This window comes from Trinickia sp., from assembly GCF_036503415.1.
In the GTDB taxonomy this organism is placed as follows: domain Bacteria; phylum Pseudomonadota; class Gammaproteobacteria; order Burkholderiales; family Burkholderiaceae; genus Trinickia.
Genome location: NZ_DASXWY010000045.1, coordinates 1 through 55,511, shown reverse-complemented (window position 1 = coordinate 55,511; position 55,511 = coordinate 1). Strand labels below are relative to the sequence as shown.

Annotated in this window: 55 protein-coding genes (1 of these 55 running past the window's edge); 23 read left to right on the top strand and 32 right to left on the bottom strand. The window is 64.3% G+C overall.

All coding sequences use genetic code 11. From position 1 onward, the window contains the following. Nucleotides 1–1,006, bottom strand: partial view of a kynureninase gene (gene kynU / locus VGL01_RS06765; RefSeq protein WP_331568084.1) — the 5' portion only. It extends 245 nt beyond the left edge of the window; the window shows 1,006 of its 1,251 coding nt (coding positions 1–1,006); it begins with the start codon at nt 1,004–1,006; the stop codon falls past the left edge of the window. 54 nt (nt 1,007–1,060) lie between these two features. Next, nucleotides 1,061–1,708, bottom strand: coding sequence for an arylformamidase (gene kynB / locus VGL01_RS06760; RefSeq protein ID WP_331568083.1), 648 nt, complete (start codon nt 1,706–1,708; stop codon nt 1,061–1,063). Nucleotides 1,709–1,840: 132 nt separating this feature from the next. Here kynB and VGL01_RS06755 point away from each other — a divergent pair, with 132 nt between their 5' ends. After that, nucleotides 1,841–2,338, top strand: a complete 498-nt coding sequence (locus VGL01_RS06755; RefSeq protein ID WP_331568082.1) for an Lrp/AsnC family transcriptional regulator — start codon at nt 1,841–1,843, stop codon at nt 2,336–2,338. An 83-nt stretch (nt 2,339–2,421) separates the two neighbouring features. Here VGL01_RS06755 and VGL01_RS06750 read toward each other — a convergent pair whose 3' ends face one another. After that, on the bottom strand, nt 2,422–2,931 hold the full coding sequence (locus VGL01_RS06750; protein WP_173257317.1) for a flavin reductase family protein: 510 nt from the start codon (nt 2,929–2,931) through the stop codon (nt 2,422–2,424). A 260-nt stretch (nt 2,932–3,191) separates the two neighbouring features. On the opposite strand from VGL01_RS06750, the gene msrA reads away from it, so the two are divergent. Next, the gene (gene msrA / locus VGL01_RS06745; protein WP_331568107.1) at nt 3,192–3,743 is read left to right on the top strand and encodes a peptide-methionine (S)-S-oxide reductase MsrA; all 552 of its coding nucleotides are present in this window, start codon (nt 3,192–3,194) and stop codon (nt 3,741–3,743) included. Between the two features lie 50 nt (nt 3,744–3,793). On the opposite strand, the gene VGL01_RS06740 is transcribed toward msrA, so the two are convergent. From VGL01_RS06740 to pdxH, 3 genes are all read right to left on the bottom strand, one after another. After that, nucleotides 3,794–5,008, bottom strand: a complete 1,215-nt coding sequence (locus VGL01_RS06740) for a DUF72 domain-containing protein (RefSeq protein WP_414720186.1) — start codon at nt 5,006–5,008, stop codon at nt 3,794–3,796. Further along, nucleotides 4,956–6,218 carry a cyclopropane-fatty-acyl-phospholipid synthase family protein gene (locus VGL01_RS06735; RefSeq protein WP_331568080.1) on the bottom strand — a complete coding sequence of 421 codons (1,263 nt, stop codon included), beginning with the start codon at nt 6,216–6,218 and terminating at the stop codon, nt 4,956–4,958. The genes VGL01_RS06740 and VGL01_RS06735 overlap by 53 nt, the downstream gene beginning before the upstream one ends. Before the next feature lie 115 nt (nt 6,219–6,333). Next, on the bottom strand, nt 6,334–6,972 hold the full coding sequence (gene pdxH, locus VGL01_RS06730; RefSeq protein WP_331568079.1) for a pyridoxamine 5'-phosphate oxidase: 639 nt from the start codon (nt 6,970–6,972) through the stop codon (nt 6,334–6,336). 218 nt (nt 6,973–7,190) lie between these two features. Here pdxH and VGL01_RS06725 point away from each other — a divergent pair, with 218 nt between their 5' ends. After that, nucleotides 7,191–8,024 (top strand): tRNA threonylcarbamoyladenosine dehydratase, encoded by an 834-nt coding sequence (locus VGL01_RS06725; RefSeq protein ID WP_414720187.1) that lies wholly within the window; start codon nt 7,191–7,193, stop codon nt 8,022–8,024. A 64-nt stretch (nt 8,025–8,088) separates the two neighbouring features. Here VGL01_RS06725 and trxA read toward each other — a convergent pair whose 3' ends face one another. The 4 genes from trxA to tsaE form a co-directional block, all read right to left on the bottom strand. After that, nucleotides 8,089–8,937 (bottom strand): thioredoxin, encoded by an 849-nt coding sequence (gene trxA, locus VGL01_RS06720; RefSeq protein ID WP_331568077.1) that lies wholly within the window; start codon nt 8,935–8,937, stop codon nt 8,089–8,091. A 75-nt stretch (nt 8,938–9,012) separates the two neighbouring features. Continuing rightward, nucleotides 9,013–9,921, bottom strand: a complete 909-nt coding sequence (locus tag VGL01_RS06715) for a pirin family protein (protein ID WP_414720185.1) — start codon at nt 9,919–9,921, stop codon at nt 9,013–9,015. Nucleotides 9,922–9,994: 73 nt separating this feature from the next. Continuing rightward, nucleotides 9,995–11,569 carry an N-acetylmuramoyl-L-alanine amidase gene (locus VGL01_RS06710; protein ID WP_331568076.1) on the bottom strand — a complete coding sequence of 525 codons (1,575 nt, stop codon included), beginning with the start codon at nt 11,567–11,569 and terminating at the stop codon, nt 9,995–9,997. Next, a complete protein-coding gene (gene tsaE, locus VGL01_RS06705; protein ID WP_331568105.1) occupies nt 11,551–12,087 on the bottom strand; it encodes a tRNA (adenosine(37)-N6)-threonylcarbamoyltransferase complex ATPase subunit type 1 TsaE in 537 nt (178 codons plus the stop codon). The genes VGL01_RS06710 and tsaE overlap by 19 nt, the downstream gene beginning before the upstream one ends. A 43-nt stretch (nt 12,088–12,130) precedes the next feature. Here tsaE and queG point away from each other — a divergent pair, with 43 nt between their 5' ends. The 5 genes from queG to plsY all read left to right on the top strand — a co-directional run bounded on the left by queG (nt 12,131) and on the right by plsY (nt 16,123). Then, entirely contained in the window at nt 12,131–13,429 is a 1,299-nt protein-coding gene (gene queG / locus VGL01_RS06700; protein ID WP_331568075.1) for a tRNA epoxyqueuosine(34) reductase QueG, read from the top strand. A 16-nt stretch (nt 13,430–13,445) separates the two neighbouring features. Next, nucleotides 13,446–13,931: a methylated-DNA--[protein]-cysteine S-methyltransferase gene (locus VGL01_RS06695; RefSeq protein ID WP_331568074.1), complete on the top strand. Its 486-nt coding sequence runs from the start codon at nt 13,446–13,448 to the stop codon at nt 13,929–13,931. Beyond that, on the top strand, nt 13,928–14,878 hold the full coding sequence (xerD, locus tag VGL01_RS06690) for a site-specific tyrosine recombinase XerD (RefSeq protein WP_331568073.1): 951 nt from the start codon (nt 13,928–13,930) through the stop codon (nt 14,876–14,878). Before VGL01_RS06695 ends, xerD begins: the two co-directional genes overlap by 4 nt. A 34-nt stretch (nt 14,879–14,912) precedes the next feature. Continuing rightward, entirely contained in the window at nt 14,913–15,404 is a 492-nt protein-coding gene (gene ybaK, locus VGL01_RS06685; protein WP_331568072.1) for a Cys-tRNA(Pro) deacylase, read from the top strand. 74 nt (nt 15,405–15,478) lie between these two features. Then, nucleotides 15,479–16,123, top strand: coding sequence for a glycerol-3-phosphate 1-O-acyltransferase PlsY (plsY, locus tag VGL01_RS06680; protein ID WP_331568071.1), 645 nt, complete (start codon nt 15,479–15,481; stop codon nt 16,121–16,123). 34 nt (nt 16,124–16,157) lie between these two features. Here plsY and VGL01_RS06675 read toward each other — a convergent pair whose 3' ends face one another. Continuing rightward, the gene (locus tag VGL01_RS06675) at nt 16,158–16,643 is read right to left on the bottom strand and encodes a YajQ family cyclic di-GMP-binding protein (RefSeq protein ID WP_331568070.1); all 486 of its coding nucleotides are present in this window, start codon (nt 16,641–16,643) and stop codon (nt 16,158–16,160) included. Between the two features lie 149 nt (nt 16,644–16,792). Between VGL01_RS06675 and murB the strand changes: the two genes are divergently transcribed. Beyond that, nucleotides 16,793–17,824 carry a UDP-N-acetylmuramate dehydrogenase gene (gene murB, locus VGL01_RS06670; RefSeq protein ID WP_331568069.1) on the top strand — a complete coding sequence of 344 codons (1,032 nt, stop codon included), beginning with the start codon at nt 16,793–16,795 and terminating at the stop codon, nt 17,822–17,824. A gap of 43 nt (nt 17,825–17,867) precedes the next feature. Here murB and argF read toward each other — a convergent pair whose 3' ends face one another. Next, nucleotides 17,868–18,797: an ornithine carbamoyltransferase gene (argF, locus tag VGL01_RS06665; RefSeq protein WP_331568068.1), complete on the bottom strand. Its 930-nt coding sequence runs from the start codon at nt 18,795–18,797 to the stop codon at nt 17,868–17,870. A gap of 235 nt (nt 18,798–19,032) precedes the next feature. Here argF and VGL01_RS06660 point away from each other — a divergent pair, with 235 nt between their 5' ends. Beyond that, nucleotides 19,033–19,365 carry a DUF3579 domain-containing protein gene (locus VGL01_RS06660; RefSeq protein ID WP_331568067.1) on the top strand — a complete coding sequence of 111 codons (333 nt, stop codon included), beginning with the start codon at nt 19,033–19,035 and terminating at the stop codon, nt 19,363–19,365. 239 nt (nt 19,366–19,604) lie between these two features. Here the strand turns inward: VGL01_RS06660 and rpsT are convergent, their stop codons facing one another. Further along, nucleotides 19,605–19,880: a 30S ribosomal protein S20 gene (gene rpsT, locus VGL01_RS06655; protein WP_331568066.1), complete on the bottom strand. Its 276-nt coding sequence runs from the start codon at nt 19,878–19,880 to the stop codon at nt 19,605–19,607. A gap of 221 nt (nt 19,881–20,101) precedes the next feature. Between rpsT and murJ the strand changes: the two genes are divergently transcribed. Both murJ and VGL01_RS06645 read left to right on the top strand, forming a co-directional pair. Beyond that, on the top strand, nt 20,102–21,652 hold the full coding sequence (gene murJ, locus VGL01_RS06650) for a murein biosynthesis integral membrane protein MurJ (RefSeq protein WP_331568065.1): 1,551 nt from the start codon (nt 20,102–20,104) through the stop codon (nt 21,650–21,652). 5 nt (nt 21,653–21,657) lie between these two features. Next, the gene (locus VGL01_RS06645) at nt 21,658–22,497 is read left to right on the top strand and encodes a SirB1 family protein (protein ID WP_331568104.1); all 840 of its coding nucleotides are present in this window, start codon (nt 21,658–21,660) and stop codon (nt 22,495–22,497) included. 115 nt (nt 22,498–22,612) lie between these two features. Here VGL01_RS06645 and VGL01_RS06640 read toward each other — a convergent pair whose 3' ends face one another. The 5 genes from VGL01_RS06640 to lpxK all read right to left on the bottom strand — a co-directional run bounded on the left by VGL01_RS06640 (nt 22,613) and on the right by lpxK (nt 26,522). Next, nucleotides 22,613–23,371, bottom strand: a complete 759-nt coding sequence (locus VGL01_RS06640) for a 3-hydroxyacyl-CoA dehydrogenase (RefSeq protein ID WP_331568064.1) — start codon at nt 23,369–23,371, stop codon at nt 22,613–22,615. A 179-nt stretch (nt 23,372–23,550) separates the two neighbouring features. Beyond that, nucleotides 23,551–24,213 carry an adenylate kinase gene (gene adk, locus VGL01_RS06635; protein WP_331568063.1) on the bottom strand — a complete coding sequence of 221 codons (663 nt, stop codon included), beginning with the start codon at nt 24,211–24,213 and terminating at the stop codon, nt 23,551–23,553. Nucleotides 24,214–24,417: 204 nt separating this feature from the next. Further along, nucleotides 24,418–25,236 (bottom strand): 3-deoxy-manno-octulosonate cytidylyltransferase, encoded by an 819-nt coding sequence (gene kdsB, locus VGL01_RS06630; protein WP_331568062.1) that lies wholly within the window; start codon nt 25,234–25,236, stop codon nt 24,418–24,420. Between the two features lie 61 nt (nt 25,237–25,297). Then, complete coding sequence (locus VGL01_RS06625; protein ID WP_331568061.1) at nt 25,298–25,504, bottom strand: Trm112 family protein; 207 nt, start codon at nt 25,502–25,504, stop codon at nt 25,298–25,300. Continuing rightward, complete coding sequence (lpxK, locus tag VGL01_RS06620; protein ID WP_331568060.1) at nt 25,485–26,522, bottom strand: tetraacyldisaccharide 4'-kinase; 1,038 nt, start codon at nt 26,520–26,522, stop codon at nt 25,485–25,487. Before lpxK ends, VGL01_RS06625 begins: the two co-directional genes overlap by 20 nt. A gap of 383 nt (nt 26,523–26,905) precedes the next feature. Between lpxK and xseA the strand changes: the two genes are divergently transcribed. The 5 genes from xseA (at nt 26,906) to VGL01_RS06595 (ending at nt 30,959) form a co-directional block, all read left to right on the top strand. Next, nucleotides 26,906–28,288, top strand: coding sequence for an exodeoxyribonuclease VII large subunit (gene xseA / locus VGL01_RS06615; protein WP_331568059.1), 1,383 nt, complete (start codon nt 26,906–26,908; stop codon nt 28,286–28,288). Nucleotides 28,289–28,515: 227 nt separating this feature from the next. After that, entirely contained in the window at nt 28,516–29,094 is a 579-nt protein-coding gene (sodB, locus tag VGL01_RS06610; protein ID WP_331568058.1) for a superoxide dismutase [Fe], read from the top strand. A 154-nt stretch (nt 29,095–29,248) separates the two neighbouring features. Further along, nucleotides 29,249–29,737 carry a MarR family winged helix-turn-helix transcriptional regulator gene (locus tag VGL01_RS06605; RefSeq protein ID WP_331568057.1) on the top strand — a complete coding sequence of 163 codons (489 nt, stop codon included), beginning with the start codon at nt 29,249–29,251 and terminating at the stop codon, nt 29,735–29,737. A gap of 95 nt (nt 29,738–29,832) precedes the next feature. Beyond that, complete coding sequence (locus VGL01_RS06600) at nt 29,833–30,432, top strand: chromate transporter (protein ID WP_331568056.1); 600 nt, start codon at nt 29,833–29,835, stop codon at nt 30,430–30,432. Then, a complete protein-coding gene (locus VGL01_RS06595; protein ID WP_331568055.1) occupies nt 30,429–30,959 on the top strand; it encodes a chromate transporter in 531 nt (176 codons plus the stop codon). The genes VGL01_RS06600 and VGL01_RS06595 overlap by 4 nt, the downstream gene beginning before the upstream one ends. A gap of 38 nt (nt 30,960–30,997) precedes the next feature. Here the strand turns inward: VGL01_RS06595 and clpP are convergent, their stop codons facing one another. Beyond that, entirely contained in the window at nt 30,998–31,645 is a 648-nt protein-coding gene (gene clpP, locus VGL01_RS06590; RefSeq protein ID WP_331568054.1) for an ATP-dependent Clp endopeptidase proteolytic subunit ClpP, read from the bottom strand. Between the two features lie 222 nt (nt 31,646–31,867). Here clpP and VGL01_RS06585 point away from each other — a divergent pair, with 222 nt between their 5' ends. Beyond that, complete coding sequence (locus tag VGL01_RS06585) at nt 31,868–32,833, top strand: sigma-70 family RNA polymerase sigma factor (RefSeq protein ID WP_331568053.1); 966 nt, start codon at nt 31,868–31,870, stop codon at nt 32,831–32,833. A gap of 22 nt (nt 32,834–32,855) precedes the next feature. On the opposite strand, the gene VGL01_RS06580 is transcribed toward VGL01_RS06585, so the two are convergent. Continuing rightward, the gene (locus tag VGL01_RS06580) at nt 32,856–34,121 is read right to left on the bottom strand and encodes an EAL domain-containing protein (protein WP_331568052.1); all 1,266 of its coding nucleotides are present in this window, start codon (nt 34,119–34,121) and stop codon (nt 32,856–32,858) included. A gap of 214 nt (nt 34,122–34,335) precedes the next feature. Continuing rightward, nucleotides 34,336–35,796, bottom strand: coding sequence for a PLP-dependent aminotransferase family protein (locus tag VGL01_RS06575; protein WP_331568051.1), 1,461 nt, complete (start codon nt 35,794–35,796; stop codon nt 34,336–34,338). Nucleotides 35,797–35,955: 159 nt separating this feature from the next. Between VGL01_RS06575 and VGL01_RS06570 the strand changes: the two genes are divergently transcribed. Then, nucleotides 35,956–36,252 (top strand): DUF2917 domain-containing protein, encoded by a 297-nt coding sequence (locus VGL01_RS06570; protein ID WP_331568050.1) that lies wholly within the window; start codon nt 35,956–35,958, stop codon nt 36,250–36,252. Between the two features lie 33 nt (nt 36,253–36,285). Here VGL01_RS06570 and VGL01_RS06565 read toward each other — a convergent pair whose 3' ends face one another. Beyond that, nucleotides 36,286–37,527 (bottom strand): citrate synthase family protein, encoded by a 1,242-nt coding sequence (locus VGL01_RS06565; RefSeq protein ID WP_331568049.1) that lies wholly within the window; start codon nt 37,525–37,527, stop codon nt 36,286–36,288. A 94-nt stretch (nt 37,528–37,621) separates the two neighbouring features. Between VGL01_RS06565 and VGL01_RS06560 the strand changes: the two genes are divergently transcribed. Next, nucleotides 37,622–39,028 (top strand): CoA transferase, encoded by a 1,407-nt coding sequence (locus VGL01_RS06560; RefSeq protein WP_331568048.1) that lies wholly within the window; start codon nt 37,622–37,624, stop codon nt 39,026–39,028. Between the two features lie 26 nt (nt 39,029–39,054). On the opposite strand, the gene VGL01_RS06555 is transcribed toward VGL01_RS06560, so the two are convergent. Beyond that, on the bottom strand, nt 39,055–39,801 hold the full coding sequence (locus VGL01_RS06555) for a GntR family transcriptional regulator (RefSeq protein WP_331568047.1): 747 nt from the start codon (nt 39,799–39,801) through the stop codon (nt 39,055–39,057). Nucleotides 39,802–39,937: 136 nt separating this feature from the next. Between VGL01_RS06555 and VGL01_RS06550 the strand changes: the two genes are divergently transcribed. Then, entirely contained in the window at nt 39,938–40,780 is an 843-nt protein-coding gene (locus VGL01_RS06550; protein WP_331568046.1) for an aldo/keto reductase, read from the top strand. A 62-nt stretch (nt 40,781–40,842) separates the two neighbouring features. Here VGL01_RS06550 and VGL01_RS06545 read toward each other — a convergent pair whose 3' ends face one another. The 9 genes from VGL01_RS06545 to VGL01_RS06505 form a co-directional block, all read right to left on the bottom strand. Next, nucleotides 40,843–41,781 carry a hypothetical protein gene (locus VGL01_RS06545; RefSeq protein ID WP_331568045.1) on the bottom strand — a complete coding sequence of 313 codons (939 nt, stop codon included), beginning with the start codon at nt 41,779–41,781 and terminating at the stop codon, nt 40,843–40,845. 599 nt (nt 41,782–42,380) lie between these two features. Further along, a complete protein-coding gene (locus VGL01_RS06540; protein ID WP_331568044.1) occupies nt 42,381–44,492 on the bottom strand; it encodes an ABC transporter ATP-binding protein in 2,112 nt (703 codons plus the stop codon). Next, nucleotides 44,489–45,370 carry an ABC transporter permease gene (locus VGL01_RS06535; protein ID WP_331568043.1) on the bottom strand — a complete coding sequence of 294 codons (882 nt, stop codon included), beginning with the start codon at nt 45,368–45,370 and terminating at the stop codon, nt 44,489–44,491. The genes VGL01_RS06540 and VGL01_RS06535 overlap by 4 nt, the downstream gene beginning before the upstream one ends. Then, nucleotides 45,367–46,377: an ABC transporter permease gene (locus tag VGL01_RS06530; protein ID WP_331568042.1), complete on the bottom strand. Its 1,011-nt coding sequence runs from the start codon at nt 46,375–46,377 to the stop codon at nt 45,367–45,369. Before VGL01_RS06530 ends, VGL01_RS06535 begins: the two co-directional genes overlap by 4 nt. A gap of 27 nt (nt 46,378–46,404) precedes the next feature. Then, the gene (locus tag VGL01_RS06525) at nt 46,405–48,108 is read right to left on the bottom strand and encodes an ABC transporter substrate-binding protein (protein WP_331568041.1); all 1,704 of its coding nucleotides are present in this window, start codon (nt 48,106–48,108) and stop codon (nt 46,405–46,407) included. A 227-nt stretch (nt 48,109–48,335) separates the two neighbouring features. Beyond that, on the bottom strand, nt 48,336–50,444 hold the full coding sequence (gene fusA / locus VGL01_RS06520; protein ID WP_331568040.1) for an elongation factor G: 2,109 nt from the start codon (nt 50,442–50,444) through the stop codon (nt 48,336–48,338). A 192-nt stretch (nt 50,445–50,636) separates the two neighbouring features. Next, entirely contained in the window at nt 50,637–51,128 is a 492-nt protein-coding gene (locus VGL01_RS06515; protein ID WP_414720184.1) for a DUF192 domain-containing protein, read from the bottom strand. 185 nt (nt 51,129–51,313) lie between these two features. Continuing rightward, nucleotides 51,314–51,508 (bottom strand): hypothetical protein, encoded by a 195-nt coding sequence (locus VGL01_RS06510; RefSeq protein ID WP_331568039.1) that lies wholly within the window; start codon nt 51,506–51,508, stop codon nt 51,314–51,316. 372 nt (nt 51,509–51,880) lie between these two features. Continuing rightward, nucleotides 51,881–52,450 (bottom strand): pseudouridine synthase, encoded by a 570-nt coding sequence (locus VGL01_RS06505; RefSeq protein WP_331568038.1) that lies wholly within the window; start codon nt 52,448–52,450, stop codon nt 51,881–51,883. A 368-nt stretch (nt 52,451–52,818) separates the two neighbouring features. On the opposite strand from VGL01_RS06505, the gene icd reads away from it, so the two are divergent. Next, nucleotides 52,819–54,075: an NADP-dependent isocitrate dehydrogenase gene (icd, locus tag VGL01_RS06500; protein ID WP_331568037.1), complete on the top strand. Its 1,257-nt coding sequence runs from the start codon at nt 52,819–52,821 to the stop codon at nt 54,073–54,075. 347 nt (nt 54,076–54,422) lie between these two features. After that, entirely contained in the window at nt 54,423–55,178 is a 756-nt protein-coding gene (locus tag VGL01_RS06495) for an SDR family oxidoreductase (RefSeq protein ID WP_331568036.1), read from the top strand. Nucleotides 55,179–55,511: the final 333 nt, after the last annotated feature.

The window sequence follows — 55,511 nt, the reverse complement described above, 5'->3', positions numbered from 1 at the left end:
GCGGCGTGACGAGCGAAAGCGCCTGGCCCGCGCAGCGCGATTCGACAAGCGCGATGAATTGATCGGTGAGGGCGAGCGACTTGCGGCGCACGGCGTGCATGTCCGTCTCGAGAAAAACGTCGAGCCCACTCTCGACGAGCGCCATCGAAACGATGGGCTGCGTGCCGCAAAGGAACCGTCCGATGCCGTCGTCGGGCGTATAACGCGGGTCCATCGCGAACGGGGCGCGATGTCCCCACCATCCGGAGAGCGGCTGCGAGAGCCGCGCCTGATGGCGCTTGGGCACCCACGCGAAAGCGGGCGAGCCCGGGCCGCCGTTCAGATACTTGTACGTGCAGCCGACCGCGAAATCGGCGTTCGCGCCGTTCAGATCGATGGGCACCGCGCCGGCCGAATGCGCGAGGTCCCAGAGCGCGAGCGCGCCGGCACGATGAGCGATCTCCGTCATTGCGCCCATGTCGTGCATAAGGCCCGTGCGATAGTTGACGTGCGTGAGCATGACGACGGCCGTTTCGCCGTCGATCGCGGCGGGCAGATCCGCGGGGTCGTCGACGAGCCGCAGCGTGTAGCCGCGATCGAGTTGTTCGATGAGCCCCTGTGCGATATAGAGATCGGTCGGGAAATTCGCGCGCTCGGAGACGATCACGCGGCGGCTCGCATCGCGCGCGTCGGCTTCGCGTAACGCCGCCGAGAGCAGTTTGAACAGATTGATCGAGATCGTGTCGGTCACGACGGTCTCGCCCGCCGCGGCGCCCACGAGTGGCGCGAGTTTATCCCCGAGCCTGCGCGGCAACGCGAACCAGCCTGCGCCGTTCCAACTGCGTATGAGCCCGCCGCGCCATTCATCGTCGATGACCGCGCGTGCGCGCGCCGCCGCGGCGACAGGCGGCACGCCGAGCGAATTGCCGTCGAGATAGATCGTCTGCGCGTCGAGCGCGAAACGGCTGCGCAGGTGCGCGAGAGGGTCGCTGCGGTCTAGCGCGAGCGCTTCGTCACGGGTTTTCATGATGTATGGGCGGCAGGAAACGAACGGGTCGGAAGGCGGATCGATCGATAGACTTTAGCCGCGCTTGTCGGGCAACGCGCGCAAGACCGCGCGCACGGGGCTTGCGTCGAGCGTCGTCAATTTGAGCGGCAGCGCGATCAGTTCGTAATCGCCGGGCTCGATCGCGTCCAGCACGAGCCCTTCGAGAATCGCCATTCCGTGGGCGCGCACGCGTCCATGAGCGTCCATCGTTTTGGATGTCTGAGGGTCGAGCGACGGCGTATCGATACCGATCAGCATCACGCCGCTTTGCGCGAGCAGATCGAGCGTCTCCGGCGCCACAGCGCAAAACGCATCGTCCCATGCGTCGACAGGTGCCCGCTCGTAAGTTCGCAGCAGCACGCGCGGGGGCGTGCCGTCGAGTTGCGCCGCCAGATGCGCCGGCGTCACGAGCGGCGCGGCGCCTATGCAATGGATCACCCGGCAAGTGCCGAGGTATGGCGCAAGGCCAACCGCCCCGATCGGGGCGCCGTGAGCGTCGTAGTGCAGCGGCGCGTCCGCGTGCGCGCCCGTATGCGGTGAGAGGGTCATCCGTGCGACATTGACCGGCGAACCCGCGTCCATTTTCCAGACGCGTTCAATCGTGACCGGCGTATCGCCCGGCCAGACCGGTGTGTGTGCTTCGACGGGCGGCGAAATATCCCAGAGCCTGCGATTGTCCATTTTGGCGGGTGGTGAATAAGAACGGATGCTTCGATGATAAGCGCCCAGGCGCGCAAGGTGCTTGCGAAATCATCGCGCCAAGCGCGCTAGACTAGAAGATAATTCGATATAAGCATCGAAATGGGGGCAAAAATGAACGCGATCTCGCTCGACGCCACGGATTGCCGCATTCTGAGTGTGCTGCAAAACGAGGGCCGCATCAGCAATCTCGATCTCGCGGAAAGAATTTCGCTATCGCCGTCAGCGTGTTTGCGCCGGTTGCGTTTGTTGGAGGAGCAGGGCGTCATCGAGCGTTACCGGGCGTGTCTGAACCGCGAGGCGCTCGGGCTCGAGCTCGAGGCATTCGTGCAGGTTTCGATGCGCAACGATCAGGAGAACTGGCATGAGCGCTTCGCCACGGCCGTGCGCGAGTGGCCCGAAGTGGTTGCGGCCTTCGTCGTGACGGGCGAGAGCCATTATCTGCTGCGCGTGCTCGCGCATAGCCTCAAGCATTACTCCGATTTCGTGCTTTCGAAGCTCTACAAGGCGCCCGGCGTGATGGATATCCGGTCGAACATCGTCCTTCAAACGCTCAAGGAAGACTCCGGCGTGCCGGTGACGCTGACGCCGACGCCGACGCCGCCGCACTGAGCGAGGTCGCTGCCGCGGAGCGGTCATTATTCACGCCGATATCAGACCCTCGCCGAGGTTTGAAGGCGTTGTCGCGCCGTGTTTCAACGCGGCTTCAATCCGTGGAATGCACCGCCGTGGAAAACGAGCGGGGCCATGCTTTCGGCGTCCGGATGGACGCCGCAGCGCTCGACTTCTCCCACGAAAATCACGTGGTCCCCTTCGTCGTAGCGGCTGCGGTTATGGCATTCGAACCATGCGAGCGCGCCGTCGAGCACGGGCATGCCCGTGCCGCCCGCCGCGTGCGACACACCCGCGAACCGGTCGCCCTTGACCGTGGCAAAGCGCTGACAGAGATCGTATTGCGTTTCCGATAGCACGTTGACCACGTAATGGCTATTGCTGCGAAACACCGGCATCGATGCGGACCGGGTCGCGAGACTCCAGAGCACGAGGGGCGGATCGAGCGATACCGAATTGAACGAACTCGCCGTGATACCGATCAACTGGCCGGAGGGGGCGCGGGTGGTGATGACGGTGACGCCCGTGGCGAACTGTCCAAGCGCGCGGCGGAACATTCCCGAATCGAAGTCGGGTGGGCTCGCATGCTTCATCGGCGTGACTCCCGGCGGCGGGATCGTGGACGAGCTTGTGGCGTGGACAGGCGGGGAAGGAACAGCTGGAGTGAAGAGTCGAAGGTCATGGTGCGAAAAGGCGAATAGGCGAAATTCTAATGGAATCCGGACATTTCGCCGCGCATTCGGGTCAGCCGGGGGCTCGAGCGCTCCGCCGCACATAAAACGCACTAAGCTTTTAGAATCCGTTTGTGAGCGAATACACCGAAGCGCATACGCTCGTCGACAGGGAGACAGTCATGACTGAGCCGATGGAAACCGCTACGTTGGGCGGAGGTTGTTTCTGGTGTCTGGAAGCGGTTTATGTCGATCTCGACGGCGTCGTTTCCGTCGAATCGGGGTATGCGGGCGGCAACGTCCCGCGTCCGAGCTACGAGCAGGTGTGCGACGGCGGGACCGGCCACGCCGAAGTGGTCAAGGTTCAATTCGACCCCAGGAAGATCAGCTACCGCGAGATCCTCCAGGTATTTTTTTCGATCCACGATCCGACGCAGCTCAACAGACAGGGCAACGACGTGGGGACGCAATATCGATCGATCATCTTCACGCACTCCGATACGCAACGCGACATTGCGCGGGAGGTCATGGACGAACTCGAGCAGGAGCACGTGTATGACAAACCGATCGTGACCGAAGTCCGCTCCCTCGACGACAATTATTGGCCCGCCGAGGCCTATCACCAGAATTACTTTGCGCAACATCCCGAGCAGGGGTACTGCGCGTTCGTCGTGGCCCCGAAAGTGGCCAAGTTCCGGGCCAAGTTCGCCAGCTGGACACGCTCCGGCGCTTGACGGCAACGGCTTGGAGGTGCGAACGATTCGTGCCGGTGCTGACGCCGTCGTCAGCGCTCGCTCTGCTCGACGCCCGCGTTCCCACCAGTCCTTTCTTCGCGCAGTCGCTCGCAAGCCGCTGCTATCTCTCGAGCAAGCGCAGCGCACGAAAGCGGGGCGGAGCCCTCCGCCTTGTTGTTGACGATGATGAGTACCGGCTGGCCGGCCAACGCATAACGCGCGGCCAGCTCCGCGAGCGAATGCCGCGTGGCGGGGTCTTCGTCGACGAGTCGATTGAACGGCTCGTACTTTGCCTTCGCCTGCTCGTATTTGAATCCGCTGTGCAGGCTCCAGCGAACGACGAGCGGGCCGGCTGGCTCGTCGCCGTCCATGAGGGCGAGGGCCGCGGCCTGGCGCAACGCCTCGGGCATGCGCGCGTGCAGCCCGACGCAATAACGCACACCGCGCTCGCGCAGCATGCGGATGAGCCGCGGCGTCAACAGGCACGCATCGCGTATCTCGAGCGCGTAGCAAGGGCCCGGTGCTTCATCGGTACCGCTGGGTAGCGGCGGCAACGCGGCAAAGAAGGCGGCGAGCCGTTCGACCCATGCCGCCGGCTCGGCGAGCATGCGTTCGGGCATGGGCGAAAACTGAAAAACAAGCACGCCGGCTTTGGCGCCAAGGCCGGCCAGGCACGGCTCAACGAATTCGCGAGCGGCCAGGCCCGCATCGAGAAAGCAGGGATTGTCGGCGACGGGCTCGCCGCGTTCGCCCCGCACCGTCGCATCCGTCACCGATGCCGGTGCCTTGACGATGAAACGAAAATCGTCGGCTACTTGCTGCGCGTAACGCAGATAGTCGGCGATGGAAAGCGGCGCGTAAAACGATCGATCGAGGCTGACCGTGCGTAGCAGCGGATGGATGCCGTAGGCGGCGAGCCCGTCGCGGGAGAGCTTCGAATCGCTGTAGGCTTCGCCGTAGACGATGCCTTCCCAGCCCGGAAACGACCACGAGGATGTTCCGAGGCGAATCTGCGGCGGCAAGCTGCCAGCCAGCTCGCCGAGCTCGGGCGGGAGCGCGGCCGGCAGCACGGCCCGCGCGCGGCGCCCGCCCTTGGAGGGAGTCGCGGCGCTGGCGCGAGCCGGTTCGGTATGGTCAGGCTCCCCCGAGGTTCGCGGCGCGCCGTCGGGCGCCGGCAGTGCACCAAAGAGATCGAATTGTGGGTCTTCTTTGCTATCGTCCATCGATGGCCGCAACGGGCGCGGTACTCGTACGCGTTTCTCCAAGCGGCCGATCGTACATGTAGCGGCGGGACCACGGCAACGTCTGCGCGCTGCGTCCGGCTCGGCGGCAGACGATTTGATAGATCGATACGTCGTCGTGCTCGAACGCATAGGCGCAGCCGGCGAGATAGAGCCGCCAGATGCGGAATTTCTCGTCATCGACGAGCTTGCGCGCTTCGTCCGCGTAGGTCTCGAAATTTTCGGTCCAGATGTTGAGCGTGCGTGCGTAGTGCCGGCGCAGGCTTTCGATATCGACGGCTTCGAGGCCGCCGCGCTGCAGCGATTCGAGCGCGAGGCTGATATGAGGCAACTCGCCGTCGGGGAACACGTAGCGATCGATGAATTCGCCGCCCCCGAGTGCGGTTTCGCCGCTATCGTAGTCCGTCGACGTAATGCCGTGATTCATGGCGATGCCGTCTTCGGCGAGCAACTCCCGAACCTTCGCGAAATACGTCGGAAGATTCTTGCGCCCGACGTGCTCGAACATCCCGACGCTCGTCACGCGATCGAACTGTCCCGGGATGTCGCGGTAGTCCTGCAGACGAATTTCGATGCGATCGACGAGGCCCGCCGCTTTGACCCGTTCCGTCGCCAGATCGAACTGGTTTTGCGACAGCGTCACGCCGACGCACTTCGCGCCGAACTTGCTGGCCGCGCGCAGCACGAGCGCCCCCCATCCGCAGCCGATGTCGAGCAACCGCTGCCCTGGCTGCAATTGAATCTTGGTGAGGATATGGTCGATCTTCTTCAACTGTGCCGTGGCGAGATCCTCGTCGCCGTTTTCGAAGTAGGCACACGAATAGACCATGTTCTCGTCGAGCCAGAGCTGATAGAACGCGTTCGAAACGTCGTAATGATATTGAATGGCCTTTTTGTCCGACGATTTCGTGTGATTGAAATAGCGCCGCACGCGAGCGAGCTTACTGGCGCCCGTAATGGTGTTTTTTGCGAGCGAATAGCCGATCGAAATGATGTCCGAGAGTTTGCCCTCGATATCGATCTTGCCCTTCACATACGCTTCGCCGAGGTTATCGAGACTCGGTTCGAGCAGGAGCGGCAATGCCGAGGCGTGGTTCACCTTCAGCGTAACTTGCGGCGCGGCGAAACTGCCGAAGTCGTGCTGCTGCCCATCCCAAAGAACGAGGCGCGCGGGCAGATTCGTCGTCGCCCGCACGTCTTCCACCCACTGCGCCAGCTTCTTTTCCCAGAACATGCGAGATTCTCCGTGTCCGTTGAAATGAATAGCAAAGCTAAGCAAAACAACCATGTCCGGCGCTCGGAGCATCGGCATGGTCTGGACTTCGAAAACACTCCGTTTCAATCTTCTGTCATGGCGACAGGCGTGAGATCTGCCAGCTCGCGTCGGCATTGCGCGTGTACACAATGCGGTCGTGCAAACGAGACGGTCGACCTTGCCAGAATTCCATCCTCGCCGGCACGACGCGGTAGCCTCCCCACTGCGGCGGGCGCGGGGGATTGTCGCCGAATCGCTCGGCAAACGCTTGTTCACGCTCCTCGAGCACTGTCCGGCCGGCGATTTCGCGGCTTTGCTCGGAGGCCCATGCACCGATGCGCGATCCGAGCGGGCGCGACGCGAAATAGGCATCGCTCTCCTGCGCGCTCGTTTTCTCGATCGTGCCTTCGATGCGCACCTGACGCTCGAGCTCGATCCAGTAAAAAAGCAGACTTGCCCGCGGATTGATCGCCAGATCGTGGCCCTTGCGGCTTTCGTAATTGGTGAAAAAGACGAAGCCTCGCTCGTCGGCACCCTTCACAAGCACGATACGGGCCGACGGCTGCCCCTGCTCGTCCACGGTGGCAAGCGTCATCGCGTTCGGCTCGGGCACCTGGGCGTCGAGGGCCTGTTGGAACCAGAGCTGGAACTGGCGGATCGGATCGGGCTCGACATCGTGTTCGTCGAGCGATCCGCGCGCGTATTCGTTGCGAAGTTCAGCAAGAGTGATCATCTTCTTATGTGACCGCTTCAGTCGACTCAAGTATAGCCAAGGCCGAAAAAACGTGCGCGACCGTGCTCGTGTCGTCTGTTCGAAGCAACGGCCGGGGCACGCTATCGGGCACAATAGACCCCTCGAGCGCAGTCTTTCTCCGTAATTTCGACCGCGGTTTTCACGCAGCTTTCACTTTACGCATCATGTCCGCCACTCAGGGAACGAGCCCAGATCTTATCCATCCCCCGCGCACCGAGCATGATCTCGATCATGCGGACCGTGCACGGCGCTTCGGCGGGGTGGGGCGGCTCTACGGCGCTCCCGCCCTGGCCGCATTCGAGCGGGCGCATGTGGCCGTCATCGGGATCGGCGGCGTGGGCTCGTGGGTGGCGGAGGCGCTTGCGCGCAGCGCGATCGGCACGCTTACGCTGGTCGATCTCGATAACGTGGCCGAGAGCAACACGAACCGCCAGATCCATGCACTCGACGGCAATTTCGGCAAGCCGAAAGTCGAGGCGATGGCCGAACGCATCCGCCTCATCGACCGGGCTTGCGACGTGCGCCTCGTCGAGGACTTCGCCGAACCGGACAACTTCGAGACGCTCTTCGGCGGCAGGCTCGATTACATCGTCGATGCCATCGACAGCGTGCGCACCAAGACGGCGCTCATCGCCTGGTGCGTGGCCCGCGGACAACCGCTCATCACCGTGGGCGGCGCGGGCGGCCAGCTCGATCCGACGCGCATTCGCATCGACGATCTCGCATCGACGGTTCAAGATCCGCTGCTCTCGAAAGTGCGCGCGCAATTGCGCAAGCACCACGGTTTCCCGCGCGGACCGAAGGCGAAGTTCAAGGTCAGTGCCGTCTATTCGGACGAGCCGCTCATCTATCCCGAGGCGGCGGTATGCGACATGGACGATGTCGCCCAGCATCTGGAAGCGTCGCCCGGGCATGCGGGGCCGATCGGCCTGAATTGCGCCGGATTCGGCTCGAGCGTGTGCGTGACCGCGAGCTTCGGTTTTGCGGCGGCCGCGCACGTGCTGGCGGCGCTTGCGAAGGCCGCTGGATAGGCAAAGCGGCGGCGGCTGCCAAAGGGCGTTCCCGCGCCGCGCCGCGCCGCCGCAGCGCCTTTCGTTAATGGAGGGCCGCGCTGAGCTTACGCCGCCATTCGGCCACGAGCTCGGGCTGGTGCGCAGCGAGATCGAAGACCGAGAGCATCGTCTTGCGTCCGATGTCGTCGCGGAACGTCCGGTCCCGCTTGACGATCTCGAGCAAGTGCGCGAGCGCCCCACCGTAATCCCGCCGCGCGATCAGCGCGCTCGCGAGGTCGAAGCGGGCTTCGAGATCGCCCGGATTCGTCGCGATGCGCGCCTCCAGTGCATCGGTCGGCGGCAGCTCGGCTGCCGCGTCGAGCGCGTCCAGCCGCGTTTTCACCGTGTTATACCGCACGTCGATGCCTTGCTTCGTCTTGTCCGAAAGGCGCTCGACTTCGGTACGCGCCTCGTCGATGCGCTCGTCGTCGAGCAGTACCTGGATCAAGTCCAGCCGGGCAGAGTCGTTGCCGGGCTCGAGTGCCAGTGCGGTTTGCAGGTGATCGATCGCCACGTCGCGCTGACCGTTGCTCAGCGCCGCGAGCGCGCGCTTATGCTCGGTTTGCGCCGCATTGGGCACGAGCCGATCGAGAAATGCGCGCAACTGACTTTCGGGCAATACGCCGATGAATTGGTCGACAGGCTGACCATCGGCGAATGCCACGACATGCGGAATGCTGCGCACTTGAAAGTGGGCCGCCAGTTGCGGGTTTTCGTCGACGTTGACCTGCACGAGGCGCCATTTGCCGGCGTAGTCCTGCTCGAGCTTCTCGAGCAGCGGGCCGAGCGTCTTGCACGGACCGCACCACGGCGCCCAAAAATCGACGAGGACCGGGACGAGCTTGGACGCCTCGATCACATCCTGTTCGAAAGTGGCCAAAGTGGTGTTCATCGCATCCTCGTTTGCAGTGGACCTGCGGCTCAGATTGGGACCGGCCCCCCGCATTTCAACCCTGCGCCCACCGCCTCACCGGTGCGGGCGCTCGGGAAGCGGGATCCACTCCGTCTCGCCTTCGATGCGGCCCATCGTCTGCTCGCTCCATGCGCGCTTGGCGGCCTCGATCTTTTCGCGCGAGCTGGCCACGAAGTTCCATTCGATGAAACGCTCGCCCGTCAGTTTCGCGCCGCCAAGCAGCATCGCGGTAGCCCCGCCGGTGCTGGCAAGCGTCGCCGTCTCGCCGGGGCTCAGCACCGCCATATGGCCCAGCGGCAGCGGCATGCCGTCGATCGCGAGGTCGCCGTCGACGAGATAGACGCCGCGCTCGTCGTGCTCGGCGTCGAGCGCCAGTGCGCTTGCGGGCGCGAAGCGCGCCGCCGCGTACAGCGTGGGGGAGAACGTGCGCACGGGCGAGCGCGCGCCGAAGGCAGAGCCCGCGATCACATCGAGCGTGACGCCGCCGCGCTCGATACGCGGCAGTGTCGCGGCCGCGTGATGCTCGAATGCAGGCTCGATCGTTTCATGCTCGAGCGGCAGCGCCACCCAGGTCTGAATACCGTGCATGCGCGGTCCGCGGGCTCGCTCCTCGGGCGGGGTCCGCTCGGAGTGGACGATGCCGCGTCCCGCCGTCATCCAGTTGACGTCGCCCGGCACGATCGTCTGCACGGAACCGATGCTGTCGCGATGAACGATGGCGCCTTCGAACAGGTAGGTCACCGTCGCAAGACCGATATGCGGGTGCGGGCGCACATCGAGGCCCGCGCCGGGCGCAAGCGCGGCGGGGCCCATGTGATCGAAGAAGATGAAGGGACCGACGAGCCGCGCGGCGAGCGCGGGCAGCACGCGCCGCACGGCGAAACCGCCGATGTCGCGCTGCGAAGGCTTGAGGACCGCTCTGACCGACTCGGGCAGCGGTGACGATTCCGGTACAGGCGACATGGCAGGCTCCGTGGCGACACGCCGTTGCGCGACGACGTCATTGTACCGGGGCGTCTGTGTCGACCTGTGTCGATCAGGTCATGCGGCTCTTGGCGAGCGGCGGATTGGCCGCGAAATAGCGTTTGATGCCTTTCAGGATCGCGCTCGCCATTTGATTGCGATAGTTCTCGTCGTTCAGGCGCGCTTCTTCCTCGGGATTGCTGATGAAAGCCGTTTCGACGAGGATCGAGGGGATATCGGGCGCCTTCAGCACCGCGAAGCCGGCTTGCTCGACAGAACCCTTGTGCAGCTTGTTGATGTCGCCGATTTCGCGCAGCACGAAGGACCCATAGCGCAGCGAATCGCGGATCTGCGCCGTGGTCGACATATCGAACAGCGCGCGATTCACGGTTTCGTCCGCTGTCTTGACGTTGATCCCGCCGATCAGATCGGACGCGTTTTCCTTGTTCGCCATCCAGCGTGCCGCCGCGCTCGAGGCGCCGTGCTCCGAGAGCGCGAACACGGACGAGCCGCGCGCCGCCGGGGTCGTGAATGCGTCGGCGTGGATGGAGACGAAAAGATCCGCGCTGACGCGCCGTGCTTTTTGCACGCGAACGTTCAGGGGCACGAAAAAGTCCGCATCGCGCGTCATCATCGCGCGCATGTTGGGCTGCGCGTCGATCAGCGCGCGCAGCTTCTTCGCGACGTCGAGTGCAATGTGTTTTTCGTAGGTGCCCGCGCTGCCGATCGCGCCTGGGTCTTCGCCGCCATGGCCCGGGTCGATGGCGACGGTCAGCAGCCGAACCGTGCGTCCGGGTTTCGGCGTCGAAAACGGGTAGGCTTCGTCCCCCAATCCGTCATCGCCATTGCGCGCAAGCGCGCTGTCCGAGCCATCGCCAGTCGTCTGGCCGCCACCGGCTTCCTTGCCGCCCTTGCCGTGGGTGAAGCTACCCGGCTTGCGCGCGGACGGTGCGTTGCCGCCGCCGGCATGTCCTTCCGGCGGCAGGTTCTGGGCGTAGCGCTCGAAGAACGCATCACTGTTGTCGCCGGCGGGCGGCGCACTGGGCCCCCCCAGCGGCGCCGGCGCGAGCGGCTCGTTGCCGGGCTGGTTTTCGCCGAGTTGCTTTTCCTTGCGCTCCGTCTGCGCGAGCAGGTCCATGAGCGGATCGGGAGCGACGGTCGGGTACAGGTCGAGCACGAGCCGGTAGCGATAGGTCCCGACGGGCGGCAGCGAAAAGACTTGCGGTTTGACTGAGCCCTTGAGGTCGAACACGAGCCGCACGACGTGGGGCTGAAACTGGCCGACGCGTACCGAGCGGATCTGCGGATCGTTCGGTGCGATCTTCGAGACGAGATCGCGCAACGCCTGATCGAGATCGAGCCCCGAGAGATCGACGACGAGCCGGTCCGGCCCCTGCAGCAGTTGCTGCGTGTTTTGCAGCGGCTGGTCCGATTCGATCGTCACGCGCGTGTAATCGCGCGCCGGCCAGACGCGCACGCCGAGCACCGAGCTCGCCAGCGCGTTGGTCGGCGCGAGCAACGGCGCGGCAAGCCCGAGGAGCAGCGTCGAGGCGCCGGCGCGCAGCACCTTGCGCCGGCGCCAGCTCGGCGCCGCCGTGGCGGCCGATTCGATCGAATGGAACGGCTTGATCAACATCTTTCTAGACATGCTTTTCCTGATTCGCTGTAGGCGCGCGCATCGAGCCGACGGCGCTCGCCCTCGGTTTCGAGCGCGAAGACCAGATCGGGCACGCCCAACAACTCGCCGGCCTTTTCCGGCCATTCGACGAGGCAGACCGCACCCGAATCGAAATACTCGCGAAAGCCGGCGTCGGCCCATTCGGCCGGGTCGGCAAACCGATAAAGATCGAAGTGATAGACGTCGAACTGGCCCCCCTCGCGCGGCAGCGCATACGGTTCGACGAGTGTGTAGGTGGGACTCCGCACGCGGCCCCGGTGTCCGAGCCCTGCAAGGGTGGCACGCACGAGCGTCGTTTTGCCGGCGCCGAGATCGCCGAGCAGTTGCACCTGCAGGCCCTCGAATGCAGGCCTGACGCGCACCGCTTCGATCGCCGTAGCAAAACGTGCGCCGAATGCTTCGGTGGCGGCGAGGTTCTCGAGCGCGAAAGTGCGCTCGAGCAGGACGCTCGCGGGCGGATGAAGCGACGAATCGGGCGCCACGGGCATTCTCGTAAAATAGCGTGATGAACGATGCACGGAACACGCCGCCATGAGCAGGAAGACGTCCGAAGCGGCAGGCGCTTCGCAGGACGCTTCGCGTCGCGAAGAGAGGGTCGCCCTTGGCTCGCGTCTCGACGATGCGGCGCTGGCGGCGCTCGCACAGCGGATCAAGGCATGGGGCAGCGAGCTTGGCTTCGGTGCGATCGGTATCAGCGATATCGATTTGTCCGAGGCCGAGGCTGGGCTCTTCGCCTGGCTCGAGGCGGGGTGCCACGGCGAGATGGATTATATGGCCAAACATGGGGTGAAACGCGCGCGGCCGGCCGAGCTTGTGGCCGGAACGCGACGGGTGATCACCGCGCGCATCGCATACATGCCGGCCGCCGTGCTCGAATCGCGCAAGGTTGAAAGCAGCTCGTCAGGCGAGGTGCCGGGCAAGCCGACCGATTCGAGCGTCAAATCGTTCAGATCGTCCATTCCGCCCGAAGACGCACCGGCCGACTGGCGCGCGCGCGAGCAAGCGCGGCTCGCCGACCCGTCGGCGGCCGTCGTGTCGATCTACGCGCGTGGCCGCGACTATCACAAGGTCATGCGCCAGCGGCTGCAGCAGTTGGCGGAGCGCATCGAGCGGGAGATCGGCGAATACGGTTACCGTGTGTTCACCGATTCCGCGCCGGTGCTCGAAGTCGAGCTCGCGCACAAGTCGCGCATCGGCTGGCGCGGCAAACACACGCTGCTGCTCGAACGCGATGCGGGCTCGCTCTTCTTTCTCGGCGAGATCTACGTGGATATTCCGCTGCCCGTCGATACCAGCGAACCGTCCCGGCCGGCCGGAGCGCACTGCGGCCATTGCACGCGCTGCATCGATGCCTGCCCGACCGGGGCGATCGTCGCGCCGTATCGGGTCGATGCGCGCCGCTGCATCTCTTACCTGACGATCGAGCTGAAGGGCAGCATCCCCGTCGAAATGCGCGCGTTGATCGGCAATCGCGTCTACGGTTGCGACGATTGCCAACTCGTGTGTCCGTGGAACAAGTTCGCGCAGGCCGCGCCCGTGGACGACTTCGACGTCCGCCACGGGCTCGATCGAGCGACGCTCGTCGAGCTGTTCGCCTGGAGCGCCGATGACTTCGATCTGCGCTTGCAAGGCAGTGCGATTCGGCGTATCGGTTACGAATGCTGGCTACGCAACCTGGCCGTCGCGCTCGGCAACGCGTTGCGCGTCGAAGGCGGCGCGGCGCTCGATGCGGCCGCTCGCGAGCGCATCGTCGCCGCATTGCGCGCGCGGGCCGGCGACGCGTCGGCGCTCGTGCGAGAGCACGTCGAATGGGCGCTCGAGGCGGCATGAGCAAAGGGGAGGGACTATGTTGAGCGCCGTGATGGACGCGCCTTTCGGCAAGGTGGGCATTCGCGTGAACGATGCGACCGGCGTCGTCGAGCTGATCGAATATCTGCCCGCGTCGGCCGAGCCGCGTGCACCGGTCTCGCCGCTGGCCCAGCGCGCCGTGGCGCAAATCGCGCGTTATTTCGAAACGGCCGATGCGTCGTTCGATCTGCCGCTTGCGGATGTCGGCACGCCTTTTCAGCGGCGCGTCTGGCAGGCGATGTGCGCGATTGCCCCGGGCGAGACGCGCACTTATGGCGACCTTGCGCGCGAGATCGATGGCGTGCCGCGCGCCGTCGGCCAAGCCTGCGGCGACAACCCGTTTCCTATCGTGATTCCGTGCCATCGCGTGGTGGCGGCGAACGGCCTCGGCGGCTTCAATCATCATGCCGGCGATGGTTTCTACCTGCGCGTCAAGCGCTGGCTCCTCGCGCATGAAAGCGCACAGCAGGCGCTCGCGCTATGAGCGAGCTTGCCGATTTCGACGCGGCGCTTCCCGCGGACGACGCGCCGGCGCCCGAAGCCGTGGCGAGCACGCAGTCGATCGACGCATTTTGCGATGCGCTCTGGCTGGAGCAAGGGCTGGCCCGCAATACGCTCGAAGCCTACCGGCGCGACTTGCGCCTGTTCGCGCAGTGGCTGGGCCGAGAGCATCGGCTGCGCATCGACGAGGCGGCCGAGCTTCATGTCAACGGCTATCTCGCCGCGCGCAGCGACGGCAAGGCGACATCGGCGAACCGGCGCCTTTCCGTGTTCCGCCGTTTTTATGCGTGGGCCATGCGCGAGCATCGCGCGAAGGCCGATCCTACACTGCGGATCCGCTCGGCTAAACAGCCGCCGCGGTTCCCGTCGACGCTGACGGAAAAGCAGGTCGAGGCCCTGCTGGCCGCGCCGCAGATCGATACGCCGCTCGGCCTGCGCGATCGCACGATGCTCGAGCTCATGTATGCGAGCGGATTGCGTGTGAGCGAGCTGGTGACGCTCAAGACTGTCGAGGTAGGGCTGAACGAAGGTGTCGTGCGCGTGATGGGCAAGGGCTCGAAAGAGCGGCTCGTTCCGTTCGGGGAAGAGGCGCACGGCTGGATCACGCGCTATCTGCGCGATGCGCGGCCTGCCTTGCTCGCGGCGCGCGGCGCCGACGCTCTTTTCGTGACCGCGCGCGCCGAGGGCATGACGCGCCAGCAGTTCTGGAACATCATCAAGCGCCACGCGCGCGCGGCCGATATTCGCGCCCCGTTGTCACCGCACACGCTGCGGCACGCGTTCGCGACGCATCTGCTGAACCACGGCGCCGATCTGCGGGTGGTGCAACTGCTGCTCGGCCACGCCGATATTTCGACGACGCAAATCTACACGCATGTGGCGCGCGAACGACTGAAGACGTTGCACGCGGCCCACCACCCGCGCGGTTGAACCGCGTGCCTGTCGGTCGCCGTACAATGCGCCGATGAACAAAACGAAACATGTGTCCGAGACCCCCGCGACGCAGTTGCTGCGCCGCCACGGCATCCGTTTCGGCGAGCACCCTTACGATTATGTCGAGCACGGCGGCACCGCCGAATCGGCGCGCCAGCTCGGCATCGACGAACACCACGTCGTCAAGACGCTCGTCATGGAGGACGAGCAGGCCAAGCCGCTCATCGTCCTGATGCACGGAGACCGCACGGTGTCGACCAAGAATCTCGCCCGGCAGATCGGCGCGAAACGTGTCGAACCCTGCAAGCCCGAGGTAGCGAGCCGGCATTCGGGCTATCTCGTCGGCGGTACATCGCCGTTCGGCACGAAAAAGTCGATGCCGGTCTATGTCGAAGCCTCGATCCTCGAACTCGATTCGATCTATCTGAATGGAGGCCGCCGCGGCTATCTGGTGAGCCTCGAGCCCCGCGTGCTGACCGCATTGCTCGATGCAAAACCGGTCCACTGCGCGAGCGTCGATTGAACGGGCGGCCGTGTTCGGTAGAATGTGCGCCGCACTCGGCCTTACGCGCACGTCACTGTTGAAAGAGCCTCTCCATGGAAATTCTCGTTGCCGCCGTTCTTGCCTATCTGATCGGCTCCATTTCGTTTGCCGTCGTGGTCAGCGCCGCGATGGGCCTGGCCGATCCGCGCTCCTATGGCTCGAAGAACCCCGGTGCGACGAACGTGCTGCGCAGCGGCAACAAGGTCGCGGCCGTGCTGACGCTGGCAGGCGATGCGTTCAAAGGCTGGCTCGCCGTCTGGCTCGCAGCGCATGTGGGTCCGCGCTACGGCCTCGATGACAATGCCGTCGCCGCCGTGGCGCTAGCGGTCTTCCTCGGCCATCTGTACCCGGTGTTTTTCAGGTTCAAGGGTGGGAAAGGGGTCGCCACGGCCGCTGGTGTTCTGCTTGCGATCAACCCGGTGCTCGGGCTCGCGACGGTGCTGACCTGGCTCATCGTTGCGTTCTTTTTTCGCTACTCGTCGCTGGCCGCGCTCGTGGCCGCCGTGTTCGCCCCGCTTTTCGACGTCTTCCTGTTTGGCCCCAACGTCGTGGCCTGGGCCGTTTTTGCGATGAGCGCGCTGCTGATCTGGCGCCATCGCGGCAATATCGGCAAGCTGATTGCCGGCAAGGAAAGCCGTATCGGCGAAAAGAAGACGCCGGCGGCACCTGGCTCGCACGCGCACCCGCGCAAGCACTGACGCGTGCTCGCGCGGCTGGCGAGCACGAGCGGGTTCAGTCGCGGAAGTTGTTGAAGTCGAGCGGCGTATCGGTCACGTCCTTGCGCAGCATCGCGATCACGCTTTGCAGATCGTCGCGTTTGGTGCCCGATACGCGCACCGCATCGCCCTGAATGCTCGCCTGGACCTTGATCTTGCTGTCCTTGACGAGTTTGACGATCTTTTTCGCCAGATCGCCCGAGACGCCCTTTTTGATCGTGACGATCTGCTTGACCTTGTCGCCGCCGATTTTCTCGATCTTGCCGTAGTCCAGAAAGCGCACGTCGACATTGCGCTTGGCCATCTTCGCGATGAGCACGTCTTTGAGCTGGCCGAGCTTGAACTCGTCATCGGCGAACATCGTCAGCTCGCGCTCTTTTTGCTCGACTCTCGAGTCGGAGCCCTTGAAATCGAAGCGCGTCGAAATTTCCTTGTTCGACTGTTCGACCGCGTTTTTCACTTCGACCATGTTGGCTTCGCAAACGACATCGAACGACGGCATAGAGGTTTCTCCCAGGGTTTGAAGCATCGGCGACGCGAACCGCGTGGCGCGGGCGTCACTCGCTATAATCACGGACCGACTGCCATTTTACCGATCCCATTCTCATTTGCCCAAGCTGCGGCGTGTCGCCGCCGCCAGGGGCCCTGCCGATGTCCGCTACCGATCCCGTCGCCTTTCTCGCGAACTACCCGCTGCGCGCGCACAACACGTTTGGCTTCGACGTCCGCGCGCGCCTAGCCTGCCGCATCGAACGCCCGGAGCAGTTCGCGCTTGCCGCGCGCGATCCCCGTGCGGCGGGCATGCGCACGCTCGTGCTTGGCAGCGGCAGCAACATCGTCTTCACGGACGATTTCGACGGACTCGCGATGATCGTCGAGCTGACCGGCAAGCGGCTCGTGCGTGAGGACGACGAGGCCTGGTACGTCCAGGCGCAGGCGGGCGAAAACTGGCACGCGTTCGTCGCGTGGACGTTGTCGATGGGCTGGCCGGGGCTCGAGAATCTCGCGTTGATTCCGGGCACCGTCGGCGCCGCGCCGATCCAGAATATCGGCGCTTACGGGCTCGAGATGTGCGAGCGGTTCGCCGCGCTGGAAGCGGTGGAACTCGCGACAGGGGCTTGCGCCGAATTCGATGCGAACGCGTGCCGTTTCGGCTATCGCGACAGCGTGTTCAAGCGCGAGGGGCGCGAGCGTTTCGCGATCGCCTCGGTCACGTTCCGTTTGCCGAAGGCGTGGACGCCGCGCGTCGATTACGCGGATCTCGCGCGCGAGCTCGACGCGCGTGGGGCTGCCCCGACTCCTCAGGCGGTGTTCGAGGCCGTGGTGGCCGTGCGTCGCGCGAAACTGCCGGATCCGCTCGTGCTCGGCAACGCGGGCAGTTTTTTCAAAAACCCGGTCGTCGACGCTTCGACCTTGGAAGCCCTGCGGGAGAAGGCGCCCGATATCGTGGCCTACCGCCAGGCTGACGGCCGGGCGAAGCTTGCGGCCGGCTGGCTCATCGACCGATGCGGCTGGAAAGGCAGGGCGATTGGGGCAGCGGCCGTACACGAGCGCCAGGCGCTCGTGCTCGTCAATCGCGGCGGGGCCACCGGTGCCGACGTGCTGGCGCTCGCTCGTGCGATTCAAGCCGATGTGCGCGAGCGGTTCGGCGTCGAACTCGAGCCCGAGCCGCTCGTGATTTGAGCATTTGAAGGCGGCGGCCCTTCATCGGGCCGGCGCATGAGGCTCAGTGATTGAGCTTGCCGAGCAGCAGGAACTCCATGAGCGCTTTTTGAACGTGCAGCCGGTTTTCGGCCTCGTCCCAGACGACGCTTTGCGGGCCGTCGATGACTTCCGCGCTGACTTCCTCGCCGCGGTGAGCCGGCAGGCAATGCATGAAGAGGGCATCGGCTTTCGCGCGACCCATCATGTCCGTGTCGACGCACCACTCCGCGAATGCGGCCTTGCGCACCTCGTTCTCCGCTTCGAAGCCCATGCTCGTCCAGACATCGGTCGTGACGAGATCCGCACCGCTGCACGCTTCGTTCGGATCGTCGAACTCCTCGTAAAACGGCGCGCTTTCAGGCGCGACGAGCGAGCGCTCGAGCTTATAGCCGGCCGGCGTCGAAACGCGTAGCTTGAAGCCGAGAATCTGGGCCGCCTCGATCCACGTATAGAGCATGTTGTTCGCATCGCCCACCCATGCGACGACCTTGCCGGCGATCGGCCCGCGGTGCTCATAGAACGTGAAGATATCGGCCAGCACCTGACACGGGTGGTATTCGTTCGTCAGCCCGTTGATGACGGGCACCCGCGAGTTTTCGGCGAAGCGGTGGAGGATGTCCTGCCCGAACGTGCGAATCATGATGATGTCGACCATCCGGGAAATGACCTGCGCCGCATCCTCGAGCGGCTCGCCGCGGCCCAGTTGGGTATCGCGCGTGCTCATGAATACCGCGTGACCGCCGAGCTGGAAGATGCCGGCTTCGAACGAGAGCCGCGTGCGCGTCGAATGCTTCTCGAAGATCATCGCGAGCGTGCGGTCGTGCAGCGGGTGATAGGTCTCGTAGTTCTTGAACTTGCGCTTGAGAATGCGAGCACGTTCCAGCACGTATTCGTACTCGTCCAGCGAGAAATCCTTGAACTGCAGATAGTGGCGGACTTTTTTGTCAGACATAAAGCAAATACGGCGGACTGGGCCGGCCGGAAGGGGTCGGGCGGTGCCGCCGTGCAATGGATAACCTGATGCAGCATAAAGGATTTCCCGCCGTTTGACGAGTCGGCGGCAGCGTCACGGTACGCCCTTTGCTTCTTGTGTGCGGTGCGGAAGAAAGTCCGTTCCGGTATAATCGACAGGTTTCCTCAAGCCCGGCGGGCATGCCAGCTTCGGGCGCCTCACATGGGTTTCTTGCATGGTCGAAGCACCCTTCATCGAGTATTTCATTCAGGGCATCACCCATGACGGGAAGAAGTTTCGGCCGAGCGATTGGTCGGAGCGTCTGGCCGGCGTCATGGCCTGCTACGGTCCCGGCGTGCGGGGTCCCAATGCCCGGCTCCAGTATTCGCGTTATGTGCGTCCGACGTTGCTTGGCGATCTCAAATGCGTCATTCTCGACTCGCGCCTGCGCGAACTCGAGCCTATGGCGTTCGATTTCGTCATGAACTTCGCGAAAGATAACAACCTCGTCGTCACCGAAGCCTGTGAATTGCCGGAAGACCATGGCGCGATGAAGCGCGGCGGCTGAAACGTCGCGCCCGACGGTCGCCTAAGGCCGTCCTCGGGTGTGCGACGAGGCAAGCGCCGAGGGAAAGAAAGACGCATAGCAAAAAAGCCCGCAACGTTCGTTTGCGGGCTTTTTTTCGTCCTTACGTGCGCTCGATCGTTCCGCGCCATTCGAGATGGCGCGGACCGTGATGGCCCAGGCCGTATGGCCCAGACGTAAAGCGCCGCTTCGGCGCTCGAGCGGAACGGCTGACTGCGAGGTTACTGCGCAGCGGGCTGCAATGCCTTGAGGGCAGCGGCCAGGCGGCTCTTGTGGCGAGCGGCCTTGTTCTTATGCACGATTTTCTTGTCGGCGATGACGTCGAGCGTCTTGGCCGAGAGGCGGAAGACTTCGGCAGCCTTGGCTTGATCGCCGGCTTCGATCGCCTTGCGGACAGCCTTGACCGCCGTGCGGTACTTCGAGCGAAGCGCCGAGTTGTGCGAGTTCGCTTTCGCGGCTTGGCGGGCGCGCTTGCGTGCTTGTGCAGAGTTAGCCATGAGAGTTCCTTGTCCTGTACTGTTTTGCCGGTGCCCGGCCGAATCTTCGTTCAGGCACCGTTTTTCGATTCAACCGCCGGGAACGGTTGCCCGGGGCGCAAAAACCGTTGGCGAAGCGAGACAGAGCTTCGAAACGCGCGAGTATAGCAACAAAATCAGGGACCTGGCAAATTTCACGCCGCAGCGGAGAGAACATCGGCTGTCCGTATAATAGGCGCCCCATGAATCTCTTCCGAGCCCTGCTGACGGTCAGCGGCTTCACGCTGCTCTCCCGCGTGACCGGCCTGATCCGCGAAACGCTGATTGCCCGAGCCTTCGGTGCAAGCCAGTTCACCGACGCCTTTTATGTCGCTTTCCGCATTCCGAACCTGCTACGGCGCCTCTCGGCCGAGGGGGCATTTTCGCAAGCGTTCGTGCCGATTCTCGCCGAATTCAAGAACAGCGAGGGGCATGATGCGACGAAGCGGCTAGTCGACGCCATGTCGACCGTGCTCGCCTGGGCACTCGCGGCCATCTCGCTCGCGGGCGTGGCGGGGGCCTCGTGGGTGGTGTTCGTCGTCGCGTCCGGGCTGAAGAACGATGGCCAGGCATTCTTCTTCGCCGTCTCGATGACGCGGATCATGTTCCCGTACATCATCTTCATCTCGCTGACGACGCTGGCTTCCGGTGTGCTCAACACCTACGGAAACTTTTCGCTGCCGGCGTTCGCACCCGTACTGCTGAATATTTCGTTCATTGTGGCGGCCCTGGCCGTCGCGCCGCATCTGAAAGTACCCGTGTTCGCGCTCGCGTGGGCCGTCATCGTGGGCGGCGTGCTGCAATTCGCCGTGCAATGGCCTGGGCTGCGCAGAATCGACATGATGCCGCGCATCGGGCTCAATCCGATCGCAGCGCTCGCCCATCGCGGCGTCAAGCGTGTGCTCGTCAAAATGGTGCCGGCCACTTTCGCCGTATCCGTGGCCCAGTTGAGCCTCATCATCAACACGAACATCGCATCGCGGCTCGGGCCCGGCGCCGTGTCCTGGATCAACTACGCCGACCGCCTGATGGAGTTCCCGACCGCGCTGCTCGGGGTCGCGCTCGGGACGATCCTGCTGCCGAGCCTCTCGAAGGCCCACGTCGACGCCGATACCCACGAGTATTCGGCTTTGCTCGATTGGGGATTGCGCGTGACGTTTCTACTCGCCGCGCCGAGTGCGCTCGCGCTCTTCTTTTTCGCCGAGCCGCTGACCGCGACGCTATTCAACTATGGCCGGTTCGACGGTTTTTCGGTCGTGATGGTCGGACGCGCACTGGCCGCCTATGGGGTCGGACTCGTCGGGCTCATTCTGATCAAGATTCTCGCGCCGGGCTTCTATGCGAAGCAGGATATCAAGACGCCGGTGAAGATCGGGGTGGGTGTGTTGATTGCGACCCAGATCGGCAATCTCGTGTTCGTGCCGATCTTCGCGCACGCCGGACTGACGCTGAGCGTCGGGCTCGGTGCTTGCGTCAATGCGTTGTTGTTGTTCGCCGGGTTGCGCCGGCGCGGCATTTATACGCCGTCGAGCGGATGGACGTTGTTCCTGGCTCAGTTGGCCGGTGCGTCGCTCGTGCTGGCCGGCGCGATGCACTGGTGCGCGGCGAACTTCGACTGGATCGGCATGCACGCGCGGCCGCTCGAGCGCATCGGCTTGCTCGCCGCCTGCAGTGTGCTCTTTGCCGCGCTATATTTCAGCATGCTGTGGCTGATGGGTTTCAAATACGCGTACTTCAGAAGGCGAGCCAAGTGACGATCATGACATCGGTTCTCGATTACTTCGCCAGCCTGGTTGCGGAGGACGACGGCCTGCCGCTCACCGAGACCGCGCTTGCGATCGCGCAGGATGCTTATCCCGACGTCGATTTGCAGGCCACGCTGGCCGAACTCGACGAACTCGCGTTGCGGCTCAAGCGCCGCTTGCCCGCCGAGGCGGGGCTGACCGAAAAAATTGGCGCGCTGAACCGATTCTTTTTCCGCGACCTTGGGTTCGCCGGCAATCTGAACGACTACTACGACCCCGACAACAGCCATCTCAATACGGTGCTCAAACGGCGCCGCGGCATTCCGATCACGCTGGCCGTGCTCTATATGGAGCTGGGCGAGCAGATTGGCGTGCCCGTTCATGGCGTTTCGTTTCCGGGTCACTTCCTGATGCGCGTGACGTTGCCGGAGGGCGATGTCATGCTCGATCCGACAACGGGTCAGTCGCTCTCCGAGGCGCAGATGGTGGAGATGCTCGAGCCCTATCTTTCGCACGTGACCGAATCGCTAGGCAGTGCGCTGCGTATGCTGCTTCAGCCCGCTACCAGCCGCGAGATCATCGCGCGCATGCTGCGCAATCTGAAGGCGATTTATCTGCAAACGGAGCGCTGGCAGCGCTTGCTTGCCGTGCAGCAGCGGCTCGTCATCTTGCTGCCCGAGGACATCGAAGAGGTGCGCGATCGCGGTTTCGCCTACGCGCGGCTGGACTACCTGCGGCCCGCGCTCGAAGATCTGGAGCACTACCTGAACGATCGCCCCGATGCGGAAGACGCGATGACCGTGGAAACGCAACTCCAGGAGTTGCGTCAACGGACGGATCAGGGCAACGGCTGAGCGCATCCGCCGCGGAGTCTGCGCTCTCCCGCGTGACCGAACGGAGCGCCACGAACAGTCTGGAAACGCCCGCAAGCGCGATGCGCGCTGCGGGCGTTTTGCCGTTCGGCCCCCGTTATTTCGGCTGCATCCGAATGGCACCGTCGAGCCGAATGACCTCGCCGTTCAACATCGGATTGTCGAGAATCTGCTTGACCAGCATCGCGTATTCGTCCGGTTTGCCGAGGCGCGACGGGAACGGCACCATGGCGCCGAGCGAGTCCTGCACTTCTTTCGGCATGCCGAGCAGCATCGGCGTCTCGAAGATGCCCGGCGCAATCGTCATCACACGAATACCGTTGCGCGCCAAGTCGCGCGCGATCGGCAACGTCATGCCGGCCACACCGCTTTTCGATGCGGCATAGGCGGCTTGGCCGACTTGACCGTCGAACGCGGCGACCGAGGCCGTATTCACGATCACGCCGCGCTCACCGCCTTCATTGGGTTCGTTTTTCGCCATTGCGGCGGCGGCCAGGCGCAAGACGTTGAACGTACCGATCAGGTTGATCTCGACCGTGCGGCGAAACGCCTCGAGCGGGTGGGGGCCGTCCTTGCCGACCGTCTTGACGGCCGGCGCCACGCCGGCGCAATTCACGAGGCCGACGAGCTTGCCGAGTCCGAGCGCGGCATCCACGGCGCGCTGCGCATCTTCTTCTCGGCTCACGTCGCACTTGACGAAGGTGCCGCCGAGTTCGCCCGCAAGCGCATTGCCCGCCGCTTCGTTCAAATCGGCGAGGGCCACCTTGCCGCCTTCTCGTGCGATCAGGCGTGCCGTCGCGGCGCCGAGCCCCGATGCGCCTCCGGTGATCAAAAATGCGTTGCCGCGAATTTCCATGCTGTGACTCCTTGGCGTGTTGACTGGATGGCGGCCCGCGCCGGCGCGGCTCGTGACCGCGGGGCGATGGACCGCAGCAGATTGTAATCGCTTGTCGCGGGCGCAAAAAAACCCGCCGGCGAGGGCGGGTCTTGCGCGGTTGCCGAGCGCTCGTCGCGCGACGAGATCGAGCGTGCGCGTTATACGAGCGCCTCGAACACGCGCTGGCGAATGTCGTCGACCGAGCCGAGTCCCGAAATGCGGCGATATTGCGGCGCTTGAAGTCCGTTCTCGGCTCCGCGCTGTGCCCATTGCTGGTAGTACTCGATGAGCGGCTTCGTTTGCGCTACGTAGACATCGAGACGTCTTTTCACGGTCTCTTCCTTGTCGTCCTCACGCTGGATCAGTGCCTCGCCCGTTACATCGTCCAGGCCTTCCACTTTCGGCGGATTGAATTTCACGTGATAGGTACGGCCCGAGCCCGGATGGGTGCGTCGGCCGCTCATGCGCACGATGATTTCGTCGAACGGCACATCGATCTCGAGAACATAGTCGATGGCGACGCCGGCCTGCTTCATCGCTTCGGCCTGCGGCAGCGTGCGCGGAAAACCGTCGAACAGATAGCCCTTCGCACAATCGGGCTCGCGCAGCCGTTCCTTGACGAGATCGATGATGAGCGCATCGGGGACGAGTTCGCCCGCATCCATGAAGCGCTTGGCTTCGACGCCGAGCGGCGAGCCGGCTTTCACCGCCGCCCGCAGCATATCGCCGGTCGAAATCTGCGGAATCCCGAATTTTTCCTTGATGAAGTTGGCTTGGGTACCCTTTCCGGCGCCGGGCGCACCCAACAGGATCAAACGCATGGTGATATCTCCGAATTGTATGGAATGCTGCGGCGCGAAGTTCGAGCGAATCGGCCATCCCCGCGGACACCCAGCGGCGGTGTCCCGCCGGCGGCACGGCCCATCGGGCATCGTGTTCGCGAAGGCGGGCGGCGAAGCAGGCGGGAACCGGAAGCCGAGTGTTGCGAATGCTCGCGCTTTTCGGGCCTGATTATGCCATGCCCATCAACGCTCCAAGCTAAAAAGCAGGCGCACGCGCTCGAGGTCGGCCGGCGTATCGACGCCGGGCGCGGGAGCATCGGGTGTCACGAGCACGGCGATGCGCTCGCCGTGCCACATCGCGCGCAATTGCTCGAGCATTTCGGTCTGCTCGATCGGCGCTTGCGCGAGCGTCGGGTACGTGCGCAGAAAGCGCGCGCGGTAAGCGTAGAGCCCGATGTGACGAAAGACGGTATCGGGCGGCGGCGACGGCATCGCCGCCACGTCGAGTGCGGCTGTCGAGCAATGCGGCTGATAGGCGTCGCGCATCCACGGAATCGGCGCGCGCGAGAAGTAGAGCGCCCGGCCGCGCGCGTCGAGCACGACCTTGACGACGTTCGGGCTGAAGACCTCCGCGGGTTCTCCGATCGGGTGGGCCGCCGTCGCGATAGCACAGTCGGGATGGGCTGCAAGATGCGACGCCACGGCGCGGATCAACGCGGGATCGATGAGCGGTTCGTCGCCTTGCACATTGACGACGATGGTGTCGTCGCTCCAATTGAAATGCGTGGCGACCTCGGCGAGCCGGTCCGTACCGGACGGGTGATCGGCACGCGTCAACAGTGCGTCGATCCCCCACACGCGGGCGGCGTCGATGACGCGCGCATCATCGGAGGCGATCAACACCTGTGACGCGCCCGCTGCGCGCGCGCGTTCGGCCACACGCACGACCATCGGTCTGCCGGCGATATCGGCGAGCGGCTTCTCGGGCAAGCGCGTCGAAGCGAGGCGCGCGGGCACCACTGCGACGAAAGACGCAGAGTCGGGCGTTGGGGAGTCGATCATCGAAGGAGGTGCTGCTGCGGATGGGAAGGGATGCTCTCGGTCTCGGCGGCCTTTCGCGGCCTCATGCGCTGCCTGCGGGATCGAGCGGTTCGACGGGGGTGCCCTCGACCGTTTGTCGGGCCTCGTCGACGAGCATCACAGGGATGCCGTCGCGAATCGGATAGGCGAGCTTGTCGGCCTGACAAATCAATTCCTCGTGGGCGCGATCGTAGCGCAGCGGCCCCTTGCAAATCGGGCAGACGAGAATTTCAAGCAGGCGAGCGTCCACGGAGTTTCTCCACAACGAGTGCGATAAGGCGGCCAGGTAGCGTGGCTTCGACAGGAACGACCCAGATTCGCGCGTCGTGCCGGGAGCGCAATTTTACCGCATCCTTTTCGGTGATCAGAATGATGTCGGCGCGCGTGTGCGCAAATGGATCGTCGCGAAAGGCGTAGTGATCGGGCAGCGCGAGCGTTTCGGGGGCGAGCCCCGCGGCGCGCAGCGTCGCGAAAAAGCGCTCGGGCGAGCCGATGCCTGCCGCGGCGAGCACCCGCTCGCCGGCGAATTGCGAAAGCGGTCTGCGCAGCGCCGGATCGGCGAGATGCCAGGCGTCGCCGGGCGCGATCGCGAGGGCGAACGTGTCGGGCCAGGGCGGCGGCGTCCGGTTGAATGGATCGTTGACGAGCGTGGCGTCGCGTCTGCGCGAGAGCGGCTCGCGCAATGGGCCCGCGGGCAGCGGCAAGCCGTTGCCCGCCAAGCGCTGATCGAACACGACGATCTCGATGTCGCGCGCGAGCCGGTAGTGCTGCAAGCCATCGTCACTGACGATCACGTCGACATCGCGGTGCGCTGCAACGAGTGCATGGGCCGCCGCGACGCGATCGGGGCACACCCAGACCGGTGCGCCGGTGCGACGCGCAATGAGCAGCGGCTCGTCGCCGGCTTCGTCCGGGCGTGAGGCCGAGGTAACGGCCCGGGGGCGGCGAAGCTTCGCGCCGTAGCCGCGCGAAACTACGCCCGGGGTGAATCCGGCCGAGCGCAGCGCGTCGACGAGCGCGATGACGGTCGGCGTTTTCCCCGTTCCCCCCACCGTCAGATTGCCGACGATGACGACGGGCACTCCGACGCGCACGCGCTCCCGCCAGCCGAGCGAGAAAGCGATGCGGCGCAGGGCCGCGACGGCGCTGAACACGCAGGCCAACGGTATGCATGCGATCGCGAAAATGCCGCGGCGTTGCCATTGGCGGGCGACGTACGCTTCGAGCCGCGCTAGGGTTCTCTCGGCGAATCGGGTAAGAACGCGCATATCGTCGGTCGGTTGGGCTCGCATCGCTGCAATGGGAACCCGGCACTCTAGCGCGCCCGTATGGCGCCGGGCAAGGCCCGGCTGGAGCGGGGGCGCTGGGTGCAACGCGCGACGGCTGTGGATAACTCTGTGAAGAACCCCCGTCACAAACGACGCAAAGGCCGATAAATCAAGCATCTCATCGGTGACCGTGTTTGTGTGATAAAATAAAATCCATTATTAATCAATGACTTGTGACGCTTGGCCGCGCTCGCGCGCCATGCGCACGCCGCGAGACGCGCACTGCTCGATATGTGGGAAACCTTGCATCGCGTGGCCCAATTTCGGCTGGACGTAGGTCAGGCGGCGGACTATCGTCTGTCCAGGAAAAAACGGGACTTCGAATGCATTCATTTTCTTCATCCGGATTACCGGGCGGGGGGCTCGACGGCGAGCTGGCCATCCCCGTGTCGGTGCTCAACCGGGCTGTCAGCACGATGCTCGAACGTTCGTTTCCGCTGACGTGGGTGGCGGGAGAGGTATCGAACTTCACGCGGGCGGCGAGCGGGCATTGGTATTTCTCGATCAAGGATGCGCAGGCGCAGATGCGCTGCGTGATGTTCCGGGGCCGCGCGCAGTACGCCGAGTTCACGCCGCGCGAGGGTGACAAGATCGAGGTTCGCGCGCTCGTGACGATGTACGAGCCGCGCGGCGAACTTCAGCTCAATGTCGAGGCGGTGCGCCGCACGGGCGTCGGCCGGCTCTACGAAGCGTTTCTGCGATTGAAGACGCAGCTCGAAGCGGAAGGGCTTTTCGCCGCCGAGCGCAAGCGAGCGTTGCCAACGCACCCGCGGGCCATCGGCATCGTGACATCGCTACAGGCGGCCGCCCTGCGCGATGTGCTGACGACGCTGGCGCGGCGCGCGCCTCACGTGGCGGTCATCGTGTACCCGGCGCCCGTGCAAGGCGCGGGCGCTGGCGACAAGCTCGCGGCGATGGTCCGGCAGGCCAACGCGCGGCGCGAGGTCGACGTACTGATCGTGTGCCGCGGCGGCGGCTCCATCGAAGATCTTTGGGCTTTCAACGAAGAAGTGCTTGCCCGTGCGATCGCGGCAAGCGATCTCCCCGTGGTGAGCGGCGTGGGCCATGAGACGGATGTGACGATTGCCGATTTTGCCGCCGACGTGCGCGCGCCGACGCCGACCGGGGCGGCCGAGCTCGTCAGCCCGCAGCGTACTGTGCTGCTGCGCGAACTCGATCAGCGCGTCGCCGCGCTGGCGCGCGGCTTCGGCCGCCTGATGGAGCGCCGCGCGCAGCAACTGGATTGGCTTGCACGCCGGCTCGTGAGTCCGGCCGAGCGCTTGCGGCGACAGCGCGTGCATCTCGAGCAATTGCAGGCGCGACTCGCCGCGGCGGGAGGACGGCCGGTGCGCGATGCGCGAGCACGCTTTGCCGTCGTGCGTCTTCGCTGGCAGCGGTGGCGGCCCGATTTGGCGGCCGAGCGCGCCGCGCTGACCGGATATGCGCGCCGCCTCGATGTCGCGCTCGCGCGCCTGGCCGAGCGGCAGGAAGCGAAACTGGGCACGCTTTGCGCTCGCCTCGAAGTACTGAGCCCGCAACGCACGCTCGAGCGCGGCTATGCGGCACTGCTCGACGGCGAGACGGGGCGGGCGATCCGCAGCCCGAGCGCGGTGAAACCCGCGCGTCGCTACACGGTCCACCTCGCGCAAGGGGCGGCGGATGTATCGTTCGCTGATGTGCAGCCGCGCCTGACCGATGGTTTCTGAAGGACCGTGGCGAAGATGCCCGGGCAGGTAGCGGGCTTTCGAAAGATGCGACCATAGGCCGCGATCTCAGCATTTTTTACGTCGTTGCGTCGCGGGTGCGCTCAATACTGCGGAAAAAGGGCTACTGATTTGTGGGGTTATTCCAAGTCGCCTACAATCCAAGCCTCGGAAGCGTAACCTGCGACAAAGTACCCCACACCCGATCAATCGATAGAAGGAACTGCACCATGGAACATAAGCTCCCGCCGTTGCCGTTCGACAAGAAAGCGCTTGCGCCGCATATGTCGGAAGAGACGCTCGAATTCCACTACGGCAAGCATCACCAGGCCTACGTCACGAATCTGAACAATCTGATCAAGGGCACGGAATTCGAGAATCTCTCGCTCGAAGAGATCGTCAAGAAGTCGTCGGGCGGCGTTTTCAACAACTCCGCACAAGTCTGGAACCACACCTTCTTCTGGAATTGCCTCTCGCCGCAGGGCGGCGGTGCGCCGAAGGGCGCGCTGGCCGACGCGATCAACGCCAAGTGGGGCTCGCACGATGCCTTCAAGGAGGCGTTCTCGAAGGCGGCCGTGGGTAACTTCGGCTCGGGTTGGACGTGGCTCGTGAAGAAGGCGGACGGCTCGCTCGATATCGTCTCGACGAGCAACGCGGCTACGCCGCTCACGACGGATGCAAAGGCGCTCCTGACGATCGACGTCTGGGAACACGCCTACTACATCGACTACCGCAATGCGCGTCCGAAGTTCGTCGAAGCGTTCTGGAACATCGTGAACTGGGATTTCGCCGGCAAGAACTTCGCGTAAAGACGGTACATCGTCTCCTCGGAAAACCCCCGTTTTCGGGGGTTTTCTTTTTGGGGCGCTTGAACGGCGAGGGCATCGACCGAAGCCGATTGCGCGGGGCAAACCGAGAATTTTCCAGATAGCTATGTCGATATAGCTATGTTACTGTAGCTACATGGAAAATTCGGACGAACTGTTGACGCGGGCCACGCGCTTGCGCGGCCAAATATCGGGATTGGCGCGGCGTCTGCGCCAGGAAGCGCAGGTGGATCCCGTCCAATTTTCGCAGTTGGTCGTCATGGGCGCGATCGATCGTCTGGGCGACGGCGTGAGCCCCACGGAGATCTGTGCGGCCGAGCGCATCCGTTCCTCGAATCTGGCCGTGCTGTTGCGGGAACTCGAAGCGGCCGGCTACATCAAGCGTCAGGCCGATACGCTCGACCGGCGGCGCACCCGGTTGTCGCTGACCGCGAAGGGGCGGCGCGTCCTGCACGGCAACCGCACGCTACGAGGGAAATGGCTCGCGCAGGCCATGCTCCAAAGCCTCGACGCCCGGGAGCGCAGCGTCGTGCTCGAAGCGGGCGAACTGCTCGAGCGGCTCGCCCGCTTCGATCGAGAAGGGGCCGCACCCGAAAGAGGTTCCGCGCGGAAGGCACCCGCTTGAACTTCGTACGGATGGCTCCGCGTGCTGCGTTCAAGCATTGCGCGCATCGAATGCATCGATCGCATTGATCGTATCGGCGAGGAGGAGGGCAGCAGATGGCAACGGGTTCTCGAGTGTCGGCGGCAGACGGGCGCGAAGTCGGCGTAGGCGAATTGTTCGTCGGCTTTCTCGGTCTCGGTCTGATCTCGTTCGGTGGCGCACTGCCTTTCGTACGCCGTGCCGTGGTGGAGCAGCGGCGCTGGCTGTCGTCCGAAGAGTTCATCGATCTGCTCGGCCTGTGCCAGTTTCTACCGGGCGGTAATGTCATCAATCTGTCCGTTGCGATCGGCATGCGTTTTCGCGGAGCCATTGGTGCGCTTGCCGCGATAACAGGCTTCATCGCGGTGCCTTCGTTGATCGTCATCGCGCTCGGCGTCGTCTACGCCAAAACGCAGCACGATCCCATCGTTCACCACATGTTCGGCGGCCTCGCCGCAACGGCCGCGGGCCTGTTGATCGCCATGGCGATGAAGGTGGCCAAGCCGATTGTCCGCTCGCCCGAAGGCATCTTCGTCGCGGCGGTCATATTCGCGGCGATCGCGCTCGTGCGGCTGCCGCTTTTGCCGACCATGCTCGTGCTGACGCCACTGAGCATCGCGCTGGCATGGCGCCGGCAGCGCAGCGCATTGAGCGCCCACAAGGACACAGTGAAATGAGCGCGACGCTCGTCGCATTGGCGACCATCTTCTCCCAGCTCTCGCTGCTCGCTTTCGGCGGCGGCAACACGATCCTGCCCGAGATGCAGCGTCAGGTCGTCCAGGTGCATCACTGGATGAGCGCGGAACAGTTCACGGCACTCTTCGCGCTCGCCCAGGCTGCACCGGGCCCCAATATGATGATCGTGACGATGATCGGCTGGCATGTGGCCGGCTGGCCCGGCTTTATCGTTTCCACGCTGGCCAAGTTCGGGCCGTCGTCGCTCGTCACGGCCGCATCGCTGCATGCCTGGGAGCGTTTCAAGGACCGCCCCTGGCGCCGGTACGTACAGTCCGGTATGACACCGGTGACGGTCGGGCTCGTCGCGGCCAGCGCGGTATTGATCTCGCATGCGTCGAATCAGGCGGCGATTCAATGGGCGATCACGGCGGCGTGCGCCGCGCTCGCTTTTCGAACGCGCATCCATCCGTTATGGTTGCTTGCCGCGGGCGCCGCGATCGGTGCCACCGGCTTCGGCCAGATCTGAACGCACCGCGCATCGCGCACCGCGCGCCGGTGAAAGCGTCATCGCACGGTGCGTCGTGCGATGTCGTCGAGCACCGATCGCTCGGCGAGCACCTCGTCGATCAACCCATACGCCTTCGCCGCATCCGCCGACATGAAGTTGTCGCGATCGGTGTCTTTTGCGATTTTTTCGATCGATTGACCTGTCCGTTCGGCGAGAACCTGATTGAGCCGTTCGCGCAGGAACAGGACTTCCTTCGCCTGGATTTCGATATCGGCGGCGGTTCCCTGGCTGCCGCCCGAGGGCTGATGAATCATGATGCGCGCGTTCGGTAGCGCGTAGCGCTTTCCTTTGGCGCCCGCGGCCAGCAAGAACGTACCCATGCTGGCCGCGAACCCGGTGCAAAGCGTCGAAACTTGCGGCTTGATGAACTGCATGGTGTCGTAGATGGCGAGGCCGTCGTAGACCGAGCCGCCCGGCGAGTTGATGTAGAACGAGATATCCTTGTCCGGGTTCTCCGATTCGAGAAACAGCAACTGCGCGACGATGAGGCTTGCGGTGTCCTCGTTGACGGGTCCCACGAGAAAAACGATGCGCTCGCGCAAAAGACGCGAATAGATGTCGTAGGCGCGCTCGCCGCGGCCCGTCGTTTCGATGACGGTCGGCACGAGCTGGCTGTAAGGGTAAGGGGGACGATGTCCGGACATGGCGTTCCTCGCACGAATGATGTCGCGGGCATGCGCGGCATGCCCTTCGATCCTGTTGACGCACGGCGTGTCTCTATTGTGACAAGTCGGCCCGGCTCGTGCAGCCGCCCGCTGAATAAAAATGGGTCGGCGGTTGTCACGTTTGCTCCCCGTCGATCGTCAATGAATAGGGGACACGGCGCTCACGCGCGAGAACGCACACTACTGCTGGAGCATGGACTCATGACGCATTCATCCATCGACAAGACCGCTGAATTCCAGCGCATGCGTGCGCGGCTCACCTCGATCGTGGCCCGCATGCTCGCAAGCCGGGCGGAAGCTGAGGATGTCGTGCAGGAAGTGTGGCTCAAATGGCAGGCGGCGGATGCGGCGGCACTGCATACGCCGCCCGCCTGGTTGACGACCGTCGCCACGCGTCTCGCGCTCGACCGGTTGCGGCGCCTGGGTGCCGAGCGCGCCGCGCGCGAGAGCGAATGGATCGCCGAGCCGTGGCGCGACGAGTTCGCGCCATCGGCGGAGGAAGCGGCGTTGAAGGCTTCGTCGCTCGATGCGGGATTGATGCTGCTCGTCGAACGGCTTTCACCTGACGAGCGGGCTGCCTTCGTTCTTCACGAGGCGTTCGATTGCGACTATGCGTCCATTGCCGATGTCGTTGGCAAGACGCCCGCGCATTGCCGGCAGCTCGTGCACCGCGCGCGCGAACGTCTGCATCGGGAACCGGATCGCGCGGGGAGAAGGGGGGCCGACGAGCCGCGGCGCGGCACGCTCGATCGCCTGTCCGAAGCGCTCGAAACGGGCGATGTGGGGCTGGCAATGCAGGTTTTCACCGCAACCTCAACTTTGAGGATCGATGGGCGCGAGGCTTTGCGCGCGGACGCCGAAACGCCGATCGCTGCGGCCGCAACGACGGCGATGGCGCTCGTCGAGGAGAGCCGGGCGCTTTGCGGCGGCACCGTCTGTGCGCATCCATTGGCGATCAACGGTGCGGGCTACCTTGCGCTGTCGGCGCAAGGCGAGATCGTCGCGCTCGTTACCGTTTCGTTCGCGGACATGGCGATCGGCCATGTGGAAATCAGCACCGATGGCGCGATCGTCGCCGCGATGAACCGCGCCTTCGGGCTGCATGCCGTTGAAGCATTGTTGGCTGCCGTCCGACGGCAGGGGTTCGCTGTTCTGGCCGTTGCTTGAACCGTCCGGCGACGGCAATCCGTCAGAACCCGGTCGCTTCGCAGTTGATGTCCACGCACAGCACTTGCAAACCCTTGTCCGTTTGCGCGGCAATCGATGCGGTCACGCACAAGTGCGCTTCATTGATGGACAGATAAGGTGCGGTCAGGTGCGCGTGCCCGGGCGAGCGCACGGCCGCCGTGAAATATGGCCGGCGTTCCCAGCTGGCGCCCTCCGAGTGCAGTAGCGGACTGAACCGCTTGGCACGGCGCGAAATGCGTCGCCCGAGCGGCACGAGGTTGTCTCCGATTTGCCGGCCCTGCGCATCGAGCAAAAACGTGCGAGCCGTTTCGGGCAACGCGAGTAGCGGCTGGGTGGCTGCCTCGAGCATCTCCCCCGCGACCAGGCGCGCGCACGCTTGTTCGAGTGCGGCCACATAAGGTGCGAGGCGTTCGGCTTGCAACCGCTCGCGCGCGCTGACGCGTTCGCGCAACGCGGCCGATAGCGCATCCATCGCGCTTGCGGCGATGCGCGGGTCCACGGGTTTCGTGCTCGGACCGGCGAAGTAGGCGCCCTGCATGAAGTCGACGTTGCATTCGAGCGCGATCAACGCTTCGCGCTCGGTCGACAGTCCGCCCATCAGAACCAGTTGCCCCGATTCGTGCAGCAGCGAGACGAGTCCCGGCAAGACGCGTTCGATATGCGAATGCTCGCTCGCCTGCGCGAGGATCACGCGATCGAGCGTGACGATGTCGGGGCGCAGATGCCAGACGCGATCGATATTCGAATGTTTGGCGCCGAAGCCGCCCAGTGCGATCAGAAAGCCCGACTTGCGCAGCGAATCGACGATCTCCGCGAAGCGACCGGTTTCGCCACCGGCCTGCTCGGGCACCTCGAGCACCACGCGCTGCGGCGGCAGGCCAAGTGCTTTCAGCCCGGCGAGCATCGCGTCGCCGTAGCTCGTATCCATCAGCGCGGCGGGATGCAGACTGAGAAACAGCCATTCGTCATTGGAGTCGAAGGCGCTGAAGTTGCCCAGGTGCAGCGATTCGGCGAGCCGTCCGAGTTCGAGCAGATCGCCTCGCCGCGCTGCCTGCGTGAACACTTCGTGCGAGGGCACGTGCCGCTCGTCTTCGTCGTGCGCGCGCAGCGACGCGTGATAGCCGATCGCGCGCCGATGCGAGACGGAGAACACCGGTTGAAACACGCTGAATACGGTGTAGCTGCCGTATACGACTGTGTGCTGCGAGCCTGCATCGCCCGCGACGGGGCGCGGCGGATGGAAGCCGGGAGGATCGAGATCGATCATGCTGTTTAGGAGAGCGTAACGGGGGCCACTGGGCGGCGGCGCGATGCCAAAAGCATATGGATTCTACTGTACGGCATGTGTCAGCAAGAACTATGCGCAATGTCGAATGTCCGGCGTACGCGGCTGGAGCGTGTGCTGGGGACGCGGCACCGGCCGGATTGCACTGGCGCGGTGCGGCGCATGCCCCGGCGTGGGTCGCGCCGGGCGCGCTCGTTCAAGGCAGCGACGCGCGCTCGGCCTCGCTCTCGGCCTCGCTTTCAGCCTCGCGATCGGACGCGAGTGTCATTGCGCGCTCGAAAAAAGTCTGCGCGCGCGGGTCATCGGCATAGGCGGCGTTGATGCGCAGCCACGGGCTCGTCTGGCCGTGCGGCCGGAAGTAGCTGCCCGGCGCGACCGTAACGCCGCACGACGATGCGCATTCGACGAGCCGCTGTGAATCCTTGATATGGGGTGTGCGTGCCCAGACGAACTTCCCGCCCACGGGCGCGGTAAAAAGCTGCCAGCCGGACGATTCGAGCGTGCGCGCCGCGGCGCCTAGCGCATCGGTCATGCGCCGGCGCAAGCGCTCGAGGAACTTGTGATACGCGCCGCGCTCGAGCATCGCGAGCGCGACGGCCTCCGCAAAGAGCGAACCGCCGACACTCGTCAGCACCTTGATGTCGGCCAGGTCTTTCACGGTCGCGCGATCGGCCACGATATAGCCGATGCGCAGCGAAGACGAAAGCGTCTTCGACAGTCCGCCGATATAGACGACCTGCTCCAGCCGGTCGAGCGCGGCGAGCCGGTCGCTCGGGCTGGATTGGAAGTCCGCGTAGATATCGTCTTCGATGATTTTGAAGTCGTACTCGCGAGCCAGCTGCAGGAGCCGGAATGCGACCGACGGCGCGACGACGGTGCCGGTCGGATTGTGGAACACGGAGTTCACGAAGAACGCACGCGGCCGATGACGGGCGAGCTCTTTTTCCAGCGTATCGAGATCGGGGCCGGTAGCCGTGCGTGGAATACCGACCATGTTGACGCCGTGCAACTTGAGGAGTCCGAACAAATTGTAGTAACCCGGGTCCTCGACGAACATCGTGTCGCCGGCTTTCAGCAGGTAGCGCACGAGCAGATCGACGGCCTGACTCGCCCCGCAGGTGATGAGCACTTGCGATGCGTCGGCATGAATGCCGAGCTGAGCGATCCGTGCTTGCAGATGTTCGCGCAGCGCGGCGTTGCCGAGCGGCGTGGCATAGTCGACCGTCGCAAGACGATCGGTGCGCGTGACGTGGCGGATCGCCTGTGCGATCCCTTCCATGTCGCGCCAGGCTTCGGGGATGAAGCCGCTTGCGAGCTTGAGCGTCCCTCCTGGATGGTGGAACTCCTCCATGATGTAGTTCGATTCGTCTTCGGCGCGGCGCGGATCCGAGGCACCGCCACGCTCGAGCGCGGCATGACCGCGCGCGCTCACATAAAAGCCGGAGCCGTGCCGCGACTCGACATAGCCGAGCGAGACGAGCCTGTCATACGCCTCGATGACAGGAAAGCGGCTGATGCCGTATTCGGCCGCGAACGCGCGGATCGACGGTAGTTTCGCACCCGCATGCGCTTCGCCCGACCGAATCCACGACTCCATGCCTGCGACGATCTGATCCGTGAGCGGCACGCCGTTACCGCGATCGAGTTCGAGCTTCATCAGCGTTCCTTTTGTCGCCTGCCGTGTGTCCAGCAGCAGCGACTGTTCGGTAATTCGACTGCACAGTTTTGTCAAAACTGTTCAGAACTGTGCATGTGATTGCCCTGACGTTATCGCAATAATGCAGTGACGGCAATGCTTGATGAAAGGGAGGCTGCGATGCGTGAAATCCGTATGTTCGAAATGGAAGAACACGAACCCGCGACCGTCTGGCGGGTCAGCCGCCCGCTCGTGATCAACGTGACGTCCGGGCAGCTTTGGCTGACCGTCGAGCACGATAGTGAGGACTATTGGCTCGAAGCGGGGCAGTCGTTCACGTTGGCAGCAGGCATGCGCGCCTGGGTCGGGCCCAGTCGCGGGACTGTGCGCATGACGGTGACCGACGAGGGTCCCCATCGGGTGTCGGGTGAGCGTTCACGGCGTAGCTGGCGGCCGCGGTGGTTGCTGGCCGCATAGCGTGGCGCGATCTCGGTGCTGCGGCCGTTCGCGTTATCGAGCCGGGGACGGCTCCGGGCCCACGTAGCGCGCACGAGGACGAATGAGCCGCCCGTCGTCGATTTGCTCCATGGCGTGCGCGATCCATCCGGCGGCGCGGCCTAGCGCGAACAGTACGAACGCCGCGCCTGAGGGCAGCGCCAGCACGCGTTCGATCGACGAAAGGGCGAAGTCGATCGTTGGCGCAAGGCCGGTCGTGCGGCGGGCGACATCGACGACAGCCTCGATGCTGCGCAGTCTCGCCCGCTCGACGGTGCGCACACCGGTGCAGGCGTCGAGCATCGTCATCAAAAGCGCCGCGCGCGGGTCGCCGTCGGGATACAGCGGATGGCCGAAGCCTGGCAACACTGTGCGCGCGCGAGGATCGTCGTATGCCATGTGGCTCATGACATGGTGCTCGACGTCTCCGGCTAGGGCGGCCTCGGCAAGCATGGTTGAGACGCGTACCGTCTCTCCGCAATGACGCGGGCCGGCGAGTGCGGCCAGACCGCCCGTGACGGCGCCGAAGAGATGCATGCCCGTCGAGGCAATGCATCGCACTGTGAACGCGGATGCGTTCAGCTCGTGGTCCGCACAGACGACGAGCGACGCGCGCAGGAGGTCGAGGGGACGCCGGCGCGTGATGCCCCACGCTTTCGCCAGTTGCCGATGCAGGGGTTCGCGCGAGGGAGCCGATGCGGTCAACGCCGCCGCGAGCACACGTAACAATGCGCCGGCGGTTTCGATGCGGCCTTGCCGATCGAGTGCCCAAATGCCGGGCAGGTGCGCGGCGGCGATGGGCAGCATGACGAGCGCGCGCTGGTGCGGGGCTTGCCGGCGCGTCAGCTTCAGCGCCGCGTTCCACCGAGTTGCCGGGAGCGGAACATCGGGCGTCTCGTCGATCAACTCGCGCTCGCACTCCCACAACAGCGCAGCGGTATCTTCGAGCGTGGCCGTTGCCGCCCACGCCAGCGCATCGTGGCCTCGATAAAAAAGCCGGCCGTTCGCGATCGATGTAATGCGCGATTCCAAAACCGGAACACCCCAGTCCAGGACCTTTTGCGCGACTTTGCCGGCTCGCTTGCCGTCGGCCTTGCGGCGAGCGAGGCGACGTACTTCGTCGGCCGCGTAGCCATGCCGCTTCCCGTCCATGTCGGGCGTGGAATTGAGCAAGCCCCGGCTCACGTAGGAATACAGTGTCGGCACGCTGATGCCGAGCGTCGATGCGGCTTCGGTGGCGGTCAGATAAGTGGGCATGGCACCAATATACGTTGATTATTGCAATCAAGATTGATCGATATGGCTGCTGATTCTAGACTCGTTTTCACCATCAACACCGGTCTCGCCGATCATGACACCGCATCTCGCACTCGAGCACCTTTGGTCGCTGGCCGCCTGTGCACCTGACGCATTGGGCGATATTCATTTCCAAGATCAGGATCCGGGACTGCCCTCCGTTTATCGGGTGGGGACGCTGGCCTGCGCGACAATCGGCGCCGCGGCGCTTGCCGCCGCCGAATGCCATGCGCTGCGCACGGGGCGGCGTCAGCGCATCGACGTCTCGATGCGGCGTGCCCTTGCGGTGTTCCGCAGCGAGCGCTATCTGCGGATCGACGACGGCCCCGCGCCTGAGTTGCGCGATCCGTTGATGGGTTTTTACGAAACGCGGGACGGACGCTGGATTCAGCTGCATACGAACTTCCCCCATCACCGCCTGGGCGTCGTGAAGGTGCTCGGCTGTGCGAACGATCGCGATGCCGTCGCCGCGGCGATTCGTGGATGGGAGGGGGCCGAGCTCGATCGTGCGCTCGCCGACGCCGGCTTGTGCGCAGCACTGATCCGCTCGCCTCGCGAGTGGCAGGACAACGAGCAGGCTGCCGCCGTGGCCGCGCTGCCGCACTTCGAGATCGAGCGCATCGGACCCGCCGCGCCGATGCCGATCGGCAGCGATGCGAACCCGGCGGCCGACCGGCCGCTCGCCGGCGCGCGCGTGCTGGATCTGAGCCGCATCATCGCGGGCCCTGTCGCTGGCCGCACGCTTGCGCAGCACGGCGCGCAAGTGCTTCTGATCAACGGTCCGCATCTGCCGAACATCGCGCCGCTCGTGATCGATAACGGCCGCGGCAAACGCTCCGCGCTACTCGATCTGCGCGAGCCGACCGACGCCGATCGGCTACGCGAGTTGGCGGCCGGCGCGGATGTGTTTCTGCAAGCCTACCGGCCCGGCGCACTCGCGGCGCGCGGCTTTGCTCCCGAGGATCTCGCACGGATCCGCCCGGGCATCGTCTACGTGTCGGTGAGCGCCTACGGACATCAGGGGCCTTGGTCCCAGCGCCGGGGCTTCGACAGTCTCGTTCAGTCGGCGAGCGGGATTGCCTGGACCGAGCGCGAGGCCGTCGGCGGCACGGCGCCGAAGCACTTGCCCTGCCAAGCGCTCGATCATGCGACGGGCTATCTGGCCGCCTTCGGGGCAATGGTCGCACTGCTGCGCCGAGCGCGCGAGGGAGGCAGCTGGCACGTGCGTGTCTCGCTCGCGCAAACGGGGCGCTGGCTGCAATCGTTGGGCTTGCTGGAGGGCGGATGGCGTGCACCCGATGTCGGTCTCGACGATGTTCGCGACCTGATGCAGACTATGGCATCGCCGTTCGGTACGGTTCTCGCGGCCGCGCCGGCTGAATCGATGTCGCTCACGCCAGCGCGCTTTGCGTCGCCGCCTCATCCGATCGGCGCCGACGAGCCGTGCTGGGTCGAATCGTAGCGTGACGCGCTGCGTGCGCTACCGCGCTACTTGCGCAACTCGGCGACGAAGTCGTAGTAATCGTTGCGGCAGTAGGTATCGGTGAGTTCGATGGCGCGCTGGTCGGCCGTATAGCCGATACGAGTAATGAGGAGCAGCGCGTCGTGCGGTGCGATGCTCATTTGGCGCGCGATTTCGTCGCTCGCATTGACCGCGCGGAAGTGCTGCAGCGCGCGTACGATCGCGAGACCTCGCTGTTCGAGATAGCTGTAGAGCGAATCGCCGATTGCATTGGGATCAGGTATGACGGATGCCGGCAGCGTCGAGTTCTCGACCGCCATGACGATGCCATCTGCAAGACGCAGCCGTTTCAAGCGCGTAACGGCGGCCGCCGGAGACAACCCCAACTGGATCACCTCGTCGCGGCTTGCGGGCTGAATATCGCGCGAGAGCCATTGCGAGCTCGGCGTGAAGCCTCTGCGCCGCAGCATCTCGCTGAAGCTCGACAACTGCGAAAGCCGTACGTCGTAGCGCGGCGTGATGAAGCTGCCGGCGCCTTGCGAGCGACGAATGAGACCTTGCTCGACGAGCAGCGCGATGGCTTTGCGCGCGGTAATGCGCGAAACGCCAAGCGCGTCGGACAACACGCGTTCGGACGGCAGTGCTTCGCCTGCGTTCCAGCGGCTTTCGTGGATGGCCTGCCCGAGCTTGCGGGCGAGCTGGAGGTAAAGCGGCGTATCGTTTTCCGGGTCCGGACGCAGATCGCGCCAGCGGTCTTCCGAGGGTGCATTCATGGCCTGTACGCGGCGAGGGGCAAGCGGTGATTTTATGTCATCGCCGCGTCGCGGGCCATGTTATGCGAAGCGAGCACACGTTTTTCGGCTCGGGGCTACACTCCCGTTGATCTTCAAAAGCGTTGGGGAGAGGGCAATGGAACGTAACGATGCGTGGGTGACGCTGCCGGACGGCGAGCGTATCGCGAAGCTGGGGCTCGGCACATGGGAGATGGGCGAGCGGCGTTCCGCGCGCGAGGCGGAAATCGCCGCGTTGCGGGAAGGCATCGAACTCGGCATGACAGTCGTCGACACCGCGGAAATGTATGGAGACGGTGCGACCGAGACGCTCTTGGGCGCGGCGCTCGCCGGGTTGCGTGAAAAGGTATTTCTCGTCAGCAAGGTCTATCCGCACAACGCGAGCCGACGCGGCGTGGTCGCCTCATGCGATGCGAGTCTCGCACGGCTGAAGACGGACCGCCTCGACCTGTATTTGCTGCACTGGCCCGGTGCCGTTCCGTTGGAAGAAACGGTGGAAGGTTTCGAATCGCTGCGGCTTGCAGGCAAGATTCGGCATTGGGGCGTGAGTAATTTCGATGTCGATGAAATGGACGCGCTTTTCGCGGCGGGCGGTACCGCGTGCGCCGCAAACCAGATTCTCTATAACGTCGCGCGGCGCGGGCCCGAATTCGATCTTCTGCCATGGATGCGCGCGAGAAAGATGCCGGCGATGGCCTACAGCCCGATCGATCATATGCGCTTGCCGCAGGGATCGGTGCTCGACGATATCGCGCAAGCGCGCGGCGTCTCGTCCGTCAGCATCGCGCTTGCATGGGTGCTCGAACAACCGGGTGTTTGTGCGATTCCCAAAGCGGGGAACATCGAGCATGTGCGAGAGAATCGCCGGGCGCTCGATATTCGACTGACCGACGACGAGCGCTCGCGCATCGATGCGCGGTTCAAGCCGCCGCGATCGAAGCGCGCGCTGGAGATGTTGTAACGCAGTCCGTTAGGCCGCACGTCTCGACGCGGCGGAGCGTCCGCCGCGTCGATTGGTGGGTATCAGTGATTGCCGCCGTGCCCGCCGCCGTTGCTTCCGTTGCCTCCACCGTTGCCGTGGCCGTTGCCGCCGTTGCCACTGCCTTGCCCGCTGCCGTTACCGCCGCCGTTGCCGGCACCGTTACCGCCGTTGCCACTGCCGTTGCCGCCGCCGTGTCCGCCACCGGTACCGCCGCCGTTGCCTCCGCCGTTGCCTCCGCCGTGTCCGCCGCCGTTGCCACCGCCGTGTCCACCGCCGGTACCGCCGCCGTTACCACCGCCGTTACCACCGCCGTGTCCGCCGCCGTTGCCACCGCCGTGTCCGCCGCCGTTGCCGCCGCCGTTGCCACCGCCGTGTCCGCCGCCGTTACCGCCGCCGTTACCGCCGCCGTTGCCACCGCCGTTACCGCCGCCGTTACCACCGCCGTTACCACCGCCGTTACCGCCGCCGTTACCACCGCCGTGTCCGCCGCCCTTACCACCGCCGTGTCCACCGCCATTACCACCGCCATTACCGCCGCCATTACCGCCGCCATTACCGCCGCCGTTGCCGCCGCCGTGTCCGCCGCCATTGCCGCCGCCGTTGCCGCCGCCGTGTCCACCGCCGTGTCCACCGCCGTCGCCGCCACCACCGGTGCCACCGCCTGTGCCGCCGCCCGTGCCGCCGCCCGTGCCACCGCCCGTGCCACCGCCCGTGCCGCCTCCGGTGCCGCCGCCCGTGCCACCGCCGGTTCCTCCGCCCGTACCGCCACCCGTACCACCCGTACCTCCGCCGGTACCGCCGCCACTGCCGTGGTCGCCTCCTCCAGTACCGCCACTCGAGCTACCTCCGCCGCTGCCTCCTCCCCGACTGCCCCCGCCGCCCCCGCTGCTGCCGCCGCCGTTGCCGCCAGCGAAGCCGCCGTTGTTCGAACCAGCCGCGGTAGTGCCGCTGTCAGTACCGCCCACATCGATGCTGAGCAATTTGAGACACGCTTCCGAGCTGGGGTTCGCAGCGCACGGATCCGCGGCTGCGGAAGTATCGGTCGTATCGCTTTGAGCGGCCTGCGTGTCCGGCGAAGTTTGCAAAGCGGGTGATGTAGCAGTGTTGTCATCGCCGCTCGCAGCAGCGGTGAGCAACCATCGAGCTATACCGTCATCGGGTGGCATCGCCTGTACGGGCGATCCCAAAAGAAGTGCTATTACTCCGGCCAGCGAGACTCCGATCGCTTTCGCAGATGTGTAGGAATCCTTAATATTGACGATGCTCTTCATGGTTATCCCCCGATGCGACCGGCGACCCGCTGCCGCCGTCATCTCGCGTGTAGTTGCGCGAGTACGGCAGTTCCAGCGTCGCGCGGCAAAGCGCGAATTCGCGTGATGTACGAGGGGTCTACTGCGATAACCGTGCCATCGGGCGCTAAGGCGCGCTGCACACGGCGAGCGTTCGGAGCTTGCCCGTCGCCAACGCGGAAATGCGCCGAAAACGTTTCACGTCTGATACGCGAAAGAAGGGAAGACGTGCAGCGCGGCGCGCGGCGTAGAGGCGGGAAGACGAGGCAATCGCCCGGATGCCGGGCGTGTCAGGCGCCCTGAAGTTCGTGACGCGCCAGGCGCAGTTCTGAGACGGGGATGTGGCATCGAATCAAATGGCCGTTTCCGGCGTCCGCAAACGGCGGGTCCTGTTGCTCGCATATTGCGCCGAGCTTGCGTGGACAACGTGTCTGGAACACGCAGCCTGAGGGCCGCGCAGCAGCGCTGGGCGGTTCACCGTACAGACGGACGCGAGGGATCCGTGCTGCGGACGGATCGCCGGGCAGTGACGGTACTGCCGATAAAAGCGCTTCGGTATAAGGGTGATGGGGGCCGTCGAACACGTCGCGCGCGGCGCCGATCTCGACGAGACGCCCGACATACAGCACGGCGATTCGGTCCGACACGTAGCGCACGACGTTGAGGTCGTGAGAGATGAACACATAGCTCACGCCTCGTGCGCGCTGAAGATCGACCAGCAGATTGAGGATGGCTGCCTGCACGGAGACATCGAGCGATGACGTCGGCTCATCGCAAACGACGATGCGCGGATCGCCCGCGAATGCCCGCGCGATCGCAACGCGCTGCTTGAGCCCGCCCGATAGCTGACGCGTGCGCGAGCCGAGATATCGGCGCGGCAGGCGCACGGCATCGACGAGCGAGGCGAGCCGCGCATCGTGTGCGGTGCCGCGCAGTGCCGCGAGCTTCGATAGTGCGCGGCCGATCAGATGTTTGACCGAGTGCGCCCGATTGAGCGCGGCGTCGGGGTTCTGGAAGACGATTTGCAGCGACTTCACCTGATTGTCGTCACGTCGTTGAACGCGCGATGGCAACGCCTTGCCGTCGAGTTCGATCATAGCGCCGGGATCTGGCGCAATGAGTCCGACGATGAGCTTTGCGAGCGTGGTCTTCCCGCTACCGGACTCGCCGACCAGCCCGAGCGTTTCTCCCGCTGCGAGCGTGATCGAGACATCGTCGACGGCGCGCACGGTCTGGCCGTTGCGCACGAACGTCTTCGAGACGGACGCGGCGCGCAACACTGGCGAGCGATCCCGAACACCGGGCGGCGCTTCGACGCGATGAGCGCGATCGTCGTCGGAAGCCCCACGTTCGCGCGGCAATGCGTGGGCCTCTTCATGCCGATGGCAGCGTGCCATCTGGACACCGTTGGGTGCGTTGAACCGATGCGGAGGCGGTGCGACCTGCCGGCAGCGTTCTTCCACCAGCCGGCAACGCTCGGCGTAAGCACAGCCGCGCATCGCGGCGCCAAGCGGAGGCGGGCTGCCCGCGATCGTATCGAGACGCTCAGTATCCTTGCTTCGCGCGCGTTGGGGCAGGCAGCGCAAGAGCCCGACCGTATAGGGGTGATGCGGTGCGCGGAATACATCGGCACTCGCGCCCTCTTCGACGAGACGCCCCGCATAGACCACGCCGACGCGACTGCACATGCGGCCAACCACAGCCAGGTTGTGACTGATGAACAGCACCGCGGTGCCGAGTTCGTCGCGCAACTGCGCGACGAGCTCGAGGACTTCGGCTTCAACCGTCGCATCGAGCCCCGTCGTCGGTTCGTCGAGCACGAGCAGCGCCGGATTCGCGGCAAGCGCCATCGCGATCACGACGCGCTGCTGCATGCCGCCCGACAACTGATGCGCATAGGCTTGCATCACCTGCCGTGGCGCCGCGATATGCACGCGCTCGAGCATATCGAGCGCCCGCGCTTCGCCCTCGGCGCGCGAGATGCCGTACGCCATTTCGAATGCTTCGGACACCTGAAGACCCACGCTGAGCGACGGATTGAGCGCACGCGAGGGATCCTGGTAGACCATCGAGACCGTGTGAGCCCGCATCTTACGCAAGGCCTCGGCATCGAGCGTCGCGAGATCGCGGCCGGTGACCTCGATGCGCCCTGCCTTGATGCGACCGTTGCGCGGCAAGTAGGCCATGGCCGCGAGCGCCAGCGTGGACTTGCCGCAGCCCGATTCGCCGACGAGGCCGTAGGCCTCGCCGCGGCGCACGCGGAACGTGACGTCGCTGAGCACCTCGCGTTCGCGCGACCGTACGCGGTACGCAACGGTCAGCCCGGTGACCGCGAGCACGTCGTCATCGGCGCGTGCGGTCACATCGAGGATCGGAAAATCGTTGGGCGTGGGCCGGCTCATCGGTCGAGCGCTCCTTGCACGCCATCGGCGGCGAGGTTTACCCCGACGATGAGCGTCGCGATGGCCAGCGCGTCGAAGACAACGGTCCACCATGCGCCGCCGGTCATCAGCGCATACGATTCCGAGAGCGCGAGCCCCCAGTCCGGGGAGGGCGGCGCGACGCCGAAGCCCAGAAACGAGAGTGTGGCGACAGCGAAGATCGCGTAGCCCAGGCGCACCGTGCCTTCCACGACGATCGGCGGCAGGATGTTCGGCAAGATCTCGACGAACATGATGTAGAGCGCGCGCTCGCCGCGCAATTGAGCCGCGGCGACGTACTCGAGATGACGCTCGGCGAGCACCGCGGTGCGGACGGTGCGCGCAGTGATCGGCATGAACGTGAAGCCGATCACGAACACGACCGTGGCGCTCGATGCACCGAGTGCGGCAAGCGCGGCCAATGCGACGACGACGAGCGGCAACGCGAGCACGGCATCGATGAGGCGGCCCGCGAGCTTGTCGAACCAGCCGCCGACATAGCCGAGAACGAGCCCGAGCGCGGTACCCGCGAGCGTACCCACGAGCGTGGCGAGCGGCGCGATTCCGAAGATATCGCGCGCACCGACGACGACCCGCGAGAACACGTCGCGCCCGAGCTGATCGGTACCGAACCAGTGCGCCCGATCGGGCGGGGCCAGCGAATTGAGGGGGTCCGACGCATAGGGATCGTGCGGCACGAGCCACGGTCCGAGGAGCGCGCAACCGAGCCAGAACCCGACGAGCAGCGCGCCGCAGATGAAGCTCGGCGAGCGCAGCAGTGCGCGCAGCGTCTCGAAGCGGGGCTCGCTGGGCGAATCGGCACGCGTTTCGGCGCTGGGCGGATGCGTGTGCGTGCTCATTGCGTGCCTGCCTTGTTTCTGCGCGGATCGAGCGAGGCGAGCAGCGCGTCGGCGAGCAGATTGGCGAAGGTATAAACGATGCCCACGCACAGCACGCCCGCTTCGAGCATCGGAAAATCCTTCGCCGTCGCCGCGTTGTAGATCAACAAGCCGATGCCCTGATAGTGGAAGAGCGTTTCGACGACGACGAGCCCGCCGACCATGTAGCCGAGCTGGGTCGCGGCCACCGTGACGGTGGGCGGCAACGCGTTGCGCAGCACATGGCGCAGGACGACGACATGCGGCGGCAATCCCTTGAGGACGGCGGTGCGCGTGTAGTCCGCATCGAGCGCTTCGACTGTCCCCGAACGCGCCATCCTGGCGATATAGCCGAACAGCACTAAAACGAGCGGCAGCGCCGGCAGAATCAGATGCCGCAAGGCCGTGACGGCACTGGCGTTGGGCGGATAGACGGCTTCGGTGGGCAGCCAGCGCAGCCAGACGCCGAATATGAGAATCAGCACGATCGAGGAAACGAATTCAGGCACGACGGTGGCCGACATGCCGACGATCATCAGCGTCCGGTCGGGCCAGCGTCCCTCGTGCAAGGCGGCCCAGACGCCGCTCGCGATACCGAGCGGTACGACGATCACGAACGCAAGCGCGGCGAGTTTCGCCGAGTTGGCGAGCGCATGCGCGACGAACGGCGCAACGGGCTCGCGAAACGCGTATGAGACACCCATATCGCCGCGTAAGAATCGCGAGATCCAGTGGGCATATTGCAGCAGGACCGGCTTATCGGCGCCGAGCTGGTGATCGAGCGCCGCCACGGCGCGAGGGTCGGCAAGCGGGCCGAGAATGGCGCGCCCGATATCGCCCGGCAGCAATTGACCGAGCGCGAAGACGAGCGCCGAGAGCAACGCGAGCGTGATGAGCGCGAGCGCGCCACGTTCGAGCAGAAACAAGGCGATGCGCGCCGAGTTGCCGCGCGCCCGGGGGTGGCGAAAGAGGGAAGCGATGGCAGCCATGCGGTCCGATGCGAATGTGGCTGGAGTTCAGGCGGACGTCGTCGCGCGATCGAAATACAGTTGCGAGATGGCGGTATAGCGAACACCTTTGACCGATTTGCGCACCGCCGCGAGCTGGTCGAAGAAGTACGGAATGATGACGGGCGTTTCGTCCAGCAACAGCGTTTCGATCTGCTTGGCCATCCGTTTTTGCTCGGCGATATCGAGCGCACCGACGAACTTTGCGACGAGCCCATCGTACTGCGGGTTCTTGAAATGCGCCGCGTTCCAGGCGCCGTTGCTCGTGAGCGGCGCATTGAGGAAGAGATTCGGCACACCGCGGTGTCCGTAATCGGTGATGCCCATCGTCGAATCGAGCCAGTCCGATTTGCCGAACGTTCCCGAGCCGTAGTAGAGCCCCTGACTTTCGATCTTGAGATTGAGCTTGACGCCGATCGCGCGTGCCGCGTTTTGCACGACCACGGCCAGATCGGGAATCTCCATGAATTTTTCGGTCGTGAGGGTCGCTTCGAAGCCGTTGGGATGGCCCGCTTGCGCGAGCAATGCCTTGGCTCGCTGCAAGTCGACCTTGCGCTGCGCGACCGATGTATCCGACGAGGCAAACACGGGCGCGAACGGATGATCGTTGCCGAGTTCGGCCCGTCCCTTGAACAGGCCCTTGACCAAAAGATCGCGATCGAGGCAAAGCGCGAGTGCCTGGCGCACGCGCTTGTCGTTGAACGGCGCCTGATCGCAACGCATATGAATCTGACGATGTGCGCTCGAACGCACGGAGAGCACGTCGAAATCGCCGCTGTTCAGAATGCCGGCGCCGCCTTGCACGGTGAAGTCGCCCATGACATCCGCGCGGCGCCCGAGCAACGCGAGGATCTGGGCCTGTTGGTCGGCATAGAACGAAAACTCGACACGCGACGGCAGCGCCTTGTCGCCCCAATAGTCAGGATTCCGAACGAACGACGCAGCCACTTTGGGCTGGTACTTGTCGAGCTTGAACGGGCCCGTGCCGATGAAAGTCTTCTCGTATCCCCCGGTGTAGTTCGCCGGCAGGATGACCGCGTTGTAATTGTCGGACGAGACGTAGTAGGGGAAGTTGCCGTTCGGCGCATCGAGATGAAACGCGACCGTTTCGTCGTCCACCGCGCGCGTGCCGCCTTTGGACAGGACTCCCTTGAGCATGGAGAGTGCGGCCGAGCCGCTTGCGGGGTCGGCCAGCCGATCGAACGTCGCAACGACATCCTTGGCGCTCAGGATTTGTCCGTCGTGGAACTTCACGCCCGAACGCAATTTGAAGGTCCATACGTCGCCCTTTGCGTTCGGCTGCCAGGACAACGCGAGGGCGGGCCTCAAGCCGCCGTTGCCCGGCGCTCGATGGGTGGCCGCGGCGCTGCTCGCACCGCTTTCGTCGTCGACGAGGAACTCGCCCGTCTGTGCGATGAGCGCGAGGCCTGCGGCGTCGGCAACGGTGAGCGGGTCGACCGCGCCCGCCGGTGTCAAATGGGCCACGCGGATCGTGGCGCCGCCGCCGGGCGTTTGCGCCCGCGCCCGCTGCGGCAACGCCAGGCCCCCGATGGCAACCGCCATGCCCGAGAGCCCCATGACGCTCGCGTAACGCAGCAATTCGCGCCGCGTGACGCGCTGCGCGAGGTATTCGTCGATGGCGTGATTGCCGAGTTCGCCGGCATCGCGGCGCAGGGCTTCGAGGGCGTGCGGCAAGGTGAGGCGGGCTTTCATCGATGCGTATTCCGGTTCGTTTTGAAGTGCGCGCGCGGGAAAGCGGCGGCGACGAGCGGTACTGCGATGACGAGCGTGCGTGCAGTGTAACGCGAGTTGCGGATAGCGTTGCGCAACTTGTGCGCCGATGTCGACGTGGTGTGGACTTGGCTTGTCACGGCGCCGATAAAAGAAAACCCGCCGATGCACAGGTCATCGGCGGGTCGGACGAGCTGGAACGAGGCGGGTTACTTGCCCTTCGAATTGATGATGGCGTCGGACACCTGGGTCGGTGTCTCGGCGTAGTGCTTGAACTCCATCGTATAGGTGGCGCGTCCTTGCGTGAGCGAGCGCAGCGAGGTGGAATACCCGAACATTTCCGCGAGCGGCACCTCGGCGCGAATCGACTTGCCGCCCCCGCCCGCGATATCGTCCATGCCCTGCACGATGCCACGCCGGCCCGAGAGATCGCCCATCACATTGCCCATGAAATCCTCGGGCGTCTCGACTTCGACGGCCATCATCGGCTCGAGCAGCACTGGCTTTGCGCGGCGCATCGCTTCCTTGAACGCCATCGAGCCGGCCATCCGGAACGCGTTTTCGTTCGAATCGACGTCGTGGTACGAGCCGAACGTCAGCGTGACCTTGACGTCGACGACGGGATAGCCCGCCAGGACGCCACTTTTCAGCGTCTCCTGAATGCCTTTGTCGACGGCCGGGATGAACTCGCGCGGCACGACACCGCCCTTGATCGCATCGACGAATTCGTAGCCCTTGCCTGGCGGCTGCGGCTCGAGCTTGATGACGACGTGACCGTACTGGCCGCGCCCGCCCGATTGCTTGACGAACTTGCCCTCGACGTCCTCGATGCGGGTACGTACGGTCTCGCGATAGGCCACTTGCGGCTTGCCCACCGTCGCTTCGACGTTGAACTCGCGCTTCATCCGGTCGACGAGAATTTCGAGGTGCAGCTCGCCCATGCCGGAGATGATCGTCTGGCCGGACTCTTCGTCAGTCTGCACGCGGAACGACGGATCCTCCTGCGCCAGGCGATTGAGGGCGATACCCATCTTTTCCTGGTCGGCCTTCGTCTTCGGTTCGACGGCCTGCGAGATCACCGGCTCCGGGAAAATCATCCGTTCGAGGATGATCGGGTTGGTCGGATCGCATAGCGTGTCGCCCGTCGTCGCCTCTTTCAGGCCGACCGCGGCGGCGATGTCGCCGGCATAGACCTCCTTGATTTCCTTGCGGTCGTTCGCATGCATCTGCAGAATCCGGCCGATGCGTTCCTTCTTGCCCTTCGTCGAATTGAGCACCGTGTCGCCCGAATTGACGAGGCCCGAATAGACGCGAAAGAAAATCAGTTGACCGACGAACGGATCGGTCATGATCTTGAACGCGAGCGCCGAAAACGGCTCTTCGTCGCTCGGATGACGTTCGGCTTCGCGATCGTCCTCGTCATGCCCGAGGATAGCCGGCACGTCGACAGGCGAGGGCAGGTAGTCGATGACGGCATCGAGCATCGCCTGTACGCCCTTGTTCTTGAAGGCGCTGCCGCAGAGCATCGGCACGATCTCGTTGGCGATCGTGCGTTTGCGCAGGCCGCCCTTGATCTCGTCTTCGGTCAGCGAGGTGTGGTCTTCGAGATACTTTTCCAACAACTCTTCGCTGGCCTCCGCGGCCGCTTCCACCATTTTCTCGCGCCACTCGTCAGCCGTAGCCTGCAGTTCGGCCGGAATGTCGCGGTACTCGAATTTGACGCCCTGGCTTTCGTCGTCCCAGATGATGGCTTTCATCTTGACGAGATCGATGACACCCTGGAAGTGCTCTTCGGCACCGACCGGAATCTGGATCGGCACCGCGACGCCCTTCAGGCGTTCGCCGATCTGGCGCTGCACGCGAAAGAAATCGGCGCCGACGCGATCCATCTTGTTGACGAACGCGATGCGCGGCACCTTGTACTTATTCGCCTGCCGCCAGACTGTTTCGGACTGCGGCTGTACGCCGCCCACCGAGTCGTAGACCATGCAGGCGCCATCGAGCACGCGCATCGAACGTTCGACTTCGATCGTGAAGTCGACGTGCCCGGGGGTGTCGATGATGTTGATGCGGTGCTCGGGATAATTGCCGGCCATCCCTTTCCAGAAGGCGGTCGTCGCGGCGGACGTGATCGTGATGCCGCGCTCCTGCTCCTGCTCCATCCAGTCCATCACGGCCGCGCCCTCGTGAACCTCGCCGATCTTATGGCTCACGCCGGTGTAGAACAGGATACGTTCGGTGGTCGTGGTCTTGCCGGCATCGATGTGAGCGCTGATGCCGATGTTTCGGTAGCGCTCGATGGGAGTCTTGCGGGGCACGTCGATCTCCTTGCAAGTGGGCGCGTCAACCGGACCGGGCGCCATCGCCCGGATATTGCACGCCGCGTTTATTGCAGACCTAGAAGAATAGCGCCTCGGCAAGGCTTTTGCAGCGATCCCTGGAGATGGGGATGACCGATGCGGGGTTGCGGCGCCTCGGCCACGGCCCCCAATCTGGCGTCCGCCGCGGGCTCAGCCCGGCTGGGGCAGCCCTTGTATCTTCATGCCGGGCTTGATGCCCTTGGCCGCGAACCAGCCTTTGCTCATCTCGAGCGCATAGACGCCATTGTTGCGTGGGCAATGATTGTTGGTGGTTTCCGCCTGCATTTCGTCGATATCGGTAACCGTACCGTCGGCGCGCATGAACGCGATGGAAAGCGGAATCAGCGTGTTCTTCATCCAGAAACAGTGCACGGCCGTTTCGCCGAACACGAACAGCATGCCTTCGTTCGGCGCGAGTTCGGTGCGGTACATGAGGCCCTGCTCGCGGTCCGCATCGTTGGCGGCGACGGCGGCATCGATGACGAACATGCCCGCCCTCAGCTTCACGCGCGGGAATTCCGATGGCTGCTTCGCTCCGGCTGGGAGGGCTTGCGCAAAGGCGGCCGCACCGGCAAGCAAGGCGGCAGGTATGGCGAGGACCGCGATGCTGCGCGTAATCCATGAACGAAGGCTCACTCCCACGACACCCCTCCTTAGGGTCTTTGACCAGTCCACGCGCATCTTACGCGAGGGCGACAGGCCGCAGCAAAACGAAAAGCAAACAAAAAGATAAAAAAACAAAAAGGCAGGCACCTTGCGGCGACCTGCCTTCGAACGCCGTTAAGAACGGCAAACTGCGTGTTCTTGACTGCGTCTTTACAACAAACTTACTCCGAAGCGGCCGAAGCGGCTTCTGCCTTCGCAGCCTTCTTGTGCGACTTCTTGTGATGCTTCGTTGCCTTCTTGGCGGGAGCCGAAGCGGCAGCCGGAGCGGCAGCCGAAGCGGCTTCCGTCGACGAAGCTTGTGCGAAAGCAGCCGTTGCGAACAGGCCAGCGACCAGAGCGGCGATCAGTTTGTTCATGTCGTAAATCCTCAGCTTTAGTTAATTAACCAAATGACCCGGTCAATGAGTCATGTCGGTAAACGTGCCATCCACCTTTCGGTTGACAGCCGCATCGAACAATTTCTTGCCGGTGCGTCTGCGCGCTGGTGCCCAGTGCGGCCGCGGACAGTCCGCAAAGCACAAGCCTTCACGCGAATGCCGGACAGCTTCGGACGGCATCTGCGTCGAATAACGTGTGACCGGCCAAAGCGGTTGACTCCATGCATTGCGAGTCGTCGATTCTGCTTGTTCGGGCGGGGAATTCGTGCCGTGACGCTTGCGAACCGCCGGAAAAAAAGTCCGGCATAACAGGGACTTGGCTCGAAAACGAGCGTTGCGGGGCGCCGCGGATCATGCGAGGCCGTGCCACGGGGCTTGCGCCGGAACGTCGCGCCATTCGCCCGGCGCGAGGCCGAGCGCGAAAAGATCGAGGGCGCCGATCCCCACCCGCACGAGGCGCAGTGTTGGAAAGCCGACGGCCGCGGTCATTCGGCGTACCTGGCGATTCTTGCCTTCGGTCAACGCCAGTTCGATCCACGTCGTCGGGATGGCCGCCCGAAAGCGGATGGGCGGCACGCGCGGCCAAAGTGCGTCGGGCGGATCGATCGCGCATACCCGGCATGCCCGCGTGACATAGTCGCCCAGATCGACGCCGCGCGCGAGCATCGCGAGCGCGTGCGCATCGGGCACGCCTTCCACCTGGGCCCAGTAGCGTTTGACGAGTTTGTGACGGGGCTCGGCAATGCGTGCCTGCAGGCGGCCATCGTCCGTAAGCAGCAACAGTCCTTCGCTTTCGGCGTCGAGCCGTCCCGCCGGATAAACGTCCGGTACGCGCACCCAATCCGCGAGCGAGCTGCGCGTTTCATGTGACGAGAATTGGCAAAGGGTACCGAATGGCTTGTTGAGGGCGATGAGGCGCATGGGCGGGCGGCAGGCACGGCGGCTGCGCGGGCAGCAACCCCGAGCCGGCGTCTATGGCAAATGGCGGGATATTAATGCATAATACGAGACGGCAAGTCTTCTGTCTTATATAAGACATCAGAGCCAACGCTATTCCCCTCGCCGTTGCAACGCCGAGGCGAACTGCGGCGTGGTCGGCGCGCGTGGATGCCGTTCCGTGCTGCGGGCGCCGCATTTGCGACGTGGGCTAGAATAGCGAGCCAGCCGTATTTGCGCGGCTTCGTCAAGTACATCGAGACATCCGCAGCGAGCCGAACGCGGTGGAGACTGAGCCCCGGTTTTGCCGTTTTCCGCTTGTTTTATCTGCACAGCCAACCCTGGAGTCGATCATGCCGTATCAGCACATCAAGGTCCCGACGGGCGGTGACAAGATCACCGTCAACGCGGACTACTCGCTCAACGTTTCGGACCAGCCGATCATTCCGTACATCGAGGGTGACGGTACGGGTTTCGACATCACGCCGGTGATGATCAAGGTGGTCGATGCGGCCGTCGAAAAGGCATACGGTGGCAAGCGCAAGATCCACTGGATGGAAATCTATGCGGGCGAGAAGGCGACCAAGGTGTACGGGCCGGACGTCTGGCTGCCCGAGGAATCGCTCGAAGTGCTCAAGGAGTACGTGGTTTCGATCAAGGGTCCGCTCACGACGCCGGTCGGCGGCGGCATCCGCTCGCTGAACGTCGCGTTGCGCCAGGAGCTGGACCTGTACGTCTGTTTGCGGCCGGTTCAGTACTTCAAGGGCGTGCCTTCGCCTGTGCGTGAGCCCGAGAAGACGAACATGGTCATCTTCCGCGAGAACTCGGAAGACATCTACGCCGGCATCGAATGGGCGGCGGAATCGGAGCAGGCCAGGAAGGTCATCAAGTTCCTGCGCGAAGAAATGGGCGTGAAAAAGATCCGCTTCCCGGAAACGTCGGGTATCGGCATCAAGCCCGTTTCGCGCGAAGGCACGGAGCGCCTCGTGCGCAAGGCGATCCAGTACGCGATCGACAACGATCGCCGTTCGGTGACGCTCGTGCACAAGGGCAACATCATGAAGTTCACCGAAGGCGCGTTCCGTGACTACGGCTATGCGCTGGCGCAAAAAGAGTTCGGCGCGGAGCTCGTCGACGGCGGCCCGTGGATGAAGTTCAAGAATCCGAAGACGGGCAACGACATCGTCGTCAAGGATGTGATCGCGGACGCCTTCTTGCAGCAGATCCTGCTGCGTCCGGCCGAATACGACGTGATCGCGACGTTGAACCTGAACGGCGACTACATTTCGGATGCGCTGGCCGCTCAGGTCGGCGGGATTGGCATTGCACCGGGCGCCAACCTGTCGGATTCGGTCGCGATGTTCGAAGCTACGCACGGCACGGCGCCGAAGTACGCAGGTAAGGACTACGTGAACCCGGGTTCGGAAATCCTTTCGGCGGAAATGATGCTGCGCCATCTCGGCTGGACCGAGGCGGCCGACGTCATCATCTCCTCGATGGAAAAGTCGATTCTGCAAAAGCGCGTCACGTATGACTTCGCGCGCCTGATGGAAGGCGCGACGCAGGTATCGTGCTCGGGCTTCGGTCAGGTGCTGATCGAGAACATGTAAGCGGGCGTCGCAGGTCCTGCGAACCCAAAGTCGTGAAGTAGGAGAACGCCGATAGACCCGATGGTTTGTCGGCGTTTTTCGTTTTTGATTGCCGTGCCATCGGGCGGCCGTCCATTATCAATTCCAGCGGGTAGTCGTTCGCGCCCGAATTTGCCGCGAAACGCACGATTTGGAAGCTGTTCGTCTCGACAATGCGGACGAAGAGGCGAAGCGCTTCCAGTCGATCCATTGTTGATAGGAATTGAACTGTGCTGGCACTCCTGCCCGCTTTATACGATGTGCAATAACGAGAACAATGCGAAGCATGCCGGGCGCGGCGCTCGGTAATCAGCTAACAGGAGCGACTCATGCAAGATCAATCTTTCCATCGCCCAGCATCAGGCGTTGCCATCGTCACGGGCGGCTCGCGGGGCATCGGTCGGGCTGTCGCGCTGCGGCTCGCAAAGGACGGCTTTGCCGTAATCGTGAACTTCGCGGGCGGTGAATCGAGCGCAGCGGAAGTCGTGCGCCAGATTGCCGACGCGGGCGGTCGAGCCCACGCGGTGCAAGCGGACGTCTCGATAGCCGAGGATGTCGAGCGACTCTATGCGACCGCGCAACGCGAATTCGGCCGCGTCGATGTGGTCGTGAACAGCGCCGGCGTCATGTCGGTCGCGCCGATCGGGCAGGGCAATGTCGATGCTTTCGACAAGACGATAGCGATCAACTTGCGCGGTACGTATTTGATGATGACGCAGGCCGCGCAGGCATTGGCCGACGGCGGCCGGTTCATTGGCTTCTCTTCGAGCGTGATCGCGAAAAACTTTCCCGGATACGGCGCGTACATCGCGAGCAAAGCCGGCGTCGAAGGGCTCGTGCGTGTCTTTGCGAACGAACTGCGCGGCCGCAATATCACGGTCAACGCGGTCGCACCGGGACCGATCGCAACCGAGATGTTCCTTCATGGCAAAAGCCCGGAGCTTATCGAACAAATCGCGAAGCAGGCGCCGTTGGAACGTCTCGGCGAGCCGGAGGAAATCGCCAACGTCGTGTCGTTTCTGGCGGGCCCGGAAGGCCGATGGATCAATGGGCAAGTGTTGCGCGTCAACGGCGGCTTCGCGTAAAGCGGTACATACGCTTCGTTGCCTATGCGCGCAGGGGTGGGCAAACACCATCCATCGGCAGCGCGCGAAAAAGCCCTGCGTTTTTGGGGCCAAGGCAGCGGATTTTTCGCGCGATACCGCCTCTTTTCGTTCATCGAACGGTCATTGTTCTGTGAGGATGTTCAAATCCCCGTTTCGCTCGATCGAAACGTACCGCATTTATGACGTGGCGCAAAGAATTTGCGGATCGAGGGACGACAATGCGTTCATGCGTCGTTGAGGGCCAGCGGGTGAAGACGAGGGAAGGCGGTTCGCAAAATGAAAAAAACCCGGCCGAAGCCGGGTTTTCGAAGG

Bases quoted from the DNA above. Each gene is read 5' to 3' on its own strand.
- VGL01_RS06735 (WP_331568080.1), bottom strand. From the start codon at position 6,218: ATGTTCTGGGAAAAGAAGCTGGCGCAGTGGGTGGAAGACGTGCGGGCG.
- ybaK (WP_331568072.1), top strand. From the start codon at position 14,913: ATGAACAAAACGAAACATGTGTCCGAGACCCCCGCGACGCAGTTGCTG.
- pdxH (WP_331568079.1), bottom strand. From the start codon at position 6,972: ATGATCACTCTTGCTGAACTTCGCAACGAATACGCGCGCGGATCGCTC.
- VGL01_RS06505 (WP_331568038.1), bottom strand. From the start codon at position 52,450: ATGCGCCTCATCGCCCTCAACAAGCCATTCGGTACCCTTTGCCAATTC.
- VGL01_RS06755 (WP_331568082.1), top strand. From the start codon at position 1,841: ATGAACGCGATCTCGCTCGACGCCACGGATTGCCGCATTCTGAGTGTG.
- xseA (WP_331568059.1), top strand. From the start codon at position 26,906: ATGCATTCATTTTCTTCATCCGGATTACCGGGCGGGGGGCTCGACGGC.
- icd (WP_331568037.1), top strand. From the start codon at position 52,819: ATGCCGTATCAGCACATCAAGGTCCCGACGGGCGGTGACAAGATCACC.
- trxA (WP_331568077.1), bottom strand. From the start codon at position 8,937: ATGAACACCACTTTGGCCACTTTCGAACAGGATGTGATCGAGGCGTCC.
- clpP (WP_331568054.1), bottom strand. From the start codon at position 31,645: ATGTCCGGACATCGTCCCCCTTACCCTTACAGCCAGCTCGTGCCGACC.
- msrA (WP_331568107.1), top strand. From the start codon at position 3,192: ATGACTGAGCCGATGGAAACCGCTACGTTGGGCGGAGGTTGTTTCTGG.
- VGL01_RS06645 (WP_331568104.1), top strand. From the start codon at position 21,658: ATGACATCGGTTCTCGATTACTTCGCCAGCCTGGTTGCGGAGGACGAC.
- VGL01_RS06750 (WP_173257317.1), bottom strand. From the start codon at position 2,931: ATGAAGCATGCGAGCCCACCCGACTTCGATTCGGGAATGTTCCGCCGC.
- VGL01_RS06585 (WP_331568053.1), top strand. From the start codon at position 31,868: ATGACGCATTCATCCATCGACAAGACCGCTGAATTCCAGCGCATGCGT.
- rpsT (WP_331568066.1), bottom strand. From the start codon at position 19,880: ATGGCTAACTCTGCACAAGCACGCAAGCGCGCCCGCCAAGCCGCGAAA.
- murB (WP_331568069.1), top strand. From the start codon at position 16,793: ATGTCCGCTACCGATCCCGTCGCCTTTCTCGCGAACTACCCGCTGCGC.
- VGL01_RS06550 (WP_331568046.1), top strand. From the start codon at position 39,938: ATGGAACGTAACGATGCGTGGGTGACGCTGCCGGACGGCGAGCGTATC.
- VGL01_RS06560 (WP_331568048.1), top strand. From the start codon at position 37,622: ATGACACCGCATCTCGCACTCGAGCACCTTTGGTCGCTGGCCGCCTGT.
- VGL01_RS06710 (WP_331568076.1), bottom strand. From the start codon at position 11,569: ATGTCTAGAAAGATGTTGATCAAGCCGTTCCATTCGATCGAATCGGCC.
- VGL01_RS06600 (WP_331568056.1), top strand. From the start codon at position 29,833: ATGGCAACGGGTTCTCGAGTGTCGGCGGCAGACGGGCGCGAAGTCGGC.
- xerD (WP_331568073.1), top strand. From the start codon at position 13,928: ATGAGCGAGCTTGCCGATTTCGACGCGGCGCTTCCCGCGGACGACGCG.
- VGL01_RS06695 (WP_331568074.1), top strand. From the start codon at position 13,446: ATGTTGAGCGCCGTGATGGACGCGCCTTTCGGCAAGGTGGGCATTCGC.
- plsY (WP_331568071.1), top strand. From the start codon at position 15,479: ATGGAAATTCTCGTTGCCGCCGTTCTTGCCTATCTGATCGGCTCCATT.
- VGL01_RS06570 (WP_331568050.1), top strand. From the start codon at position 35,956: ATGCGTGAAATCCGTATGTTCGAAATGGAAGAACACGAACCCGCGACC.
- VGL01_RS06575 (WP_331568051.1), bottom strand. From the start codon at position 35,796: ATGAAGCTCGAACTCGATCGCGGTAACGGCGTGCCGCTCACGGATCAG.
- kdsB (WP_331568062.1), bottom strand. From the start codon at position 25,236: ATGATCGACTCCCCAACGCCCGACTCTGCGTCTTTCGTCGCAGTGGTG.
- lpxK (WP_331568060.1), bottom strand. From the start codon at position 26,522: ATGCGCGTTCTTACCCGATTCGCCGAGAGAACCCTAGCGCGGCTCGAA.
- VGL01_RS06660 (WP_331568067.1), top strand. From the start codon at position 19,033: ATGGTCGAAGCACCCTTCATCGAGTATTTCATTCAGGGCATCACCCAT.
- VGL01_RS06675 (WP_331568070.1), bottom strand. From the start codon at position 16,643: ATGCCGTCGTTCGATGTCGTTTGCGAAGCCAACATGGTCGAAGTGAAA.
- VGL01_RS06640 (WP_331568064.1), bottom strand. From the start codon at position 23,371: ATGGAAATTCGCGGCAACGCATTTTTGATCACCGGAGGCGCATCGGGG.
- adk (WP_331568063.1), bottom strand. From the start codon at position 24,213: ATGCGTTTGATCCTGTTGGGTGCGCCCGGCGCCGGAAAGGGTACCCAA.
- VGL01_RS06495 (WP_331568036.1), top strand. From the start codon at position 54,423: ATGCAAGATCAATCTTTCCATCGCCCAGCATCAGGCGTTGCCATCGTC.
- VGL01_RS06715 (WP_414720185.1), bottom strand. From the start codon at position 9,921: ATGTCGCCTGTACCGGAATCGTCACCGCTGCCCGAGTCGGTCAGAGCG.
- VGL01_RS06530 (WP_331568042.1), bottom strand. From the start codon at position 46,377: ATGGCTGCCATCGCTTCCCTCTTTCGCCACCCCCGGGCGCGCGGCAAC.
- VGL01_RS06510 (WP_331568039.1), bottom strand. From the start codon at position 51,508: ATGAACAAACTGATCGCCGCTCTGGTCGCTGGCCTGTTCGCAACGGCT.
- sodB (WP_331568058.1), top strand. From the start codon at position 28,516: ATGGAACATAAGCTCCCGCCGTTGCCGTTCGACAAGAAAGCGCTTGCG.
- VGL01_RS06580 (WP_331568052.1), bottom strand. From the start codon at position 34,121: ATGATCGATCTCGATCCTCCCGGCTTCCATCCGCCGCGCCCCGTCGCG.
- kynB (WP_331568083.1), bottom strand. From the start codon at position 1,708: ATGGACAATCGCAGGCTCTGGGATATTTCGCCGCCCGTCGAAGCACAC.
- queG (WP_331568075.1), top strand. From the start codon at position 12,131: ATGAGCAGGAAGACGTCCGAAGCGGCAGGCGCTTCGCAGGACGCTTCG.
- tsaE (WP_331568105.1), bottom strand. From the start codon at position 12,087: ATGCCCGTGGCGCCCGATTCGTCGCTTCATCCGCCCGCGAGCGTCCTG.
- VGL01_RS06565 (WP_331568049.1), bottom strand. From the start codon at position 37,527: ATGCCCACTTATCTGACCGCCACCGAAGCCGCATCGACGCTCGGCATC.
- VGL01_RS06555 (WP_331568047.1), bottom strand. From the start codon at position 39,801: ATGAATGCACCCTCGGAAGACCGCTGGCGCGATCTGCGTCCGGACCCG.
- VGL01_RS06595 (WP_331568055.1), top strand. From the start codon at position 30,429: ATGAGCGCGACGCTCGTCGCATTGGCGACCATCTTCTCCCAGCTCTCG.
- argF (WP_331568068.1), bottom strand. From the start codon at position 18,797: ATGTCTGACAAAAAAGTCCGCCACTATCTGCAGTTCAAGGATTTCTCG.
- VGL01_RS06535 (WP_331568043.1), bottom strand. From the start codon at position 45,370: ATGAGCACGCACACGCATCCGCCCAGCGCCGAAACGCGTGCCGATTCG.
- VGL01_RS06605 (WP_331568057.1), top strand. From the start codon at position 29,249: ATGGAAAATTCGGACGAACTGTTGACGCGGGCCACGCGCTTGCGCGGC.
- VGL01_RS06525 (WP_331568041.1), bottom strand. From the start codon at position 48,108: ATGAAAGCCCGCCTCACCTTGCCGCACGCCCTCGAAGCCCTGCGCCGC.
- murJ (WP_331568065.1), top strand. From the start codon at position 20,102: ATGAATCTCTTCCGAGCCCTGCTGACGGTCAGCGGCTTCACGCTGCTC.
- VGL01_RS06540 (WP_331568044.1), bottom strand. From the start codon at position 44,492: ATGAGCCGGCCCACGCCCAACGATTTTCCGATCCTCGATGTGACCGCA.